This is a genomic window from Paenibacillus sp. BIHB 4019, from assembly GCF_002741035.1.
GTDB lineage: Bacteria > Bacillota > Bacilli > Paenibacillales > Paenibacillaceae > Pristimantibacillus.
The window spans coordinates 2,350,355-2,408,025 of the sequence record NZ_CP016808.1; the positions used below are offsets into that span (position 1 = coordinate 2,350,355).

51 protein-coding genes (2 of these 51 running past the window's edge) are annotated in these 57,671 nt (G+C 50.6%); 28 read left to right on the forward strand and 23 right to left on the reverse strand.

Going from position 1 to position 57,671, the window contains the following annotated elements; all coding sequences use genetic code 11:
• From BBD42_RS10025 to BBD42_RS10050, 6 genes are all read left to right on the forward strand, one after another.
• Position 1: a 1-nt sliver of a methyl-accepting chemotaxis protein gene (locus tag BBD42_RS10025; protein ID WP_099518028.1), read on the forward strand. 1,700 nt of this gene lie to the left of the window's left edge; a 1-nt sliver of its 1,701-nt coding sequence is all that appears in the window; the start codon falls outside the window, past its left edge; only part of the stop codon is in view: it crosses the left edge, with 1 base visible at position 1.
• Between the two features lie 85 nt (positions 2–86).
• A complete protein-coding gene (locus BBD42_RS10030; RefSeq protein WP_099518029.1) occupies positions 87–377 on the forward strand; it encodes a hypothetical protein in 291 nt (96 codons plus the stop codon).
• A gap of 314 nt (positions 378–691) precedes the next feature.
• Positions 692–1,342, forward strand: a complete 651-nt coding sequence (locus BBD42_RS10035; protein WP_099518030.1) for a hypothetical protein — start codon at positions 692–694, stop codon at positions 1,340–1,342.
• 72 nt (positions 1,343–1,414) lie between these two features.
• A complete protein-coding gene (locus tag BBD42_RS10040; RefSeq protein WP_099518031.1) occupies positions 1,415–1,888 on the forward strand; it encodes a hypothetical protein in 474 nt (157 codons plus the stop codon).
• A 424-nt stretch (positions 1,889–2,312) separates the two neighbouring features.
• Complete coding sequence (locus BBD42_RS10045; protein WP_216364926.1) at positions 2,313–4,841, forward strand: glycoside hydrolase family 3 N-terminal domain-containing protein; 2,529 nt, start codon at positions 2,313–2,315, stop codon at positions 4,839–4,841.
• Between the two features lie 464 nt (positions 4,842–5,305).
• Positions 5,306–6,016: an ankyrin repeat domain-containing protein gene (locus BBD42_RS10050; protein ID WP_237163437.1), complete on the forward strand. Its 711-nt coding sequence runs from the start codon at positions 5,306–5,308 to the stop codon at positions 6,014–6,016.
• Between the two features lie 188 nt (positions 6,017–6,204).
• Here BBD42_RS10050 and BBD42_RS10055 read toward each other — a convergent pair whose 3' ends face one another.
• Positions 6,205–6,924, reverse strand: coding sequence for a 3-ketoacyl-ACP reductase (locus BBD42_RS10055; protein WP_099518033.1), 720 nt, complete (start codon positions 6,922–6,924; stop codon positions 6,205–6,207).
• A gap of 125 nt (positions 6,925–7,049) precedes the next feature.
• Between BBD42_RS10055 and BBD42_RS10060 the strand changes: the two genes are divergently transcribed.
• The 3 genes from BBD42_RS10060 to BBD42_RS10070 all read left to right on the forward strand — a co-directional run bounded on the left by BBD42_RS10060 (position 7,050) and on the right by BBD42_RS10070 (position 10,557).
• Positions 7,050–7,982: a helix-turn-helix transcriptional regulator gene (locus tag BBD42_RS10060; RefSeq protein WP_099518034.1), complete on the forward strand. Its 933-nt coding sequence runs from the start codon at positions 7,050–7,052 to the stop codon at positions 7,980–7,982.
• A gap of 117 nt (positions 7,983–8,099) precedes the next feature.
• On the forward strand, positions 8,100–8,615 hold the full coding sequence (locus BBD42_RS10065) for a GyrI-like domain-containing protein (RefSeq protein ID WP_237163438.1): 516 nt from the start codon (positions 8,100–8,102) through the stop codon (positions 8,613–8,615).
• 160 nt (positions 8,616–8,775) lie between these two features.
• Positions 8,776–10,557 carry a WD40 repeat domain-containing protein gene (locus BBD42_RS10070; RefSeq protein ID WP_099518036.1) on the forward strand — a complete coding sequence of 594 codons (1,782 nt, stop codon included), beginning with the start codon at positions 8,776–8,778 and terminating at the stop codon, positions 10,555–10,557.
• A gap of 34 nt (positions 10,558–10,591) precedes the next feature.
• Here BBD42_RS10070 and BBD42_RS10075 read toward each other — a convergent pair whose 3' ends face one another.
• The 9 genes from BBD42_RS10075 to BBD42_RS10115 all read right to left on the reverse strand — a co-directional run bounded on the left by BBD42_RS10075 (position 10,592) and on the right by BBD42_RS10115 (position 21,050).
• The gene (locus BBD42_RS10075) at positions 10,592–11,017 is read right to left on the reverse strand and encodes a DUF1878 family protein (protein WP_099518038.1); all 426 of its coding nucleotides are present in this window, start codon (positions 11,015–11,017) and stop codon (positions 10,592–10,594) included.
• Between the two features lie 141 nt (positions 11,018–11,158).
• Positions 11,159–11,992, reverse strand: coding sequence for a carbohydrate ABC transporter permease (locus tag BBD42_RS10080; protein WP_099518039.1), 834 nt, complete (start codon positions 11,990–11,992; stop codon positions 11,159–11,161).
• A 26-nt stretch (positions 11,993–12,018) separates the two neighbouring features.
• A complete protein-coding gene (locus tag BBD42_RS10085) occupies positions 12,019–12,894 on the reverse strand; it encodes a carbohydrate ABC transporter permease (RefSeq protein ID WP_099518040.1) in 876 nt (291 codons plus the stop codon).
• A gap of 93 nt (positions 12,895–12,987) precedes the next feature.
• Positions 12,988–14,277: an ABC transporter substrate-binding protein gene (locus BBD42_RS10090; RefSeq protein WP_099518041.1), complete on the reverse strand. Its 1,290-nt coding sequence runs from the start codon at positions 14,275–14,277 to the stop codon at positions 12,988–12,990.
• 38 nt (positions 14,278–14,315) lie between these two features.
• Entirely contained in the window at positions 14,316–15,797 is a 1,482-nt protein-coding gene (locus tag BBD42_RS10095) for a DUF5605 domain-containing protein (RefSeq protein WP_099518042.1), read from the reverse strand.
• Positions 15,798–16,115: 318 nt separating this feature from the next.
• Complete coding sequence (locus BBD42_RS10100) at positions 16,116–17,348, reverse strand: response regulator transcription factor (protein WP_099518044.1); 1,233 nt, start codon at positions 17,346–17,348, stop codon at positions 16,116–16,118.
• Positions 17,326–19,149, reverse strand: a complete 1,824-nt coding sequence (locus BBD42_RS10105; protein WP_481855928.1) for a cache domain-containing sensor histidine kinase — start codon at positions 19,147–19,149, stop codon at positions 17,326–17,328. The genes BBD42_RS10100 and BBD42_RS10105 overlap by 23 nt, the downstream gene beginning before the upstream one ends.
• A gap of 177 nt (positions 19,150–19,326) precedes the next feature.
• Positions 19,327–20,160, reverse strand: a complete 834-nt coding sequence (locus BBD42_RS10110) for a carbohydrate ABC transporter permease (RefSeq protein ID WP_099518046.1) — start codon at positions 20,158–20,160, stop codon at positions 19,327–19,329.
• Complete coding sequence (locus BBD42_RS10115; protein WP_099518048.1) at positions 20,160–21,050, reverse strand: carbohydrate ABC transporter permease; 891 nt, start codon at positions 21,048–21,050, stop codon at positions 20,160–20,162. The genes BBD42_RS10110 and BBD42_RS10115 overlap by 1 nt, the downstream gene beginning before the upstream one ends.
• A 197-nt stretch (positions 21,051–21,247) precedes the next feature.
• On the opposite strand from BBD42_RS10115, the gene BBD42_RS10120 reads away from it, so the two are divergent.
• The 5 genes from BBD42_RS10120 (at position 21,248) to BBD42_RS10140 (ending at position 30,436) form a co-directional block, all read left to right on the forward strand.
• Positions 21,248–23,113 carry a sensor histidine kinase gene (locus BBD42_RS10120; protein WP_099518049.1) on the forward strand — a complete coding sequence of 622 codons (1,866 nt, stop codon included), beginning with the start codon at positions 21,248–21,250 and terminating at the stop codon, positions 23,111–23,113.
• Positions 23,110–24,759, forward strand: coding sequence for a response regulator (locus tag BBD42_RS10125; protein WP_099518050.1), 1,650 nt, complete (start codon positions 23,110–23,112; stop codon positions 24,757–24,759). The genes BBD42_RS10120 and BBD42_RS10125 overlap by 4 nt, the downstream gene beginning before the upstream one ends.
• Positions 24,760–24,891: 132 nt before the next feature.
• Entirely contained in the window at positions 24,892–26,229 is a 1,338-nt protein-coding gene (locus tag BBD42_RS10130) for a type 2 periplasmic-binding domain-containing protein (protein WP_099518051.1), read from the forward strand.
• 237 nt (positions 26,230–26,466) lie between these two features.
• Positions 26,467–28,524, forward strand: a complete 2,058-nt coding sequence (locus BBD42_RS10135) for a methyl-accepting chemotaxis protein (protein WP_099518052.1) — start codon at positions 26,467–26,469, stop codon at positions 28,522–28,524.
• A gap of 190 nt (positions 28,525–28,714) precedes the next feature.
• Complete coding sequence (locus BBD42_RS10140) at positions 28,715–30,436, forward strand: ATP-binding protein (protein WP_099518053.1); 1,722 nt, start codon at positions 28,715–28,717, stop codon at positions 30,434–30,436.
• Positions 30,437–30,634: 198 nt separating this feature from the next.
• Here the strand turns inward: BBD42_RS10140 and BBD42_RS10145 are convergent, their stop codons facing one another.
• On the reverse strand, positions 30,635–31,648 hold the full coding sequence (locus BBD42_RS10145) for an LLM class flavin-dependent oxidoreductase (protein WP_099518054.1): 1,014 nt from the start codon (positions 31,646–31,648) through the stop codon (positions 30,635–30,637).
• Between the two features lie 191 nt (positions 31,649–31,839).
• Between BBD42_RS10145 and BBD42_RS10150 the strand changes: the two genes are divergently transcribed.
• The 4 genes from BBD42_RS10150 (at position 31,840) to BBD42_RS10165 (ending at position 34,598) form a co-directional block, all read left to right on the forward strand.
• Positions 31,840–32,316, forward strand: a complete 477-nt coding sequence (locus BBD42_RS10150; RefSeq protein ID WP_099518055.1) for a MarR family winged helix-turn-helix transcriptional regulator — start codon at positions 31,840–31,842, stop codon at positions 32,314–32,316.
• A 102-nt stretch (positions 32,317–32,418) separates the two neighbouring features.
• Entirely contained in the window at positions 32,419–33,348 is a 930-nt protein-coding gene (locus BBD42_RS10155) for a ring-cleaving dioxygenase (protein ID WP_099518056.1), read from the forward strand.
• Positions 33,349–33,366: 18 nt separating this feature from the next.
• Positions 33,367–33,978: an alpha/beta hydrolase gene (locus BBD42_RS10160; RefSeq protein ID WP_099518058.1), complete on the forward strand. Its 612-nt coding sequence runs from the start codon at positions 33,367–33,369 to the stop codon at positions 33,976–33,978.
• Positions 33,978–34,598: a flavin reductase family protein gene (locus BBD42_RS10165; RefSeq protein WP_099518059.1), complete on the forward strand. Its 621-nt coding sequence runs from the start codon at positions 33,978–33,980 to the stop codon at positions 34,596–34,598. Before BBD42_RS10160 ends, BBD42_RS10165 begins: the two co-directional genes overlap by 1 nt.
• Positions 34,599–34,747: 149 nt before the next feature.
• On the opposite strand, the gene pepT is transcribed toward BBD42_RS10165, so the two are convergent.
• Positions 34,748–35,980: a peptidase T gene (gene pepT / locus BBD42_RS10170; RefSeq protein ID WP_099521548.1), complete on the reverse strand. Its 1,233-nt coding sequence runs from the start codon at positions 35,978–35,980 to the stop codon at positions 34,748–34,750.
• Positions 35,981–36,321: 341 nt separating this feature from the next.
• Here pepT and BBD42_RS10175 point away from each other — a divergent pair, with 341 nt between their 5' ends.
• From BBD42_RS10175 to BBD42_RS10185, 3 genes are all read left to right on the forward strand, one after another.
• Complete coding sequence (locus BBD42_RS10175) at positions 36,322–36,879, forward strand: DUF1697 domain-containing protein (RefSeq protein WP_099518060.1); 558 nt, start codon at positions 36,322–36,324, stop codon at positions 36,877–36,879.
• On the forward strand, positions 36,876–37,715 hold the full coding sequence (locus BBD42_RS10180; RefSeq protein ID WP_099518061.1) for an AraC family transcriptional regulator: 840 nt from the start codon (positions 36,876–36,878) through the stop codon (positions 37,713–37,715). Before BBD42_RS10175 ends, BBD42_RS10180 begins: the two co-directional genes overlap by 4 nt.
• 93 nt (positions 37,716–37,808) lie before the next feature.
• Complete coding sequence (locus BBD42_RS10185) at positions 37,809–38,819, forward strand: ABC transporter substrate-binding protein (RefSeq protein WP_099518062.1); 1,011 nt, start codon at positions 37,809–37,811, stop codon at positions 38,817–38,819.
• Positions 38,820–38,942: 123 nt separating this feature from the next.
• Here BBD42_RS10185 and BBD42_RS10190 read toward each other — a convergent pair whose 3' ends face one another.
• The 6 genes from BBD42_RS10190 to BBD42_RS10215 form a co-directional block, all read right to left on the reverse strand.
• Entirely contained in the window at positions 38,943–40,652 is a 1,710-nt protein-coding gene (locus BBD42_RS10190) for an alpha/beta fold hydrolase (protein ID WP_099518063.1), read from the reverse strand.
• Positions 40,653–40,980: 328 nt separating this feature from the next.
• Positions 40,981–42,018: a Glu/Leu/Phe/Val family dehydrogenase gene (locus BBD42_RS10195; protein ID WP_099518065.1), complete on the reverse strand. Its 1,038-nt coding sequence runs from the start codon at positions 42,016–42,018 to the stop codon at positions 40,981–40,983.
• A gap of 198 nt (positions 42,019–42,216) precedes the next feature.
• Positions 42,217–42,906: a hypothetical protein gene (locus tag BBD42_RS10200; RefSeq protein ID WP_099518067.1), complete on the reverse strand. Its 690-nt coding sequence runs from the start codon at positions 42,904–42,906 to the stop codon at positions 42,217–42,219.
• Positions 42,903–43,799, reverse strand: coding sequence for an ABC transporter ATP-binding protein (locus BBD42_RS10205; RefSeq protein WP_099518068.1), 897 nt, complete (start codon positions 43,797–43,799; stop codon positions 42,903–42,905). The genes BBD42_RS10200 and BBD42_RS10205 overlap by 4 nt, the downstream gene beginning before the upstream one ends.
• Entirely contained in the window at positions 43,796–44,167 is a 372-nt protein-coding gene (locus tag BBD42_RS10210; protein WP_099518069.1) for a GntR family transcriptional regulator, read from the reverse strand. Before BBD42_RS10210 ends, BBD42_RS10205 begins: the two co-directional genes overlap by 4 nt.
• 157 nt (positions 44,168–44,324) lie before the next feature.
• Complete coding sequence (locus tag BBD42_RS10215) at positions 44,325–44,774, reverse strand: MarR family winged helix-turn-helix transcriptional regulator (RefSeq protein WP_099518071.1); 450 nt, start codon at positions 44,772–44,774, stop codon at positions 44,325–44,327.
• A 240-nt stretch (positions 44,775–45,014) separates the two neighbouring features.
• Here BBD42_RS10215 and BBD42_RS10220 point away from each other — a divergent pair, with 240 nt between their 5' ends.
• Positions 45,015–45,494 (forward strand): glutathione peroxidase, encoded by a 480-nt coding sequence (locus BBD42_RS10220; protein WP_056037050.1) that lies wholly within the window; start codon positions 45,015–45,017, stop codon positions 45,492–45,494.
• Here the strand turns inward: BBD42_RS10220 and BBD42_RS10225 are convergent.
• Positions 45,483–46,109, reverse strand: a complete 627-nt coding sequence (locus tag BBD42_RS10225) for an NAD(P)-dependent oxidoreductase (protein WP_099518073.1) — start codon at positions 46,107–46,109, stop codon at positions 45,483–45,485. The two genes, BBD42_RS10220 and BBD42_RS10225, sit on opposite strands and share 12 nt — an antisense overlap.
• Positions 46,110–46,119: 10 nt before the next feature.
• Entirely contained in the window at positions 46,120–47,694 is a 1,575-nt protein-coding gene (locus BBD42_RS10230) for a histidine kinase N-terminal 7TM domain-containing diguanylate cyclase (protein WP_099518074.1), read from the reverse strand.
• Positions 47,695–48,206: 512 nt separating this feature from the next.
• Here BBD42_RS10230 and BBD42_RS10235 point away from each other — a divergent pair.
• From BBD42_RS10235 to BBD42_RS10245, 3 genes are all read left to right on the forward strand, one after another.
• Positions 48,207–49,589 (forward strand): MATE family efflux transporter, encoded by a 1,383-nt coding sequence (locus tag BBD42_RS10235; RefSeq protein ID WP_237163439.1) that lies wholly within the window; start codon positions 48,207–48,209, stop codon positions 49,587–49,589.
• A 90-nt stretch (positions 49,590–49,679) separates the two neighbouring features.
• On the forward strand, positions 49,680–50,441 hold the full coding sequence (locus BBD42_RS10240; RefSeq protein ID WP_099518076.1) for a threonine/serine exporter family protein: 762 nt from the start codon (positions 49,680–49,682) through the stop codon (positions 50,439–50,441).
• Positions 50,442–50,462: 21 nt separating this feature from the next.
• The gene (locus BBD42_RS10245; RefSeq protein WP_099518077.1) at positions 50,463–50,906 is read left to right on the forward strand and encodes a threonine/serine exporter family protein; all 444 of its coding nucleotides are present in this window, start codon (positions 50,463–50,465) and stop codon (positions 50,904–50,906) included.
• A gap of 138 nt (positions 50,907–51,044) precedes the next feature.
• Here the strand turns inward: BBD42_RS10245 and BBD42_RS10250 are convergent, their stop codons facing one another.
• Positions 51,045–51,902, reverse strand: a complete 858-nt coding sequence (locus BBD42_RS10250; RefSeq protein WP_099518078.1) for a lipoate--protein ligase family protein — start codon at positions 51,900–51,902, stop codon at positions 51,045–51,047.
• A 178-nt stretch (positions 51,903–52,080) separates the two neighbouring features.
• Here BBD42_RS10250 and BBD42_RS10255 point away from each other — a divergent pair, with 178 nt between their 5' ends.
• Positions 52,081–52,644, forward strand: coding sequence for a CatB-related O-acetyltransferase (locus BBD42_RS10255; RefSeq protein WP_099518080.1), 564 nt, complete (start codon positions 52,081–52,083; stop codon positions 52,642–52,644).
• Positions 52,645–52,781: 137 nt separating this feature from the next.
• Here the strand turns inward: BBD42_RS10255 and BBD42_RS10260 are convergent, their stop codons facing one another.
• On the reverse strand, positions 52,782–55,067 hold the full coding sequence (locus BBD42_RS10260; protein ID WP_172455445.1) for an ATP-binding protein: 2,286 nt from the start codon (positions 55,065–55,067) through the stop codon (positions 52,782–52,784).
• A 175-nt stretch (positions 55,068–55,242) separates the two neighbouring features.
• On the opposite strand from BBD42_RS10260, the gene BBD42_RS10265 reads away from it, so the two are divergent.
• Positions 55,243–56,301, forward strand: coding sequence for a hypothetical protein (locus BBD42_RS10265; protein ID WP_099518081.1), 1,059 nt, complete (start codon positions 55,243–55,245; stop codon positions 56,299–56,301).
• A gap of 103 nt (positions 56,302–56,404) precedes the next feature.
• Here the strand turns inward: BBD42_RS10265 and BBD42_RS10270 are convergent, their stop codons facing one another.
• Positions 56,405–56,908, reverse strand: a complete 504-nt coding sequence (locus BBD42_RS10270; protein ID WP_056036522.1) for a hypothetical protein — start codon at positions 56,906–56,908, stop codon at positions 56,405–56,407.
• A 329-nt stretch (positions 56,909–57,237) separates the two neighbouring features.
• Between BBD42_RS10270 and map the strand changes: the two genes are divergently transcribed.
• Positions 57,238–57,671, forward strand: the 5' portion of a protein-coding gene (map, locus tag BBD42_RS10275) for a type I methionyl aminopeptidase (protein ID WP_099518083.1). Its footprint extends 313 nt past the window's final position; only the first 434 of its 747 coding nucleotides appear in the window; it begins with the start codon at positions 57,238–57,240; its stop codon lies beyond the right edge, outside the window.

Genomic DNA, 57,671 nt, shown 5'->3' on the forward strand with positions numbered 1-57,671 from the left:
AGTTGTGTATATGCGGAGCATGCTTAGATACGAAGGGGCCATTGTGATACAATGGCATTAGACAGCCCATGAGGAGATGATGACAGATGAGCGAGCAAGAAAATGACCAAATCGACGAGCAGCAGCTGATCGCCTACATAACGAGTAAAACGAAGGCGTCCGAAGCGGATGTAAAGCTGGTGCTTAAGCATGAAATGACCTTCATTAACAATGCGCAGGAGAACGCTTCTGGCGAGGTTGAAGTTGACAGCGATGAGCTGGTCGATTACATCCTGAAGCAGCGTGATGTGAAGCTGGACGAGCTGACGGTTGAGACGATTCTTGATCTGGAAATGGAATATTTGATGGATCAAGGCGTGGCCGGCTACGTCGATTAAAGTGCAGGAAATATAGGAAGCTTCCGAGGCGTCTTTCAGGCGCAGCGGAAGCTTTTTTTCATTAGCCGTATGTAATAAGGTGGTAGCTTTTCGCTTAGCCGCCTACATGGAAGCATGGAAATAATGGATTATTGACGCTCGTTCGGTTTAATTTAATAATAACAAATATGTAAAATAATAGTTTTAAAAGGTTTTGATTTAGTTAATAATGTTTTATCAATATTTTTTTATATTAATCCTATTTGTGGTTGATTTTAGTAGTTTTGTGTAATAAAATGGATATGTTAGTTAATAAATAAAGGGAGGTAGTTAAGGTGAAGAAAATATCAATTGTGCTATTATTATTGGTTCTATTGGCAATACCAACAAATGGGGCTTTTGCGCAGGAAGTGTCTCACGAAAATGATGTTACACAAGAAGAAATTAATAGAAGGCTAGAAGTTGTGTTTGATTATTTAGATGAACATGCAAAAAACGCAGATTTTAATGGTCAAAGCTCTTTAATTTATAATATACCAGTTGGTGAAGGTGTTATTGTTACGGCTGAAATTGCGAATCAAAAGGATTCAGATCCAAGAGCAAGAACAATTGGCAGTAGTTCGTATTCCATTACCGCAAATACCACATATAATTACAAACTAACTCTTACGAGTGTGATAAGTTCTGGGGATATAACAGTATATACTGTCAATTACACTACTGGTAACTCGACTGATTTTGGAAATGGTGTGTATAAGCTCACAGTAAATAGTGTTTCTTTAACTGGTACTCCTTCAGGGTTTTACAGCGTAGGTGATACTTATACTACTATAGGTAGTAACAATAATATTATTGTTACTACGGGAGGTTATATCAAATACACTCATCCAATTCTATCGAATAAAACTATACTAATCGTTCCTGTTGATATGGGAAGTCTTGCGGGTGGACTTCTGAAAGTTAATTATACTTACGAGGTAGAATGAATTATCCCTCCCCCCAGCAGCAAGCTGGGGGGTTAGACATGCTGAGATCATGAAGTTAGACAGGATGTGAATATGTTGGAAAACAAACCGAAAAAAATGATGCTATTCTTTATTCTATTCGTCATGATAATAGTTTCAGGTTGTGCGTATATTGGTAAGGCTAATACTCCTAAAGCTGAAGAGGTAATGCTCGAGGAACTGCCAAATGGGCAAAGTAAGGTAGTAGACCCTATTACTATTGAAAAAGGAATGGGTGAGTGGCTTAATAAAAAACAGTCTGAATTAGGACTATTAATAGCGCAACGAACAAAACTAGAAAGTGACGATGTTCTTGTGGTTTTAGGTCCAATGTCAGATTTAAAAGATACTGGAAGTTATAATATCGCGTGTTCAGTTGTTCTGAAAACGGAGTCAACATTTGAAGACAATATAATGAATAAAGTGTTAGAAGATATAATTAGCACGATTACACAAGATTCAGTCGGTGCAAAGATTAGTGAAGAGAATATTAGCATAGTAGATAGCAATGGTGCTAAGCTTAATTAATTTTAATGTCCATAATTTAATACTGAGCAAACTAAGTGCATAAGTTAGGCAAGGAAAGATCGTCTATTGATGATCTTTTTTTTGTTATCGAGGATATGAACCATTTTTATGAATACGCCAAGGAAGAGGAACGCAGCAAAAAGTTGGCTTGATCGACGCTCAAGACAGGAGATACGGAATTTAACAGCCTGAGCAAGTGCTCGGTAATAGTACACGGTCACGACGATATTTTAGCCGCTTATGGCAAGCAGGTTTCACTTCTGGTAAGTAGCTACAATAACAGCATACAAACTTAGGTATACAATTAGAAACAGTCGCAATTGTGCTAGCAAAAAGTCGTCTTATCGGTAGTGAGTGCGCAGGCATACGGGTTATAGTCAAACTAATCTAATGCAGCACTTTCAATGAAGAGAGGACGATAGCGATGAAGGGCGTATGGCATGGGCATGTGAAAATGGGAGAAGCTTCTACTCTGTTTATTTTTACGGTAGAGGAATGGGCTGGCGATTACCGGCTTGCGGTGCATTCGGTACCGGGCATATACAGCTTTGAGGCGGGCGGCCTGAAAGCGGAGGGAAGCAGCGGCAATGAGCTTAAGGCAGCCGGACATCTGGCGATGTTTGGAGCGGATATGACGGTTCAGCTTTTATTTGGAGAAACATCGCTCACAGGCGCAGTGACTTTGCCGTTTGGCGGTCCATTTCCGCTTGAGGGCAAGAAGGGACAGCCGAATTTCCGGAACGCATCCCTTCTAGCGAAGGCCGCTGAGGTACAGGGCGGGACAGTTGTTGAGCGAACGGATACGGAAATTCGCGAGCAGGTAGAGCTGCTGCTGGGCCGAATGAGCGTGGAGGAGAAAATCGGGCAAATGAGCCAGGTCGGCGCGTCCAACTTTTCGTTCGGCGGAGATGTGGAGAGCGAGCCGGTTGAGGCGCTGATCGCAAAAGGGAAGATTGGCTCCATATTGGGCGCATTCGATATGTTCCAGGTGCTGGAGCTGCAAAAAATTGCGGTCGAGCAGTCGCCGCTTCGCATTCCGCTGCTGTTTAATGCCGACGTGATCCACGGTTATCAGACGATTTTTCCAGTGCCGCTAGCTTGGTCGTGCAGCTGGGATATGGAGGCGATTCGCAAAGCCTGCGCCATTGCGGCCAAGGAAGCCGCCGCTTCCGGCATTACGTACAATCATGCACCGATGGTCGATGTTACACGCGATGCCAGATGGGGCAGGGTAGTCGAGGGAGCGGGCGAGGACCCGTATCTGGGCGCTGCTATAGCCAAAGCGCAGGTAGAGGGATTTCAGGGCGCAAGCCTGCTGGACCAGGACACGCTGATTGCTTGCTTGAAGCATTTTATTGCTTATGGAGCTGCGGAGGCAGGCCGTGATTACAATACGGTCGATATTTCCGAGCGTACGCTGCGTGACGTGTTTTTGCCGCCATTCCGTGCGGGCATTGCGGCGGGAGCCGGATCGGTCATGAATGCTTTTAATTTGTATGACGGCATCCCGATTGCTGGAAATGCCCGCATCTTGCGCGATCTGCTGCGCGAGGAGCTTGGGTTTGAGGGCATGGTGATCTCCGATTATGCAGCCATTGATGAGCTGGCCATTCATGGCGCTGCTGAGGATGGCAAGGAGGCTGCCGCGCAAGCGCTGCATGCGACGATGGATATTGAGATGGTGACTAGGCTGTATGAGGAGCATCTCCCGGCGCTTCTGGCAGAAGGAAAAGTGACGGAAGAGCAGTTGAATGCGGCGGTGCGCCGGATTTTAACCTATAAATTCAAAATCGGCATTATGGATGCGCCTTACCGTTATGTGAGGCCGGAAGAAGCTTATGAGCAATATTTGTCGCCCGAGCATCTGGAGGCAAGCCGTGACGTAGCCCGCAAATCCATCGTGCTGCTGAAAAATAACGGCGTGCTGCCCCTTGCCCCAGATCGCAAGCTGGCGGTTATCGGGCCGTTCGCGGCAAGCCGGGATTTGCTCGGGCCGTGGCAGTTTTCCAATTACGCCAGCGAAACGGCGACGCTGCTGCAAGGCCTGGCAGCGAAGGGCTTCGCGCCGGAGCAGCTGCTGTATGCGGAAGGCTGCGGCGTACATGAGCCGCTGGTCGGCGGCATCGAGCGCGCAGTGGAGCAGGCGCGCAAAGCAGATATCGTGCTGCTGGCGCTGGGCGAGAGCAGCGATATGTCCGGCGAGGCGGCATCGCGTATGGATGTGACGCTGCCGGAAGCCCAATTGGAGCTGGCTAAGGCTATAGCGCAGACCGGCAAGCCCGTCGTGCTTCTTCTGACCAATGGCCGTCCATTGGTGCTGGAGTGGTTTGATAAGCATATGGCTGCGATAGTGGAAAGCTGGTTCCTCGGCTCGCAAGCCGGACATGCTTTAGCGGATGTTCTTCTCGGCGACTACAATCCATCGGGCAAGCTGACGATGAGCTTTCCATACAAGACGGGGCAAGTGCCCGTGTATTACAATCATTACCGGACCGGCCGCCCGCTTACGGAGAGCAATAGCGGCCAGAAGTTTATTTCCAAATACATCGATGGCCCGAATGAGCCCTTGTATCCATTTGGCTACGGCCTCAGCTATACGACATTTGCTTATTCAGAGCTGGCGCTTAGCCGTTCTGAGCTGCGGGCAGGTGATACGCTGGAGGTCGCCGTCACAGTGACGAATACAGGCAGCAGAGCTGGGGAAGAAATCGCACAGCTGTACGTTCAGGATGTTCACGGCAGCGTCGTTCGTCCGGTGAAGGAGCTGAAAGGGTTCCAGAAGCTGGCGCTGGAGGCGGGAGAAAGTAGTACAGCGTTTTTCACCCTTTCGGAAGAGCATTTGAAATTTACGACAACGGCTATGCGTCACGAGGTGGAAGCCGGGCAGTTTAAGGTGTACGTAGGCGGAAGCTCAAGTGCGGCATTGGCAGCGGGGTTTGAATGGCTCGCGTAGCATAGCCTCAAGCACAAGTGTGTTCCTCAGGCTCAAAAGTGTTTTAAGCCAATAGGGAGCGGAATCATAACATTTAGGGTAAGAGGAACCAATCAGCCTAAGATAGCTATGAAAAAGACAAGGAGAAGTCGAAATCCCTCGCTCCTTGTCTTTTTTTGCGTCGTTATACGAATGTTAGCCCGCAATTGTGCGAATGTTAGCCCGCAATTGTGCGAATGGAGCCATGCCGCGGCTGCAAATCTCCGCATGAACACATGCCTGTCAAAAGAAAGTAAAGGATTCGGCTGGATATGGGTGTTAAGCCAACGGGCAGGATATTATTATCATTCCGCGAATACTTCAAATATGGCAAATTTACGAGGCTTGAATTTGTGTGAGGAGACTTGGATATGGCATTTATTTACGAAGATGAAACGCTGGCAGTTAGTGCTGTTAAAGCGATTCAAACTGGCGATATCCCATCGTTGAAACGACTTCTTGAAGAGAATCCGGGCTTGGCTGCGGCAAGAATTATCGATAGAGACAATAACAACGAAGACAATAGTTGCGGAACGTCTCGAACACTTTTGCATGTCGTGACCGACTGGCCCGGCCATTTTCCTAACGGTGCGGCTGCTGTGAGTACGTTAGTCGAGTTCGGTGCGGAGGTAAATGCTCGGTTCACTGGATCGCACACTGAGACACCGCTTCATTGGGCTTCGAGTTGCAATGACATTAATGTGCTGGACGCGCTTCTTGATGCTGGTGCCGATATCGAAGCGCCAGGTGCAGTAATTGCAGGCGGTACGCCACTAGATGATGCAGTAGCGTTTGCACAGTGGCGGGCAGCGCATAGGTTGGTTGAACGTGGAGCGAAAATCGCACTTTGGCATGCAGCTGCGCTAGGGCAAGTAGCTGCAATTGAGGCTTACTTCGCCGGCTCCGCACTTTCAGAGCGATACCCTTGGGGAGCAAGCCGCCCTTCACCACCGGACAAAATTAACGTCGCCTTCTGGTGCGCTTGCCACGGCGGACAACAGCGCCCTGCAGAGTACCTTCTCGGCCGAGGTGCTGAGCTGAACTGGATTTCGGTTTGGGATGGATTGACCCCGCTGGACGCAGCGCAACGCAGCTCTGCTACTGGTCTGGTTCAATGGCTGCATAGTCAAGGCGCCAAATCTGCCAGCGAATTGTAAGGATCAATATGGTTGCAGAGTCTTAAGCTAGTGTTCCTTAGGATAATGCTAACGAATATGTTAATTCAATAAAAACAGCGGCAGTCTAAGACTTTATTTGTCAGTCTTAGTTCGCCGCTGTTTCATTTTTATGGTCTGGCGATTATTATGCTCATTGGACAACGCCAACCAATCCTGCTGAAACCATTTTATTGCGGGTTCGTCGTCCAAATACCCGCCGTCTTAATAAAGACGCGTGGCGGAAGCGAAATAGCCGCGAGCGCCAGAGCTGCAACATCCTCAGGCTGCATCATGCGGTCCTCATCACCGATTTTGAGGCCAGCCTTCGTAGCCAGCTCGGTATTGACCGTGCTTGGCGTAAGAGCCGTTACGCGAATATTATGCTTGCGCACCTCTTGGAGCAGCGATTCGGTAAAGCCCAGCACCGCGAACTTGGAAGCGCAATAAGCCGAACCCGTTGCGAAGCCGCGCTCTCCCGCTGTGGAAGCCACATTAATGATTTCGCCGCTGTTTCTGGCAACCATCGCTGGCAGTACAGCGCGAGTCACATTGTAGGTGCCGTATAAATTGACATCCATCATGCTCTTCCACTCTTCCGGGTCCATATCCAGCACGGTGCCGAATTTGGCAATGCCTGCATTATTGATTAGAATATCAATAGGGCCAAGCTGCTCTGTAATCGAAGCAACAGCTGCTTGTACTTCTTGATTAACCGATACATCGGCAGCCGCAAGGCTGACCTGTATAGAATAGCTGGCTTTCAGCGTATCGGCGAGCGTCTCCAAATCGGATACGGTTCGGGAAATAAGTCCAAGGCTTACGCCCTCCTTCGCGAGCGTATGGGCAATAGCAAGCCCGATGCCTTTGCCTGCGCCGGTAATGATCGCTGTTTTTCCGCTTAGTGTCATCATTAATCTCTCCATTCTTTAGGGGAATTGCTTCTCATTTCTCCTCTCCATTATAAAGCTGTCAATAACCGGAATACAAATAAGCCCTAATAAGCGGGCGAATGCAATAAGTCAGGTGGGTACATATGAAAATAGATCGATTGCTCGGCATCGTCGTCCTGCTCCTTGGCAGAAAGCGGTGGAATGCGACCGAGCTTGCTGAGCGTTTTGAAGTATCTGTAAAAACGATTTACCGCGATATGGAGACGCTCGGTTTAGCTGGCATTCCTGTGGCCTCGCATCACGGCGCAGCCGGCGGCTATGAAATTATGGAGCAATACACGCTGAATCGGCAGCTTGCGAGCGCGAAGGAATGGAAGGCGCTGCTTGCTGCAGTGAAGGGAATTGCCTCGGCGCTAGATGATCAAGCCTATCATGAGCTGCTCGCCAAGGTGAATGCCCTGCTGCCGCAAGCTGCGCATGAAGAGCATGCCAGACAGGGCGAGGAGCTCGTATTCGATTTGCAGTCATGGGGATCGGGGCTGGAATTGAAGCCCAAGCTGGCCTTGCTGCAACAAGCGATTACAGAGAGCAAGGTGGCTCGCCTGCGTTATGCCAGCTCGGCGGGGACAGAAAGCGAGCGGGAGGTCGAGCCGACAGCCCTTATCATGAAAGGCTCGATTTGGTATTTGCAGGCGTATTGCCGCAGGAAGCAGGGCTTTCGCATGTTTCGTTTGACGCGAATACTGAGCCTGTCGCTCCTGCTGGAGGACTTTGAGCCGCGGCAATCGCCGCAGCTGGAGGGGCTGATCTGGCGCAGCAGCTGGGGGGCAGACCAGGAGACGCTGATGCTTATGCACTTTCAGCCGCAGGTCAAGCATCGCGTATATGATGCTTTTCCAAACGTGTTTATTACCGAGCTGGCAGATGGCAGCTTGCAGGTGACGGGTTCTTTTTCGCTGGATGAGTGGTTTTACGGCTTGCTGCTAAGCTTCTGTCATCATGTGAAGGTGCTGGAGCCCTCTTGGGCCGCTGAAGAGATAAAGCGCAGAGCGCAGCTTATTTTTGAAATATATTAATTTATAATCCGGACATATAGCTGTCTGATAAGGTGCGATAAGCTTTGGGTAAATCTAGGTAAGCATGGTGAACGGCTCACGCCTTAGCCGCTGTGCTTATGGAAAAGAGGAAATGACATGATGAAATCGATATTGGAGCAGCAAGAGGCCTTGAAGCTGGCGGGCATTGGCGTTCGGACAACGAATCAGGAGGAAGCGGGGCCGAATGGGCGCATTCCTGCGCTCTGGACACAATATTTTCAGCTGGAAGGCGCATACGCCAATCAGGCCCAAGCCCAGGACGATTTTATTTATGGGGTATATACGGATTATGAAACGGATGCGAGCGGCGCTTACACGGCTTTCATCGGCCATACTTATGATTTAGACCTGGCAATAGCAACAGAAACGGCAGGCGCATCTGCCGCTGCAAATATGCAGCAAACCGTTGTGCCGAGCTCCCTGTACCGGGTTTTCGAGACGAGAAGAGGTCCTATGCCGCAGGTTGTCATTGAAGCTTGGCAGGAAATTTGGGCTTATTATGAGACAGCTGCCGAGCAGCGGGCGTATACGGGCGATTTTGAGCGGTATGATAAAAACGATTTTCAGGACGGGGAAGCGGTCGTTCGTATTTATATCGCCATCAAAAGCTGAATGCGGTGAAGCGTTACGTTAGACGCGAATGCGTCATGTCATTGCCGTATGCCCCGCCACTGGATGAATCGCCTTTCCTTCTTGCTCGGCAAGCTTGGCTGTGTGCCGGCGTGCCTATGCTAGATGAGAGGATAACGGATAGATTGGAAGGGGAAGGCGAATGGTCAACAGAAACGAGCTGGAACAAATAAAAAAATGGAACAGGACCGGTGAATTTCATCGGTCCATTCAAGCGCTGCAGGAGGCCGCAGCCATTCCCGCTGATATTAGAAGTGAAGCGGGCTGCCAGGAAGGCTTTGATACGCTGTATTTATATGTGGAAGCGCAGCTTCACAGCGGGCATGCGGAGGAAGCAGAGGCGCATTACCCGGCGCTTCAATCGCTGCTGTATACGTGGAACGGCATTTATAGTCACAGCTATACCGCCAATTATCAGCTGAATTTTATCCGGTCTGCGCTGGATTATGCGCTGGGGAGCAAGCTGTCGGCCGTGCGCGGCTTCGCTAGGCTAATGGAATATGGCGCACAGCTTGATGCGCAGCTGCGGGCGGCGATTTATTATTATTTTTCACTGATGGATTATGAGGATTACAACGTGGTGGATGCGGGAGAGAAGCTGCATTTAGCCAGGCGCGAGGAAGGCTGCACGCCTTTCATTGCCAAGCGGTTAGACGAATTGGAGCAGTGGATTGCCGTTCGCGAAGCCCGGATGGAGTGGGAGCAGCTTGATCGCAGCAGCTCAACCTTCCAGCAATTCGGGGAGCTTGCGGGCGGGCAAGAAAGCGGCATATGCGAGCTGGCGCTGAATGCCGAGGGCAGCTTGGCTGCCGTCCTCTATGAAGATGGCATCGTCCGCGTGTGGCATACAGCGGATGGCCAGCTTCAAGCTGTAATCAATAGGGAAAAAGGCGAAGCTGTGGGCGAGCATTCAGAAAGCAAAGCGGGAGCCGCTAGAGCGGCATTGTGCTTTAGTCCAGATTCCAGCTTGCTGGCGGTGGGCAGTGGGATAGGTGTCGTAGATCTTTTTCATGTGCATAGCGGGGAGCTGGAGCAGCACTGGGAGCTTTGTACGGACATGCAATCTCCGCACGGTGACGGGCATGTTCAGAGCTTGTACACCCATGTCAGCTTTAGCAGCAATGGACGTTATGCCGTCGTGATCCCGGTAGCGGAGGGCGATGTGGCTCCGTATGCAGATGGGGCGGATATGTCATGCTTCCATACTATATATGTAATAGAGATAAACGGCGGACGATGTGTGCTGCAGCACGCGTTTCGCGAAGGGCGAATCGGTGCGGTTGCCTTCAGCGAGGATGAGCGGATGCTGGCGGTCGGCGTTATTGGCCAGGAGGTTGCGGTATGGGAGCTGAAGAGCGGCAGCATCGTCTATTTCGATCATGATTTTGTAACGGTGCAAGACCATGGGCGCATGGCTTTGGCGAATACGATTGCTTTTGCCCATGGCAGCTCCATGCTTGCTTATCCGGCAAGCGATCATACGATTAAATTAATCAGCATGAGTGAATGGGGCGGCGTCTATACGATTCAACGGCGGGCGATTGTACTGGAGGAAGGCGTTACGGTTAGCGCCATAACGTTCAGCGAAGATGGAGGAACGCTCATTTCGGCAGAGGATCATAGCCGCTGGAAACAGGGCTTGCTCAGCATTTGGGATGTGGAGCGGGCACAGCAGCTGCATACGGCCGCTATTGAGCGCTCTGTCGCTTCCAAGCTTGCTATTCACGAACAAAACGATGAGCTATGGGTGCTTACCGGCCCAGTCTTGGAAATCCGCAGGCTGAGTACGCTTGAGCAGCTAAAAAGGCTGGACCCTTACCGATGGCACAATTCCACAGCTATTTTGCAAAATTCGAGCGCGCTAGCTGACGATAGATCCGCTGGCGCCATTGCCTTTAACGGCAAGGTACGATTTTTCAGCTAACGGCAGCTTTGCCGCCAGAGGCTGGCGACAGCCGTTAACGCTCGCTTAACAGCAGCCGGCATAGGTCAGGATAAACCTCCTGATTGCCCAGAGCCATAAGCAAGTAAGCGGGGTTTGCATCCTTTGGCACAACAGCCGAAACGTAGGCAGCAAACTCAGGGTAGGTGGGGGGAGCATCGGCAAACAAAGGATGGTCTGGACTTGAAAATAGCGTGTGGCGCAGCTGAATGTCGGCAACCTTTGCTTTATAAAAGCGGATGCTATGCTCATCGTTAGCGGCATTTGCCCCCTTCATGCGATGATTTAACATATACAGCACATCATGCAACGCTCTTGTTTGCTGCTCGGTGAAATCATGATCTAATAAAAAAAGGTAGAATGGAAACTCATCTTTCGCCATAATCATCCTCATGAGCTTCATTTGATATTTCAACCGTTCTATTTCTTCATGTACATTCATGGAATCTCACCTCTTATTATTCTCTTCCAGTCTATTCCTTTTCTCTAGTATACGATAGCCGCAGAAACAACCGCAAAGAAACCGTTTCTCGGCATATTGGGAGCATGAGGCTGCCATATGCCAAGGAGACGGTTTCTTTTCCTAGCCTTTCACGGAACCAGCAAGGCCGGATACGAAGTATTTCTGAAACGCGACATAGACGACGAGTACGGGCACGACCGAAATGAGCACGCCTGCATTCATCAGCGGGTAGTTCGCCGAATATTGGCCGCGGAATGCCAGGAGCCCTGTCGTAATGGTGCGCATCGAATCCTTTGTAATAAAAATTTGGGCAAGCAAAAATTCATTCCACGTCGCCATAAAATCAAAGATAAACAGCGTTGCGATGGCGGGCATTGATAGCGGAATAATGATTTTGAAAAATTTTCCCATGACCCCGCAGCCGTCAATCAGGGCAGCCTCGTCAATTTCCTTGGGGATCGTGCGGAAAAACCCGCGCAAAATCAAAATGCCAAACGGAATGCCGAAGCCCAAATAAATAAGAATGATGCCGGGATACGTATCGACAAGCCCAAGCTTGTTGAGAATCATATTGAGCGGGACGAGGGTAGCCTGCATCGGAACCATCATGCCGATGAGAAACAAGGCGAAGAGCCACTCGCTTCCCTTGAAGGCCAGCCGCGTCAGGGCAAAGGCGGCGAGCGCTTCGATTAAAATGCCGAGGGGAACCTTTATTAAGGCGATAAACGCTGTATTTTTCATATACATGCTCATGCGCCCCTGCTCCCAGGCCTGAACAAAATTGTGCCACTGCAGCTTTTCGGGGAACATATAAAAAGGACGTGTCAGCAAGTCGCTGCTCGACTTTAGCGCCGTAAAGGCTATGAATAAAACGGGCAGCAGAAAGATGGCTGCTAATACTGCGATTAGGGCATATTTAAGTGCCTTACTGACGGGATGAACGCGCTGTTCCATCGGTTGGACACCATCCTTCCTCTATATTACAAATGCGATTTTTTAGTCGTGTAATAGACATACGGAATAATAATGATCAGCGAAATGAGAACTAAAAACATGGAAATGGCTGAGCCTGTGCCGATATTGGCAAATTTGAACGTCTGAATATACATCCACGAAGCCAGCACATGGGTGCTTTCCGCCGGGCCTCCGCCCGTCATCGCATAAATCAAATCGTATACCTTCATGGACGATACCATCGTGATGGCGATGACAATAACAAACGTTTCCCGCAGCAGGGGAACGGTAATAAACCAGAACATTTGCCGTGGCTTGGCACCATCAATCGTCGCCGCTTCATAGGGGTCCTGGGAAATCGTCTGCAGTCCGGCGAGAAACAGTACCATCGGCTGCCCAACGCCATTCCAGACGGCAGCAACGAACACGGCATAGAGGGCGAATTTCGGTTCCGCCAGCCAAGCCTGCGCCCAGCTGCCGAGTCCGACCAGCTCCAGCGCTTTATTGAATAATCCCTGCATGGGATTGTACATCCATGTCCAGATCGTCGCAACGATGACCCCGGATAATACGTATGGGAAATAAAAAATGCCCCGAAACACAATGCGTCCCTTCAGCTTCTGATTCAATAAAATCGCCAGCATCAGTCCGATGCCCATAATGATTGTCAAAGAGCCGAGCGTCCATAACAGATTGTTGGCGACTGCTCTTGGAAAGACGGAATCGTGCAGCAAAAGATCGGTATAATTGCTTAAGCCGACAAATGTTTTCACTGGCGCAACGCCGTTCCAGTTAAAGAAGCTGAGATACAGCGTGTAGAGCGTCGGGATAAAGATAATAGCTACATAAATGAAAAGAGCGGGAAACACGAACAGCCAGGGCTTTATTACGCCGATTTTCAAGCTTCATTCCTCCTTGCGAATCGAGATGGAGCGGGCGGGCAAAGCGGCCGCGCCCCATCTCTTTTCTCATTTACAGCGCTTCATGGATGCTTCTTAGCTTGTTTTATTTTTAGCCTTATAGTCAGCAGCGGCCTTCTCCATTCCTTCCGCAGCCTGCTCAGGCGTCCATTCTTTTAGAGCGACCTTGTCCTGCGCCTCAAACAGCTTCTGTACCACTTCCTGCGGAAGCGCTTGGTCGGTAATGAGGAAGCTGCCTTTCGTCGCCATATCGAGCAGCGGCTTCAGGTGGGGCGTGTTTTCTGAATAAGTGACATTAAGAGCAGCAGGAGTGCCGTAAGAATCAATATATTTATTGACCACTTCAGCGCTAGTCAAATATTCCCCTACTTTAATGGTAGCCTCAAGCGTTGCTTGATCAAGGTCGGCGCTTACTTGGAACATTTCGGCAAATACGGATGAACGCCCGGTCGGGAACTTGAATACCCCAAAATCATTGACATCAAATCCGGCTGCTGCAATATTGCCATCCAGCCATGTTCCATCAATATCTAATCCCGTCGTTCCCGGATAGAAGAGATTGACGGCCTCTGTCGGATCAAGGGCAACATAGCCTTTAGGGAAATAGCCTTTATCGTTGTATTCCTTGAGCTTTGCGAACGTTTGAACAACGGCTGGATCGTTCCACGAGGCAGTCAGGCTGTTCAGCTTGTCATGCAGCTCGGGTCCTGCGAAATGCTCCAGCAGCTGCTCCGTCAGACGCATGACGTGCCAGCCGTTTTTGCCGCCGAGCGATAACGGTGTAATACCGCCATCCTTCATCGCCTGCAGCTGTGCTTCAAATTCTTCAAAGGAAGTAGGAGCGGTAAGCTTTAGCTTGTCATAGGCTATTTTGGAGTACCACGTATCGACGGCATTTAAGTGATAGGGGATGCCGGAAACTTTGCCGTTGTAGGTTCCCATATCAATGGCCGCTTGATTGTAAAGCGAAGGCCAATTATGGTCCTTGGCAATCTGGGTCAGATCAGCTGTAAGCCCATTTTCGGCATAAAAGGAACCCAGGGAACCGCCCCATGTAGACCACATATTAGGCAGCGTTCCCGAATTAGCGGCTACCTTTAACGCTTCTTTCATCGGATCAACAGCATATTTGCTAACCTCGATTTGAATATCGGGGTTAGCTGCATTAAAGTCAGCCGCAGCTCCGTCAATCCATGTATGCTCCTGCAAAGCCCACACGGATACGACGGTTTTCTTTGTGCTGCCTGTACTGCTTGTACCGCTCGTACTGCCAGCCTCTGAATTTGTGCCGCTGCTGGATGAGCAGCCGGCAGCAATAAGTGCGATTATCAATAAGCCAACAAAGGCTTGCCATCTTTTTGTCATGAGAATCCCCCTCTAGTGGTCAATCAAATAATGTTCATTCAAATTTTGCTGATTCGCAGCGCTTGATAAGGAATGCCTGGAAGCGGGACTTTGCATTCCCCTGTAAAATGTCCCTCTAGCGGCGATATCGACATCGCCCAAGTATCAATTAAATCGATGCGGAACGCTGCGCCTTCCGGAAGCGATAAGCTGCGGAAAGCAGGGCGGCTGTCGCCAAAATAAATCAAATAATAGTCGCCCTCCACGCCTCCGGCAGAAGCATCCCATTTGAAATTAATGGCGCTCGTATCGAGTCGTGGCCCTTCTTCCATGATGCTGCGCAGAAACGCAATCCGCTCCGCGCTGCTTCCATGCAGCTCGCCTCCGTGCGACCACCAAATGATATCGTCTGGGTGTACATACGTCTCTCCATGAGTGACATAGCCGCCTTGGGCCATCCCTTCCCAGAAGCATTGGGTCATTCGCTCTGCGGTAAGATTGCCCCAGCCGTGATTCAGATTGCCTTCATAGCGGCATTCATCCACCACGATCGGCTTGCGGTAAAGCTCGCGCCATTCCGTTACGAAATTCAAATCAGCATGCTGGATGCTGGCATGTGTCACCCAAGGCTTCCCGTGATCATACCAATGCAGATTGCTTCTATAATGGATCTCGGGATTATGCCAGTTATGAATGGAGCGAAGATGCTGGTATGGGTCATGCTCCTGAATGATGCGGAAAAACCGGTCCCAGTCTGTCATCTTCTTCTCGAACAGCAGATCATATTCATTGGCAAGCGACCACCATAGGTTTCGGAAGGAGGCCAGCCTTGCCAGCGCGTACCGCAAATAATAATCGTCCGATTCAGCAGTCATGCGCGAGAAGCCCCAGCGGTCATAGGGGTGGAATAAAATCAGATCCGCTTCAATGCCGAGAAGCTGCAATTGCTCCAGCTGCGATTCCAGGCGGCGCCAAAAATCAGGATTGAACGCCTCCCAATTAAAGCCTTGCTGCAAGGAGCCTGCGAAGGCAAAATGTTCCGGCTCGGCGGCGTTATAATCATAATGCTTCGGAAACACGCACATTCTAATTTTGTTGAACGGTGCTTTGCTAAGCGAGCGCAGCGTTTGCTGTTCAAGCTGCTCCCCCTGATGGTTCCAGACATAAGCGGTTGTTCCAACCGGATAGAAGGGTGTTCCATCGGCATAGCTGAAATGAAAAATTTGATCTACCTTCACAGGTCCATGATTTTCAGCCGACGTGGGGGCGGTGCAGATGAGCGTTCCTTGCAGGCCATCCAGCTGCGCCGTGCTGCTGCTCGTAGTGAAGGACCACGTGCCTGTGCAATCCGGCATGAAGCGAATGACGTATTGTCCATCGCCATCATAGAAGCCGTCGACCTTAATGCTCCGATGCCCGAATTGAAATTCGGCGCCGAGTACAACTTCCTTATAGGGATTTCCTTCCTGCGGCCCTTCTATGCGAAGCTCAAAACGATTCCACTGCTCAGCCTCGAAAGGCTCTGGCCATATGCGAGTCATGCTGTTCCTCCTTCTCTGATCATAAAAGTACATGGTATTTGGTGAATGGCTTCATTTTATAGGATGCTGTCCCCCATTCGTAGCTGTCCAAAGTATCCTTTTGTGCATTAATATGACTCTTTGCTTGTGCTAAGCTTGCCAATACGTATCTGTAAGTAGACGAACGATGCTTTTTCCTATGCTTTTATGCCCATATGCAGCAAAAGGGACAACGCAGAGCCGAATGCAAGGCGAAAAAGCCCCCTGTGTTCTTCTCTTGGAGGGAAGAGTCAGGAGGCGGAAGGCACAAGGCACAAAGCAGAAAGCTTTAGAAAAAGCTTATTGATTGCGATATTCTAATGGAGAAACGCCAGTGCGCTCTTTGAACAGCTTGCTAAAATAATGCGGGTTCATATAACCGATAGCAGCGGATATTTCATATACTTTGCAATTTGTCGTGCGCAGAAGCTGCTGCGCATGCTCGATTTTGTGGCGAATGACATATTCGCTGAAGCTTTCCCCGATCTCCTTTTGAAAAATGCGGCTTAAATAGCTTGGGCTGACATGGATGGAAGCCGCTACTTTTACGAGCGATAAGTCCTCCAGCAAATGCTGGTCGATAAAAGCCTTCGACTTTCGAACGATAAAATTATCGCTTTGTTCGTTTAAAGGCAGCTGCAGCAGCGTTTCCATATAAGCCTTCGGCAGCTCTTCTAGGGAGCTGTAGCACGAGCTGACCGAGCAGATGATCGCTACGTTCAGCAGCTCCAGCGTCTTCTGCCGCACCATATCGAGCAGCTTGTTTAATTCGGCGGGGCTTTTGCTGCCCTCTTGGCCGGTATCGGCGTATTCGCCATGGCCCCGAGCCTGGGCAGCATCGGTTGAGCCCGCATATTGCGGACATAGCCAGATCACTTCGCGGTAATTGCGATGAAAGACAAGCCCGCCCCATTCCTTCGTAACAAATTCGGCAATGAGATGCTGGAGGGAACGGAAGCGCAAATGCCGGGCATCCTGCATAGGTGCGGCATCATCACGTTTACGGAAGACGGTTAGCCGAAAGCCGGTTTCAAAGGCAGACTGCTCCAGCTCTGCCAGCAGCGGCTGCTCAGGAAACGTATGCTCATCGAGCAGCGAAAGCAGATATTGATTTTTCTCCTCCTCTGTATAGGAGGGCTGGGGAGCGGAAGTGAGCGCAAGCTTCGCCGCAGCTTTAAGCAGGGAAGCGCCAATTTCCTCTTCATCCATCGTGGGCTTGTGCAAATAGTTGACGGCACCGAGGCGAATCGCCTCTTTGGCATAGGTAAAATTATCATAGCTGCTGATGAAAATGATTTGGACGCCCGGATAGCGCTCCAGCGCCTTCTTGGCAAAAGCGAGCCCGTCCATGCCGGGCATTCGGATATCTGTAAGGATAATATGGATAGGCTGCTGGGCGTCCATAGCAAGCAGCGCTTCTTCCCCATTTGAGGCTTCGGCTTTCCAATGAACGCCGTATTTTTCCCAATCTACCATATGGCGCAGTCCTAGTCTTGCAATCGATTCATCTTCAACGACGAGCAGATTCCACATCCGCATTCTCCTCCTTCTCTAACACCCTATAAGGCATTCTGACCGTCACGATCGAATGTGTCGCTGAACGCTCAAAGGTTAGGCCGTATTCCTCGCCAAAACGCAGCCGGATGCGGTCCTGCACATTGCGCAGTCCAATATTTTGGGTGCCGGTGTCGCTTTGCGGCCGCTTCAGCAGCTCCATGGCTTGCTGGTCGAAGCCGCTTCCATCATCCCGAAGCTCAATGACCAGCAGACGGTTATCCTTCCCTTCGAGCCGGGCATCCAGCGTAATATGCAGCTTTCTTTCCAGACCCTTGGCTCCGTGAAAAATCGCATTTTCCAGCAGCGGCTGCAGCAGCATGGGCGGTATGGATGCCTGATTCAGCTCGGGCGGAATATGCCACTCCATATCAAATACATTCGTATAGCGCAAATCCATTAACGTCGCATAGTCGCGCAGCAGCCGAATTTCTTCCTCGAATGTAACGAGCTCGCTGTCGAGCTTCATATTCGCATGGAGCAGCTTATTCAGCGATTGAATCAGCTTGGCGATTTGCCCAGCTTGCTGGAGCACGGCCAGCATGCGAATAGAATTGAGCGTATTATATAAAAAATGAGGCTGAATACGGGCCCGCAGCGCGTAAAGCTCGGCATGCCGCTTTTGCCGTTCCTTCTCTTCGATCGATTGAATGAGCTCTTGCAGCCGAATGACCATTCGGCCGTAGCTGCTTTCCAGCTGGCCGATTTCATCGCCTCGGCCATGCGCCTCGGGCGTGAAAAACTGCCCTTTTTCTACTTTGCGCATCGAGCGTATAAGTCTGGAGATGGGCTGGGAAAATCCGCGCGCGATAAAGAGGGAAGCAACGGCCGCCAGTACAGCAACACAAATAATAATGACGATCGTAAAGCTCTGAATGGAACGGCTGCTTTGCAGTATAGCGTCCTTATCTACGCCCATGTAAATTTGCCATTCCAGATAATCGCTTTTCAAGGAGACACCGCTAAAGGTTTTGCTTCCGGCCTGTTCTTTAATGGCAACTTCCCACTCGTCATGCGGTACATTCTGGCTTGCGCGTTTCTGGAGCTCGGCAGCGAGCGCCATATTTGAGGCATAAATCAAACGGCCGTCCCGGTCGACGACGATGACCTGCGCATTGGGCAGCTCGAGCGAATCGACAAGATTCGAAATAAAGCGCGGGGAGATAAACATCGTCGTGACGGCTAGCGGCTTATAGTCCTCGTCCATTAGCAGCCGGGCACCAATAATTGCGTCAAAGGAATTGGTTTTAAACTGCTGAATGTTCTGAATGCCCGTCACGGTAAAATGGCCCTTGCCCGCCATCACCTCTTGATACCAGTCTTCATCCTTGGCATCATAATTCCCATTAATGGTGCTGTCTCCGTCTAGCCGATAACCATTAATCGACCCGTTCATCCCATAAACCATGAGCCCTTTAATGGACGAATTAATGGATGGATAGGCGCTCATGAGCCGGGCCATCGTTTTTTGGGCGTTAATTTCTTCGGTCCCCCACCGTTCAGGCGAGAGTGCAGGCTTGTTCAGAAAGGAAAACACCTCCGGCATAAAATAAGGCAGCATGCTAAAGCGGTCAAAGTCGCTAATTTGCCGTTCGATCGAAGCATTGAACTGCGCCAAAATGACCTTCAAGTCCTGCGTCGTCTGCGCTTCCAATGTACCCGATGACTTCGTCGAGCCGATAGCTCCTATAATGAAAGCGGGAATACTGCTGAGCAGAAAAAATAAAATGAGCAGCTTTGTCTGATATCGTGCGTTTCTCCAGCGTCCCAATTTGCCCACCCTTTCCTGAATGCTAGGGAGTAGTTGCCGATTATAGCGCTTTCATTCCGCGCAGTGTTCAAGCATTTTAACATGATTGCTTCCGGAAGACAAAACTAAATCACTAAACAGAAAAATAAGGAAAAAGCCCGTCCTCCGTAAAGGACAGGCCTTTTCCCTGCTCAAGTTTCTCTAATATTAGCCTTTCACCGCTCCGGCAACGACGCCTTTGACGATGTATTTTTGCAGGAAGATAAATACGATAATCGAAGGCAGCACCGCCATGACCATGGCCGTCATCGCATATTGCCAGTCGGATGTATATTGGCCGACGAACGTGTATGCGGCAAGCGTCAGCGTCTTCGTGTCCGGCGAGCCGTTCACCATGAGCAGCGGCAGCAGGAAGTCATTCCAGATCCACATCACATCGATAATAATGATAGTGGTTGTGACCGATTGCAGCAGCGGAAAAATAACGAGGAAAAACAGCCGAAATCCCGATGCGCCATCCATCGTCGCGCTTTCGTCGATTTCCTGCGGGATGCCTTTCACGAAGCCGTGATAGATAAAGACGGCAAGCGGGGCGCCAAAGCCCCAATACAGCACGCCAAGTCCCCAGGTGCTCTCCGACAAATGCAGCTGTTTGGCGAACTGGAGCACCGTCAGCATAATCGACTGGAACGGTATGAGCATCGGCATAATGCAGAGCAGATAGATCAGGCCGCTCATCCTCGTTTTTGTACGCGCCAGCTTATAGGCAGCGATAGATGAGACGAGAATAATGCCCGCGAGTCCGACGACCGTAATGACCAGATTGTTCATGAACAGCTTCGGATAATTGATAAACTGCCACACATAAGCGTAGTTTTCAAAAATGATTTTCTCAGGCAGCGCGATAACATCGCTCATCACTTCTCCAAAGCTTTTGAACGAGTTGTTAATAGCCAGAAACAGCGGGTATAGAAACAGCAGCGAGAGCAAAAGCATGACGGCTTCCAGCGCGTAGCGTCCGACTGGGCGATTTTTTCTCATTAGGCCTCAACCTCCCGGCGCTTGAACAGCGTTAATTGAATGATCGTAATGAACAGCACGGCAACGAATAGAATGAGCGCTTTCGCTGTACCGTAGCCGTACAGATTGTTCTGGAACGTATCGCGGTAAATGTCATAGGCGATGCTGTAGGTCGAGCCGCCTGGCCCGCCGCCGGTCAGCGACAAAATCACATCAAACACCTTAATCGAATTCGTCAGCGCCATAAAGACGGCAATCGTAATCGAAGGGGCAAGCAGGGGCAGCGTAATGTTGAAAAAGGTGCGGAATGGCCCTGCGCCGTCTACCGTTGCCGCCTCCTTCAAATCTCCCGGTACCGATTGCAGCCCCGCGATATAGATAACGAGATAGAAGCCAATCGATTGCCAGATCGACACGAGCAAAATCGAAACAAAGGCAAGCCCGGGCGTGCCAAGCCAGCTTAAGTCGAAAATGGCCCAGCCCGTACTTTCGCCAAGCGATTCAAAGCCCTGCATGAAAATAAACTTCCAGATAAAGCCGACGATGACGAGGCTCAAAATGTAAGGAATAAAGAAGGCAGCCCGCAGCCAAGTCGTCGTGCGCAGCTTCATATCGAGCAGAACCGCAAGCCCTATCGCCAGCACATTGACTAGCACGATGTACAGCACCGCGTATTTGATCGTAAACCACGCCGAGCTGGCGAAATTCGCATCATTCATAAAAATCTGCTTGAAATTATCGAGCCCAATAAATTTCGGGTGCTTGGAAATGCCGTTCCATTTGGTCAAGGAATAACGGATGGTCATGGCAAATGGAATATAAAAGGCAACGGCAATACAAATTAGAACAGGCAGGCTGAATAAGGTGAATTCCAGCTTCCCGCCCCACTTTTTACCTAATGCTTTGAACATATGATGCACCCCAATTCGTCTATTGTATCCACGCCCGCGAGCTTTGCAGCCAGAGGATGGCGCCAGCCGCTTACGCTGGAAAAAGCATTTTCCAATTTAGCTTTAATGTGTATTATAGAGCAGACGGTTGCCCGTCAAAATGGATTATAGAAAACAGTTAGGGGTAAAAAGGTGAACTGTATGCGGAGCGTGAAACGATGATGAAAGCGATTGCGGGCAAGGTGTGGGAGCTGCTTTCGTTTTGGCGGGAGCTGGTTGCCCGGAGGCTGGTCAATAAGCTGATTTTACTGTTTACGGGCGTCATTGTGCTCGTTGTGGCTTCGCTGAACTTTATCTCATACCAGATGCTTGAGAAGGAGTCGGTCGGCAACAGCATCGATAGTACGACGAACAATTTGCTGCTCGTTGGCCGCAATTTGGAGGATTATTTGAAGGGCATCGAGCAAATATCATTGCCGCAAATCGGCTACGATGAAATTACCTATGCCATTATGCATGAATCGGAGGACTATTCTTCCAAGATGTATGTTGAAAATTATTTGCGCAATTTGTTTTATTCCCGCAGCGACTTGGAGGCTATCTACTTGTATGTCGTTGAGAAGCAGAAGTATTATGCGATTACGAGAGAAAATTACAATATAACGGTGCGGACGGGGACGAACACCGTCATTGCAGAGCAGCCCTGGTACGCGAAGGCGATGGCCGACCCGAGCAACCAAGCCTATCAATCGCTGTCGGGTCCTGATGTGGAGGCGGATTCCGGTTATTCGGCTGAAATACAACGGGCCAGCTTTATGGCGTACCACCGGGTAATGCGTTCGATTAAGACGCGCAAGCCGCAGGCGGTGCTCTCTTTTTATTACAACGCTTCAGTCAAGGACGAGATTGTGAAGGATATTCCGTTTAGCGAAGGCCAGCATTTGCTGTATGTCAGCCCGGACAATGAGCCGTTCGAACTGGATGATGAAGCGTTCTACACCGAGCTTCAAGGCGCTGGCGTGCTGGAGCAGCTGGGTGGAGGAGATGGGCTGGCGGGGGCCTCCACTGGGCCGTTTACTTGGGTGCAGGGGGAGCAGAAATATTTAATTATTTACAATGTGGCGGAGAAAAGCGGCTGGAAGCTGATTAAGCCGATTCCTTATTCGCAAATTTACGAGGCCGCCACGAAGACCCGCAATCTGAACTATGCCATCGGCGTGCTGTTCTTGCTGCTCGCCGTCATTCTCGTCAGCTTGATGTCGAGTGCGATCACGAAGCCGCTCAAGAAGCTGTCCCGCCAAATGAGCCGTTTCAGCGCAGGCAGCTTTGACGCGGAGGCGGAGGTGAAGGGCCGCGACGAAATTGCTTATTTATCGCGCCATTTCAATTTGATGGTCAGGCGGACAAATGAGCTGATTAATGAGCGCTACAAAATGAAGCTGGCGGAAAATCATGCGATTTTAAAGGCGCTGGAGGCGGAGATCAATCCGCATTTTTTGTACAATGCGCTGCAAGCGATTTCCACGAAAGCGCTCAAGCATCAAACATACGACGTCGCGGATATGATTGATGCGCTGGCGCTGACGTTCCGCTATTGCATCAGCGGAAAGGATATTGTGTTTGCGCGCGAGGAGCTGAAGCATATCGAGCGTTATATGGCGCTGCAAACGGCGCGGTTCGGCGCCAGATTGCAGGTCGTCTATGAGTGGGAGGAAGCGTTAATGGAGCTTGAGATTCCGAAGCTGTCGGTGCAGACGCTGGTTGAGAATGCGATCAAGCATGGGCTGGAGAAGGTGACGAGCACCGTCACCATCGGCATTAAGGCATGCCTTCAGGAGGACGGAACAGCGCTAATCTCGGTGCAGGATGACGGGCCGGGCTTTACGCAAGAAAGGCTAGGGCAGGTGGAGGCTTCGCTGCGGCGCGAATGGGGCCAGCGGGAAAGCGACAACATTGGGCTCGTCAACCTGTACACGAGGCTGAAGCTGCTGTATGGAGAAGAGGCGCAGCTGCTTATCAAGAGCGATCATGCGGGGACGGAGCTGGCGATGCGGCTGCCCCGCCGAGGGGGGAACGGTTCATGAAGCATACGGTGCTAATCATTGACGATGAAGAGCCGCTGCGCGAGGCCATTCGGCTGCTTGGCGACTGGGAGGGACTTGGCATAGGGCAGGTGCTGGAGGCGGCAGATGGGTTAAACGGACTTCGCATGCTAGCGGAGCAGAAGGTAGATCTCGCTATCGTCGATATGAAAATGCCTGGCCTAAACGGGGCTGAGCTGCTGCAAACTGTCCAGCAGCAGTATCCCGGGCTGCTGACCATTGTCGTCAGCGGCTACAATGACTTTGAATATACGCGGCAGGCGATTCGCTCCAAAGTCGTCGATTATTTGCTCAAGCCTGTCAATCGAATCGAGCTGAATCAGGCGCTGCGCAAGGCGATGGACGTGCTGGAGGCGAAGCGCAGGCAGGAGAGCGATTTTATTGCGCAAAATATTACCCTCAACCTTTCGCTGCCCGGGCTTAAGGAGAAAATGTATTTGTCCATTCTCGAACGCAGCTTTAAGCAGCAGGCGAATGAAGCGTTTCTGCCGCTGATTGGCGCGGACGACAAGGCCAATCGCTTCGTCGTTGTGCTGCTGCGCATTCTCAATCTGGACCAGATCAGGCGCAGCCGCTTCCACGGCGATACGGAGCTGCTGCATTTCGCCGCCAGCAACGTCGTCAATGAAGTGGCGGGCGCGCACTTCCAAGCGTTCAGCTTCGCGAATCCGAAGCAGGAGCGCGAGCTGTTCGCCATTCTGACGATGAATGGCGGTGGAGCTGCCGATGCAGCCTATCGGGCGCTGCATCAGGTGAATGCCATAGCCGCTACGCTTCAGCGGCTATTCGGCATTAGGGTCGCCGCAGGCATCGGCGGCCCGGTGAAGGCGGCGCTGGACATGGCCGCCTCCTTCGAAGAAGCGCGCTCAGCGCTGGGCGAGATGGAGCTGCTGCGTATGAATGGAGCAGCAGCGGTTAGAGCCGCCGCAGGCGCAGAGAAGCGGCAGCAGAAGGAAGGGCTGTCGCTGCCTGGGCGGATGGCGGCCATTCGCCAGGCGCTGGCGGGCGACAACCTCCAGCAGGCGAGCAGCATCATCAGCGAGCTGGCCCGCAGCTGGCAGGAGGCGGACAGGCTGAGCTTGGGCGAAGCCGATCGCATCATTCGCGAGGGCATCGTGCTGCTCGGCGACCTTGCGCTTGAGCTTGGCGTGCCGCAGGAGCGGCTGCCGGCCGGCAGCGAGGAAAGCTTGCGCAGCTGGGGGCTTTCGCTCGATTTTGCCACCTTCGAGCAGTTCGCCGCCCTGCTCCAGCGGCTGCTGGGCTTCTACCATGAGCAGCTGCGGGCAGCGCAGGCTGTGCAGAAGCCGTTCGATATTGCCGATATTAAAGCCCATATCGACCGTTATTATTTTGAGGATATTAAAATCTCGCTGTATACCGATAAATATTTTCTCAGCCGCGAGTACTTGATGAAGCTGTTCAAGCAGCAGTTCGGCTGCGGCATTCATGAATATGTACAGAAGGTGCGGATGGATAAAGCGCGGGAGTTGCTGGACGATTCGGCACTCAAAATTCAAGATATTTCCGAGCTGCTCGGCTACAAGGACAAAAACTATTTCAGCAAGGCGTTCCGCAATTATTACAGCCTGTCGCCTTCGGAATATCGGAGCAGCAAGGGGAATGTGTAGGGTAGCCTCTTCGTCATACACCACTTTTTTACCCTTAATACACCACTTATCTGCATTTTTATCTCCTATCCTTTTCTTTAGAATAAGCAGCGAAGACTTGTATTCCAAGCGAAAAGAAATGGGGGCCCTACCATGTTCAAAAAAATCATGTCCATGTCCACCAGTATCGTCCTGGCTTCGGTCATGCTGGCTGCTTGCGGCAGCGGCAATGGCAACACTGCCAGCACTAACAGCACTGCGCCGGAAGCGAGCAGCACAGCTGACGCTGGCGGAGCTGCGAATGAGGCTAAACCGGTTACGATCAACATGTTCACCGCTTCTCCCGAATATACCGATGCGTTTAATGCTTACATTGCCGAATACAAAAAAGTAAAGCCGAACGTCACGATCAATCTGGAAATTATGCAAGCCGACTACAATACGGTGCTGAAGTCGAAAATCGCTGCCGGCAGCACGCCGGATGTATTCCAGACGACAGCGGGCGGCGACATTGACACCTTTGCCGAATACAGCGCTGATTTGACGAATGAGCCGCTTGCGGCAGCCATGATGGATGCGGTTCGTGTGAATATGACGTCGAGCGATGGCAAGGTGCTGGGCCTTCCGGTCAAGGGCAACTTAATGATGATGATTTATAATAAAAAGCTTTTGGCGGACGCCGGCATTGCTGCCGCTCCGAAGACGACTGCGGAGCTTGAGGATGCAATTGCCAAGCTGGAAGCGAAGGGCATTACGCCATTTGCCAACGCCTACAAAGAGTGGTGGGTATGGAAGCATATTTTCCAAAACTTCGTCAACGCTGCGGCGGAAGATGCGGGCATTACGCCGAAAGCGCTGGTTGACCAGTTCATCGCGGGTGAAACGACATTTAAAGACCATCCCGTGCTCAGCGACAATTTCTTTAATTTCATCGATCTGACTGTAAAGCACGGAACAGACAAGCCGCTGGAGCGTGACAGCAACGCCGAAGTAAGCGACTTTGCTTCAGGCAAAGCGGCCTTCATGACCGGCAAGGGCGCATGGGACGAGGAAGCGATCAAGAAAATTACGCCTGACATCGAGATCGGCATCGCAGGCTATCCGGTAAGCGATAAGCCGGAGCAAGCGCTGCTTGTAACGGGAGCAGACCAAGCGCTGCGCATTAACAAGGATTCCGCTGTTGCGGCGGAAACCATTGAATTTTTCAACTGGCTGTACACGTCCGACTACGGCAAAAAATGGTTCTCGGAAGTGGCGAAGGTCATTCCGCCGATCAAGGATGCGGCGCTGCCGGATCTGGATATGCCGAAGCAGATGGAAGAGATTTTAAAGACGGAGAAATCAGGTGACCTTTCGGTCAACTATTCCCTCGACACGTTCCATCAAAAATTTGGCGAGCTGATGCAGAGCTACATTAGTGGCGGGAAAACGAAGGAGCAGACGATTACCGAAATCCAGCAAGCGTGGATTCAATTCGGCTCCTCGATGTAGAAGGGGAACGCTCTATAGATGCTGCGAAGCAGCAGTCGATAAACAAGGCATGGGGACGAGAAAAGTCCTTATGCCTTGTTTTTCTATGTCCGCAATTCTCAATTAAAGGTAAATATCCCAGAACTATTCTACAATAAATTTTCAAAACCTACATACTTGCTACTTATTAACTGGGTGCCGTTAACCGATATAACAAGTAATATAGGTTAACTTTAAAAGTAAGAGGGGTATGACGAGATGAATCGAGCCAATCCAAAGCAATTTTTCACAAAAATGTCTTTCCGAATTAAGCTTCCCGTCATGATCTGTTTACTAGTCAGCATTGTACTAGCGGGCACATGTATATTATGCTATCGCATTGCTGCAATTATGACTTTGGAAAACAGCAAGCATGAAATCGGTTCGACCTCGGACCGAATTGGAGAAGAGCTGTATTCAAATATGGAGTTGGCTCAGCAGTCGGTATACTTGCTCTCTGTCCAAAAAACGATAATCGATGTCGTTAATTTGCATAATGGCAATTCCATGACAGAGGAACAGTTTTTCTCAGCTGACAATGAATTGATGAATAGCGTTAATGAGCAATTAACAACGAGCATCAAGGGAATGCAGGGTACAGAAACGATACTGGTCATGGACAAAAACGGAATGATTGTCGCCAGCAACAATGATGGCGTATTGAATAACAGCCGCTCCGACCGGGATTATTTTATGCAGGCTATTACGGGGAAAGCCGTTGTCAGTGACGCGCTGGTATCCAAATCATCAGGCAATCTGGTTACGGTACTGGCTTCGCCCATTTTTGATAAGGATGGCTCCGTTCAAGGCGTAGTTGCCGTTACATTGGTCACGGACTTTTTCGTAAACAAGCTTAAAGATATACGGATTAATGACGAGGGCAAGGTCATGATTTTGGATCGTTCAGGAACGACTCTCTATCATTCAGCAGACGCGTCGTTAATCGGTACGGTGCTTGAAACCGAAGACTATCATTCGGTGCTTGCGCTGCCAGCCAGCAGTGAAATCTTACGAGATGAGCTAAGCTTGCCAAGCCGGGTTGCCTTCTATTCCAAGACGCCGGTTTCCGATTGGTCGGTTATTATTGAAGATAGTATAAGTGATGTGGAAAAGCCGCTGAAAAATATGATGCAGCAGATGATTGTCGTTATGGTGGTTTCCATTCTGGTTTCAATTGCGGCGGGCATCTTGATTTCCATGCTCGTCACGCGGCCAATCGTCCGTCTGACGAGGCTGTTCAAAACGATGGCCACGGGCGATTTGACGGTAACAGCTACAGGGAAATACAGCGGTGAATTCAAGGTGCTGGCGGACAGCTTCGACGTCATGGCCTTGCGCAATAAACAGCTGATTACGAGCATGAACAGCTCGATTGGCGTACTGAAGACCAGCATGTCAGAGCTGGATGAAACGTCGAAGAAAACGAATCATTCAATCGCTGAAACTTCCACAACGACGCAGGAAATTGCCAAGGCGATGGAATCGCAGGCCAATGATACGGAATCAATTGTAGACAAGTTTCTGGAGGTTGGCGACAAAATTGCTGACGTAAGCAGCAAGTCGCAGGAAATTAGAACGAAGGCAGACTCCGTTGCCCAAGTATTCAAAGCCAACTATGAGGTTATCGAGGCATTGGTGGAAATCAATCATCGCAGCGAGTCGGAGGTGCGCAACATTTCCGAGGTCACCGCGCAGCTGGCGGAAAGCTCATCGGGCATCCGCCAAATTACTGGAGCGATTTCCGATATTGCGGCCCAGACGCAGCTGCTTGCATTAAATGCCTCGATTGAAGCAGCAAGAGCAGGAGAGCAGGGCCGCGGCTTTGCAGTCGTCGCCTCGGAAATTCGCAAGCTGGCGGAGCAGACTTCGCTGCAATCCCAAGATATTAATAAAATCGTCGCCCAGACGATTGAATACGTAGAGCGAAGCGATCGCAGCGTGAAGGCGATAGAGTCCATCTCGGAGCAGCACAACAGCAGTGTGCAGCAGACGCAGCAGACCTTTGGCTACATTACCGACAATATTCGCGAAATTATTGAGCAGGTCAAGACGATTGCTGTCCAGCTGAAAGCGATTGAGCAGGATAAAGACGGCGTGCTTGGCGCAGCGCAAAGCTTGTCGGCTTCCGGCGAGCAGGTATCCGCTTCCGTGGAGGAAGTAACAGCAACGGTACAGGAGCAATCGGCAATGGTACAGAACCTTGCGGAGATGGTTGAAACGATCGAAAGCTTGAGCAATGAGCTGGCGCAAGCAGCTGGCGAATTTAAAGTAGAATAACGATACAGCCCCCTAAACACCCCTGTTCTATTAGTAGAACAGGGGTGTTTAGTTCGCCTAAATAAAGGAACTCATAGAGCGTGAAAATAAGCTATAATATAACAATAATCGATAAATATCGGGTTGAAGCGTGTGCGCTAGTTGCCTGCCAGGCAGGAAAACAGTTTGTTGCGAAAAGGAGATTGCGGCGGTGGATCACTTCAAAAATTTATTTGAGCTATCTTTTGACATGCTTGTGGTCATGGACTGCAACGGCCGCGTTGTGCACTATAACAGTGGCTTGCAGAAGATGCTGGGCTATCCTGTCTTATTGAATAGTATGAAAGATTTTTATTCGTATATGCATCCCGACGATATAGCTTCAATGGATGCTTTGGTTCCACAATTAATACAGGGTAGAGAGCTGAGCGGATACTTGAATCGATTCCGCTGCGCAGACGGCTCTTATAAATGGCTGCAATGGAATGTCTCGCTGGATCAAATCAATATGTATTTTTATGTCATAGGTCGCGATGTGCATCATCAGAAAAGCTTCGAGCAGCATCTGGCGGCACAGGAGCTGTGGTATCGTTCCTGCCTCGACAATTTGCTGGATGGCTTCAGCTATTACAAGACAATCCGGGACGAATGCGGCGATATTATTGATTATCGGTCGGAGTACATGAATGATACCTTTTGCCGCATGATGAATTATTCGAAAGATGAAGCTGTGGGCCGGCTGTGGTCGCAGCTTTTTCCTGATTTTACAGAAGAGATCAGGGCGGTTCTGAAGCAGGTGACAAGCAGCGGCAAACCCGTTTTAAGGCAGGAGCGGGTATACAATAAGTGGCTGACAGATGAGGAAAGCTATGATGTGCTCTATTATAAAATGGGGGATGGCTTCGCCTGCAGCTGGCGCAATGTGACGGAATATCGCCGGGCGCAGGAGCATCTGGAGCTTTCGAACCTGAAATTCACGAGTGCCTTTCACACGAATGCAACAATGAACTTTCTCATAGATTTGGAAACAGCGACGATTATAGAGATGAATCAGAAGTTCTCGCAGACGATTCGGCGGGGGCATTATTCCCATTTTGTAAGCAGTATTATGCAAGCGATTCCAGCTCAGGGGTTATTAGAGAATATTGAGCTTCCCTTCCTGCGGCAGTCTGGAGATACGGGCTATGGCGTTATATCGGGCGAGGTGCTGGAGCTGAAGGACAAGCGTTATTTTCTCGCCTTTGCCATCGATATTACGGAGCTGCGCAAAGCCAAAAAGCATCTTCTACTCATGGACAAGCTGAACTTGCTCAGCTCTATGGCGGCAAGCATTGCCCATGAGGTGCGCAACCCGATGACGACGATTAAAGGATTTTTACAGCTGATGCAGAAAAATACGACGCTCGCCTCTTACCGCGATACGTTGAATTTAATGATTAGCGAGCTCGATCGCGCTAACGGCATTATTTCAGAATATTTATCGCTGGCGAATACCCGTTTTGTGCAAAAGGAACAGAAGCAGCTGGATGTCCTCGTTTCAAATATTTTACCGCTGCTGGAAGCGGATGCGGCCTACTCCAACATTTTAATTGTGCTTGATCTGCATGCTACGTCGCCGGTTAACGTGGAAGAAAAGGAAATTCGCCAGCTGCTGCTGAATTTGACGCGCAATGCGATCGAGGCGATGGAAAGCGGCGGCGAACTTACCATTCGGACGAGAATGGATCAAGGCAGCGTCATACTGGAAGTGGCCGATCAAGGCCATGGCATCCCGAAGGAGCATATTGAGGCGATTTTCACTCCTTTTTATACGACGAAAGAAACGGGAACCGGGCTTGGACTTGCGGTGTGCCGCAGCATTGCGGAGCATCATGGCGCCGATATCGAGATTGAATCAAGCGAGGAGGGGACGACATTCCGGGTCGTATTCTAGCGGCCCGCCAAGCAGCGTACAATCCCATGATAAGCAGCCAATCGTTTGGGTGGATTAGGATATTTTCCCACACTAACGTTTTTTTGCTGATGAATGGTTTCGATTTAGCCTATATAGAAGAAATCCCCCTGATTACGCGAAAGCGTCCAGGGGGATTTCTTGATTTGACGTATTACGGGCTATAGAGTCGAATCAGCCTTAGCCCTCTTTCATAATCTCAGCAATTAATTCAAAAGAGCGAAGACGCGCTTGATGCTCATAAGCAGAGCCAGTTATCATCAGCTCGTCTGCGCCTGTCTTTTCAATAATGTCGGCTATTCTGCTGCGGACCGTTTCCTTGCTTCCAGCTACGCCGAAGCTGAATTTGCTGCGGACGACAACCTTCTCCTGCTCATTCCACAGTTCATCCATATTAGCAACGGGCGGTTTCAGCTTGCTCGTCTGGCCGCGGATGAGGTGCAGAAACTGCTGCTCCTGCGAGGAAGCGAGAAAGCGAGCTTCTTCATCTGTATCGGCGGCGAGAATATTAACGCCAATCATGACATGAGGCTGCTCCAGCGCCGCCGAAGGGCGGAAGCTGCTGCGGTACAAATGCAACGCCTGCATTAAATAGTCTGGCGCAAAATGGCTGGCGAAAGCAAAAGGCAATCCCAGCTGCCCCGCTAGCTGGGCGCTAAAGCCGCTGGAGCCCAGCAGCCAGATCGGAATATCGAGCCCTTCGCCGGGGAAGGCGCGAACCGCAGGAGCTCCTTCTTCTATAGAAGGGTTTAGAAAATGACGAAGCTCCCCCAGCAGCTCAGGGAAGTCTTGGCCGTTATTGCTATTAAGTCCGCGGCGCAGCGCGCGGGCAGTGGCCTGGTCTGAGCCTGGCGCACGCCCGAGTCCAAGATCAATGCGTCCCGGATACATCGAGGCGAGTGTGCCGAATTGCTCGGCAATCATAAGCGGCGCATGGTTGGGCAGCATAATGCCACCGGAACCGACGCGGATCGTGCTCGTGCCTTCGGCTACATAGCCGATTAGAACAGAGGTAGCGGCGCTGGCAATGCCTTGCATATTGTGATGCTCAGCCAGCCAATAGCGCTGATAGCCCCAACGCTCAGCATGCTGGGCGAGATCGCGTGTATTTTTGAAAGCGTCGGTTGCATTGCCGCCTTCAACAACGGGAGCGAGATCAAGGATGGAAAGAGGAACGGTATGTGAATGGGTCATAATAACAACAACCTCCTATACAGTAAATTGACTTGTAGGTCATACTCTCCATTATATCATAACGAATGCCAAGGATAGAGCAGACAGGCTGGTGTGAAAAGGGGATAAAAAAAGTTAAGGCAAAAGCTTGCAATTTATCTTTAATTGTAGTATCTTAAATTTAAGATAATAAATGCAAGGAGGTGAGGGCAATGAAAGAGGCAGACAGCAAGACGAAAGTGCCACATCAGGAAGCTGAAGACAGCGCTTTGAAGCTCTACATTGCGCTCAACCGGGCCAGCCAATGGATTAACGCCCACGGCGACCGGGACATTCGCAAGCATGGCTTGAATCGTACAGAATTCGGCGTACTGGAAATGCTGTATCACAAAGGTCCGCAGCCTTTGCAGCAAATTGGCGGCAAGGTGCTGATGAGCAGCGGCAACATTACCTACGTCATAGATAAGCTTGAGAAGAAGCAGCTTGTGCAGCGTAGAGCTTCAGCTGATGATCGCCGGCTCATCTTCGCAGAAATAACGAGCCAAGGCACACAATTTATTGAGGAAGTATTCCCTGCACATGCAACCATTATTACAGAAGCGGTTAGCGGCTTGACGACAGAGGAACAGAAGCTGGCAAGCGAGCTGCTCAAGAAGCTCGGCAGACACGCGCAGGATGCTTTTAAGTAGAAGAGGCTTGGTATCCTGTATCGTCACTTCTTTCTCTCACTCAGGCCCAATATCTTAATTTAAAGATTCTCAAATCCATGATATAATAGAGGAGTGTTTATAATGACACAACAAACAGCAGGCATTCACCACATTACAGCTTTCGTATCGAGCGCACAGGCAACAGTTACTTTCTATGCGGGCGTACTTGCCCAACGGCTCGTGAAAAAAACAATCAACTTCGATGCTCCAGAAGTGTATCATCTGTATTTCGGAGATCAAGCCGGCAGCCCAGGGACAATCATGACCTTCTTCCCATTTGCACACGGTCGTAAAGGTGTGATTGGCGGAGGACAGGTTGGGGTAACCACTTATGTTGTTCCTGCGGGAGCGCTTGATTTTTGGAAAGAGCGTTTGGCAAAATATGAGGTTCCGTTCACCGAAACGGAGCGGTTCGGCGAGTCGTATGTACAGTTCGTTGACCCAGATGGCTTGCAGCTTGAGCTTGTAGCCCGGGAGGAAGGCCCGCTAAGCGATTGGTCTTACGCGGGAGTGCCGACAGATAAAGCCATTAAAGGCTTTGGCGGAGCAATTTTGTACAGCTCGGCTCCAGAGAAAACGTTCCGTTTGCTGGAACAGGTAATGGGACTAAGCAAAATCGGCGAGGATGCTGGTTATGCGCGTTTCAGATCATCCGCAGATATCGGGAATATCATTGATCTTCCGATTGAGCGTGTTGAGCCTGGACATGGCGGCTCCGGTACGGTCCATCATATTGCCTGGCGTGCGAAAGACGATGTAGAGCATGCGCTGTGGAGAAGCCATGTGGAGACTAATGGCTACCATCCTACACCAATAATCGACAGACAATATTTCCATGCGATTTATTTCCGCGAAGAAGGCGGCATATTATTCGAGATTGCAACTGATCCTCCAGGCTTTGCACGTGACGAGGAGCCGGAACATCTCGGTGAAAAACTGATGCTGCCAGAATGGTTTGAACAGCATCGCGAGGATATTGTGCGGCTGCTTCCGCCTATTCAAGTACCGTAAGTGAGAGGAGAATGGATAATGAAACATATTTATCAGCAAGGCACGAACGCAGCGGCACCAGTTTTGGTGCTGCTGCACGGCACCGGAGGAACGGAGCGCGATTTGCTGCCGCTGGCTGGCCGAATTGACCCTACAGCATCGGTGCTAAGCATTAGAGGCAATGTACTAGAAAACGGATTATCCCGTTATTTCCGCAGACTGGCCGAAGGTGTTTTTGACGAGGAGGACTTGGTGCTCCGCACGAAGGAGCTCCATGATTTTCTGGACCAGGCGGCAGTCGACTATGGCTTCGATCGCGAAAATCTCGTTGCTATCGGCTACTCCAATGGAGCCAATATTGCGGGCAGCCTGATGTTCCATTACAAGGACGCTTTCCGCGGAGCGATTTTGCATCATCCGATGGTGCCGCTTCGCAGCGTAGAGCTTCCCGATATGACCGGCATTTCCTGCTTCATCGGAGCCGGCCGCAATGACCAGATGTGCCCGCCGCAAGAGACGGAAGAGCTGCAAGCGATGCTTTCCGGCGCGGGAGCTGCGGTTAGCGTACATTGGGAAAACTACGGCCATCAGTTGACGGGCAGCGAAGTCGAAGCAGCCGCAGCTTGGTATGCCAAGGTCATTTGCCCATGATGATAACGATTGATCCGTCTGAACGCTCGGCCCGTGACAATTATAAGCTGCTTTCGGGCAGCATTATACCACGGCCGATTGCTTTCGTGACGACGCTGTCTTCAGGCGGCGTACTCAATGCTGCGCCATACAGCTATTTCAATGTCGTATCGTCCAATCCGCCGCTGCTATCGGTTTCGGTACAGCGGAAGCAGGGCGGACAGCAGAAGGATACTGCCCGCAATGCAATAGAGGCAGGGGCGTTCGTCGTGCATATTGCCGACCAATCGTATATTGAACAGCTAAATGTAACGGCGGCTAATTTGCCGCCAGAGGAAAGCGAGGTTGCAGCGGCAGGGCTTACGCCGGTTCCGAGCGTTCGGATTGCCGTGCCTGGTGTAGCTGAAGCGAAAATCCGGATGGAATGCGTCCTGGAGAAGGCCATTCCGCTAGGCGGAACGGACGATGCGCCTGCCTGCGATTTGCTGATTGGCAAGGTCGTATTTTATCATCTCGACGAGACGGTTTACGATGAGCGCGGTTATATTGACTCAGGCCGGCTTGCGCCTATTGCCAGACTTGCAGGCAGCGATTATGCAGGGCTTGGCGCACGTTTTTCCATTGACCGTCCAACCTCGTAATCCGTTGCGCTTGCTGACATTCAATCAAGAAAGGCAGCAACTGCAAGCTGCAAGCTGGCAATAAAAAGAACCTTCGACCACGCCGTATTCGGTGTAGAGCGAAGGTTCTTTTGCTATTAAAAGTTTAAACGCACATGACGTCTACGGTATTAAGCTTCTGCTTCCGCAAGCTTAGCAATTTCTACGATAACTTGAACGGCTTTCAGCATATTGTCGACCGAAGCGTATTCATAACGGCCATGATAATTTTCCCCGCCGGTAAACACATTAGGGGTAGGAAGCCCCATGTAGGAAAGCTGCGAGCCATCAGTCCCGCCGCGAATCGGCTTAATATCCGGCTTAATGCCGAGATTCTCCATGGCCAGCTTCGCTTGATTTACGATGCCGATAACCGGTTCGATTTTATCCCGCATATTAAAATATTGATCCCGAATGTTCAGCTCTACACTCGACTCGCCATATTTAAGCTTTAGCCCGCTGACGATGTCCGCCAGCTTCTGCTTGCGTCCCGCAAAGCCTTCTTGGTCAAAATCGCGGATAATATAGCGCAGCTCGGACTTCTCTACATCGCCGCTCATTTGAATCAAATGATAGAAGCCTTCGTAGCCTTCCGTGAACTCCGGCGCTTCATCAGCAGGAAGCTGACCGTGCAATTCCATGGCGATTTTCGCCGAATGGACCATTTTGCCCTTGGCCGTGCCGGGGTGGACGTTCGTGCCTTTGCAAATAATGTGAGCAGCGGCAGCATTAAAGCTTTCGTATTGCAGCTCGCCAAGCGGCCCGCCATCCATTGTATAGGCATAATCGGCACCGAATGCGGCAACGTCGAAACGATGCGGCCCACGGCCGATTTCCTCATCCGGGGTAAAGGCGACACGGATTTTTCCATGCTTCACTTCCGGATGCTGAATCAAATGCACCATCGCTGTCATAATTTCGGCAATGCCCGCTTTATTGTCTGCGCCCAGCAGCGTCGTGCCATCGGTCGTAATTAGCGTGTGTCCCACATATTGGCTCAGCTCAGGCGAAGCGGACGGAGACAATACGATAGACAACGCTTCGTTCAGTACAATGTCGCCGCCATCGTAGTTATCGACCACTTGCGGCTTTACATTTTCACCGGTAAAATCCAGCGCGGTATCAATATGGGCGAGAAAGCCAATCGTCGGCACCGTTTTGTCCGTATTGGCAGGCAGCGTAGCCATCACATACCCGTTCTCATCCACGGTTACCTCCTCCATGCCGATCTTCATCAGCTCTTCCACCAACTGGTCGGCAAGCGCCAGCTGGCCTGGGGTCGTCGGACAAGTCTCGCTGCGGTCATCCGATTGCGTGTTCACTTTGACATAAGAAATAAAGCGTTCCATCAGTTCCTGTTTCATGCTTCCATGCTCCTTTTTCCTCTTTTTCAAAATATAAGAATTTATAAGTTTACACGTATAAATAGGCTTATATTTCACCCGCGTAACGGAAGCTTTGCCGCCAAAGGACGGCTTCATCCGTTTACGCTTGAAATATAAGAAAGTATAAGTTTTCTCTTTATACTTAGCTTATATTTCTCGGACTGAAACGCGCCGCGCCGCCAGAGGACGGCAACAGCCGTTTCACTTTGCTGTATGTATCTCTAGGTTTATTTCTATTTTATCACAACTACAGCAGCGTTCGCGCGCGGGGCCGTACATGCTATACTTAGGATTATTGAGAAGAGGGCAGGTGCTGTTGGATGGCCATTTATATAGCGTTGCTTCGTGGCATTAATGTCGGCGGGCATAAAATTATCAAAATGCAGGATTTGCAGCGGATGTTCGAGCAGCTTGGCTTGCAGCAGGTCAAAACGTATATTCAAAGCGGCAATGTGCTGTTCGAATCGGATGCTTCAGCAGAACAGCTGCGCCTGCAAATCCAGCAGGAAATTACCGCGGTATTCGGATTTGACGTTCCAGTCGTCCTGCGTACCCATACGGAGCTCGCCGCGATTGTCGCAAGCAGCCCTTTTGATGCCAATCAACAACAGGTGGGTGAAAATATTTATGTAGCGCTGCTCGCGGACACGCCTACGGAAGAAGGAAAGCAGCGGCTGCTCGCATGCAGCAGCGAGGTGGACGACTATCGGTTGCAGGATAGCGAAGTGTATATTTATTGCCGCCAAAGCGTGCGCAAGTCGATGTTTTCGAACAATTTGCTGGAAAAAAAGCTGGGCGTAGCTGCCACTTCGCGAAACTGGCAGACGATGAACAAGCTGCTTAGCCTCGCTGCAGGCATGGAGGAACGGAAATCGTGATTGATTACAACATGCTGGCCGGGCAGCTCGCCCGGGGCATGCTTTCAATAGAGGGCGTCTATATAAGCACGGTAGCGCCGGGCATTTATTATAGCCATACAAAGGCATATCCTACGCGCTTCTCCGGGTTTGTTTTTGCTTTAAGAGGGCATGCGGTATTTGAATTTAACGGCACGTCTTATGAGCTGGCACCAGGAAGTGTCGTTCATGGCGGTGCTGGCATGCTGCTCAAACTAGAGGTAGTACCAGAAGATTTTCAGTTTGTGCTCATTCATTACCGCATCACGCTTCCCGAGCTTATGCCTGGGGAAATCAATTATGCTGAAACCCACTACCAGCTGGAGCCCGGGAGCAATACGCGCATGGTTGAGCTGCTGCAACGGCTCTGCGATGTAACGGCACTTGGTGGCCCGATGAACCTGCTGCGGGAGAAGGAGCTTTTCTACAGCATTATGAATGAATGGCTGGTGAGCGTACGCAGCCAATACATTAGCGAGAGTGGCAAAATGGTGGAGCAGGCGCTGGATTATATCCACCACCATTATATGGAGCCACTGACCGCAGCGGGACTCGCCGAGCTGCACAGCCTGGGCAAAAAGCAATTTGCGTATGCGTTCCACAAGTATTCGGGCTGTTTTCCGATCGACTACCTCATCCGGCATCGCATGAGGCGTGCCAAGTATTTGCTTGCGACGAGCAACTGCTCGATCAGCAGCGTCGCCCGCAACGTCGGCTATGAGGATGCCCATTATTTCAGCCGCCTGTTTCGAAAGCATAACGGCTGTTCACCGAGCATGTATCGGCAAAGTTTAGGAAATAATCCACCTGACTTTTAACAATCGTCTATTTCATCTCCCCCGCTCATTGTTTATAATTTGAACGACAATGAAAATCATTATCATAAAGAGATAAGAGGCGGGGGATTAAGAATGTTTAGCGGATTACAAAGGTTATCAAGCGCGATCAGCATTGCGCTGCTGGTGGTTTTGCTTGCAGCTTGCGGAAGCGCAGCAGCTCCAAATGCGACAAATGCCGGGGGAGTGAGCGGCAATAGCCCTACAGCGCCTGCGGGAGAGGCGACGTCTGACGATGCAGGCAGCGCGGGCAGTGAAGCTGCTTTTCCAAGGACCATTAAGCATGTTAAGGGCGAGACGGTCATTGATGCGAAGCCGAAGAAGGTCGCGATTACGTATTTCCCATATGCGGACCAACTGTTCGCGATTGGCGAGCAGGATGTAGTTAGCGGTGTTGTTGGGTATAAATCGCTTAAAGCTTTTCCGGCATATGAAAGCTTTTTGCAAGGCGATGCGGTTGCCGATCTCGGCGACCAGGTTGATTTGGAGAAGCTAATGGCGCTTGAGCCGGACGTTATCATTGCTTCTGACGGGGATGAGCAGACGTATGAGCAGCTTGCAAAGATCGGCAAGACGGTCGTCATCGCGCAAACTGAAAACTGGCAGGATACCATCGTCAAAATTGCCGAAGTCATAGGCGAAGAGGGCAAGGCGCAGCAGTATATTGACAGCTATAATGCGAAGCTGAACGAAGTAGCAGCAATGGCTGAAAATACAGGCGTACAGGGCAAACAGGCGATATTCATGATGATGTGGAGCAAAGGCTTCTACTATTTTGGCGGTATCCGCTTGAGCCCTTATTATGACGGTATCGGCTTTAGCAAGTTCAAAAACATGCAGGACTGGGGAGAAATTAATCTGGAGGGCGTCAGCGAAATTGATCCGGACTATATTTTTGTCGCAGAGGATTATACGGGAACGGCTGAATTAACGATGAAGGACCTTGAGGAAAATGCGGTATGGAACAGCCTTAAGGCGGTTAAGGACGGGCATGTATATGTCGTAAATACAGAAATCGTAGGGCCGCTCGCTATGGGACAATCCAATGGACTGGACTTTATGCAGAAGCTGCTCAAAGGCGAATAAGCCTGGATAGCGTTACGATATCCTTTCTTATATTTCCATAAAAAACCGCCAGCTTGGCAGCAAGGAAGCATAAAGCTTCCCTGTCCAAGCTGGCGGTTCGTTGTATGAGATGAATAATAAGTGCTAAGCGTGCTGCTTCAGCCATTTGGCGATATCGGAAATGACTGGTTCAGCAAAGCTGCCTGGATGGTTGTATTCGGCTAACGTGCCTTCTCCTTCACCACTGTAATCGACGAAAAAGTGGTTAAGGCCCGGGTACAGCTTGAAGGAAGCATTCGCTTTCCCTTTGAACAGCTCCTCCCACAGCACATAGTCTTTATTCGCAAATATTTGAAAATCATCCTTGCCCTGCAGGATAAGCACCGGTTTCGTTAGTTTTGCGGCATATCCGCTCGCGGGATGATTGTCCATTTCCTTAAAGTAATAGGCGGGCAGGGAGAAAACCGTCATCGCCTGCGCCTGTGCATCAGTCAACGTACCCAGTGCTTGCGCCTTCTTGTATTCGGCTTCTATAAGCTGAGCATTTGCCTGTTTCGCTGGATCTTTATCATCCATGGCAGCGATAAAAGCCTGGTTCTGGTCATAGACGATTTCCCATAGCGAGCGTGGCGAGCCAGCAAGCAGCACGAGCCCGGCAAAGTCGCCGCCTTCTGCATCAATGCGCGGGGCAAGCATGCCGCCAAGGCTATGTCCGATCACATACACGTTGGAGGCGTCAATCCGATTATCCGCCTTTAGCAGCTTGGCTGCGGCAATGGCGTCATCAATCGTTTCTTCCTTCACCGTCATTTTCATAAAAGCTTCTGTCGTCATGCTGCTGCCGTAAACAAATGTGCGTTTATCATAACGCAGCACGGCGATTCCTTGCTCAGCCAGTCCCCAAGCGATATCGCGAAATGGCGTATAGCCGCTTACCGTCTCATCGCGATCGGATGCGCCCGAGCCTTGAACCAATACGACCGCTGTCAGCGGGCCAGTGGCATTTTTCGGAAGAGTCAACGTTCCGCCGAGCTCATAAGGAGTGCCCTCGCCAACGGTAACCTCTTCTTCCACAATTGTAGCTGGAGCTTCTTTGTCGAGGGGCTTTGGCGTAATCAGCATGCCTTCGAGCAGCCCGCTCTTTGCATTAACATAAAGGGTAAAATTAAAGCTGGTTTTTTCGAAAACGGCGGTTGCCGTAATAATCGTCATGCTGCTATCGGCGCCATCTGCGGCAATATCCTTCACACGGACGAAGCTGCCAGCCTGTGCAGTCGTGCTTTTCCACACGCTGCCTAGCGCCTCGACAGATACTTGTGCTTTTAGGTTATTCGAGAAAAAGTCGTCAGACAGCTTCTGATAATCGCCTTTGTTCAGCAGCGAGATGACGCGATTAATCCAGCTTTCAGCTTCGTACAAGGGGCTTGTGATCGCGATCTCCTTCTTCGTGCTGTCATAGCCGGCCTGATATCCTAGTGCCTTGCTGAAAAAAGCGAGCGGGACATAAAGGCGTCCCTGCCGCTGAACCGAAGCGGTGTCGAAGGTGCGCTTCTCCCCGTTCACTAGTGCTTCGGAGCTGCCGGAGCTGAACGTGACCTTGAGGTCCTGCCCTTCAAGCAGAACCTTGCTGCTCGCTTTATGGTAGGTAACTTTCAGACCAAGTCCTTCGGCTGCGCTGCGCAGCGGAATCATGACCTCGTCGCTGCTGCTCAAGTAAGCCTCATTGCCAGCAGACGTCGTGATGACTTTGCCATTAACGAGCAGCTTGAGGGTTTCTGCGGCAGCTGTCATAGCGGGAAATGCAGCCATGAGCAGCAAGGAAAATACGATCGTAGATGCCAAATGCTTTTTCAAAATAAATTCAGTCCTCCTTTAGAGTGTGCCTGTCCCATCGAGGGAATCAGGCATAAGATGCTGTAGAAAAATAGCTGGATGCATGGGGTGAATTATGTAGGGCGGTTAAATAACCGCAGCTCTATTTTATACGAATAAAGCTTGTTCATGGTTTCCTAATTGTTGGAACTATTAGTGGGGGGCTTCATCGGGTTCAAGCATAGTTTCCGTGCGATTATGGAAAAAAGAGAGCGCCAGCCGAACGCTGCCGCATTCCGCCTAAGCTGACATGACGCCATCCGGCTGTTCATGGCGGAATGCGGGCTGACATTAAATCGTGTGCGCGGCTTTATTTCGCGAGCAGTTTCCGCGTAATGGCGTCCGCTGCCGCCGCTGGCGGAAGCGTGCTGGATAGCGCATAAATATGAGCCAGCCGGTCGCTGATGCGCTCCACCTGGCTGCGGGCATAGGAAGCGGAGCTGCCGTCAAGCTCAGCCGCCGTAACAATAATGCCGCCCGCATTGATGGCATAGTCCGGCGCATACAAAATGCCAGCCTGCTGCAAGGCGGCATCATGCTTGGCATTCGCCAGCTGATTGTTGGCGGCGCCCGCAATAATGGGGCACTTCAGCTCTGGCAAAGTCACGTCGTTCAATATGCCGCCGAGTGCGCAAGGCGAAAAAATATCGCAGCTTTGCTTATGAATGCTGTAGACGGAAACAGCTGTGGCCCCGAACTGTGCGGCCGCCTGCTTGACTAGCCCGTCGTGCAAATCAGCGACAATAAGCCGGGCTCCTGCTTGATGCAAATAGCGGCATAAGGCGTAGCCAACCTTGCCAAGGCCTTGGACAGCGACCGTTCGCTGCTGCAGCTGCTCAGAGCCATATTTTTGCTTAAGCGATGTACGGATTGCGATATATACGCCATAGGCGGTCATCTCCGCTGTGAAATTCCCCGTTGCTCCCAGCGAGCCGGTAACATCGGTCACATAACCTGTTTCTTTTGCGATCTCATCCATGTCGCCCGGAGTTGTGCCCAGATCCATGCCGGTAATATAGCGTCCGTTAAGCCGCTCAATAAAACGCCCGAGCGAGCGGAACAGCTTGCTGCTTTTGTCTGTGGCAGGATTGCCGATAATGACGGCTTTGCCGCCCCCGTAGGGGATATCGGCAAGCGCCGATTTGTACGTCATGCCGCGTGCCAGCCGAAGAGCGTCGCTGATCGCCGCCTCTTCAGAGGCGTATGTCCACATTCTGCAGCCGCCTAGTGCCGGACCAAGCTTGGTCTGATCAATGGCAATAATCGCTTTGAGCCCGCTAGATGCATCCTCCATCACATCCAACTGCTCAAATCCTTCGAAGCTTGCGCTCACGCTATGCCCGTCCATAGATAGCAGCCCCCCTTTTGCCGAAGTGCATAGCCGTTATGCCGTTTACTATTGATGTATTCAACAGCAGCGCAACTTGATACCGCATATGCACGAGTCGGGGGAAATGCATAGCTTAGAGGGGCGCAGCGTGAACAAGAAAAAAGCCGCCTTCACCAGCTGTCTGGAGTAATGAAGCGGCTCCTTTCAAGTAAGCTCTTATATCGTTGATCTTTTAAGCATAAGGAAGGATAGCAGAGCATTAAGCAGGATGAAAGGCAGGAGCCATAGGGAGAGGCCGAGTGCGGTATGCTTGGTTAGCCACGCCCAAATATCGAGCCATCCATGATTTTGAGTAATGATATAGGAGCTAAGGGTGAGTGCGACACCGGATGCAAGAAATAATAGCAGCATGCCGGTTTTCTTGAATTTGCGATAGAGGCTGCCTAAGACAAAGCCCCACAAAAACAAATGCAGAGCGATCAGGAAAAGGGTAAGCAGCTGTACGAGCAAATTTCCGTCACTCAAATACGGCAGGTAGAAAAAATACAAGCCTGACCACCAATGGTTCGTAAGCTGATTTTCAATAATAGACATAAGCAGCAGCAGGAGCGCTGAGCCGAAGCTGAGTAATAGAGCCATTATGATGGTACCTGCAAAATAATTGAAGCGGCTAATGCTGAAGCTAATCGCAAATGGAAAGGTCTGTGCGACGACGATAATGCCCAGCACGAATATATAGACCAATACGGATGAGATTCCGCCTGTATACATATTCTCCTTATCGTCGATCAATAAACTAATGAGCCAATTAACCATAAAACTGGAGCCGAGAATGAGGAGAGGAATGAAAAACCAGCTAAATCGATCGCGTCGATGCAGCCTGATCACGCTTAATGTGCGATTCATAACAAATCAGCCGCCTTTCGTTCGGTTTTGCCATTCGTCAGATGAATAATCAGCTGCTGTAGAGATACGGAGCCGAACTCCAGCCCTCTCGCCGTCGCCTGCTTGCGATCACCTGCGCTGAGCATGCCGTCTACTGTGGCAGAGAGCAAGGCGCCAAAGGGCTCGCGGGAAATAATGGTTTTGCCGATGAGAAACGATTCAACCTCAGATGCAGAGCCAGCCACTGTGTAGGCGCGACCCCGAAGTAGCTCGGCGTCCTCGTTAATCAGAATGCTGCCCTTGTCAATGACGATTACATGCTCCAGCAGCTGGCTGACCTCATCGATGAGATGGGAGGACAGCACAACCGTGCGAGGGTGCTCGGCATAATCCTCCAGCAAATGGCCATAAAATAAATTTCGGGCCACGGCGTCGAGTCCCAAATAAGGCTCGTCAAAAATCGTTAGCGGGGCGCGGCTCGCGAGCCCGACAATGATGCCGACAGAGGAGTGCATGCCGCGCGACATTTTTTTGATTTTACGCTTCAAGGGCAGCTGGAATTCCTCGACTAATGTATTAGCGAAGGTGCGGTCCCAGTTTGGAAACAAAGAGGCGGAAAGCTCCAATACATCGAGCAGGCTGTAATTGTCCGGGTATTTCTGGCTCTCCTTAATGAAGCAAATTTGGCTCAGTACACGGTTGTTTTCATAAGGGGCTTCGCCGAAGACGGTCAGCTCGCCGCTCGTCGCGAACAACTGGGCAGTCAGCATATGCATAATCGTCGTTTTCCCGGCGCCGTTGCGTCCGAGCAAACCGTAAATTTTATCCGGCTCCAGCACGAAGCTCACTTCGTTTACAGCATTGAAATTTCCATAAGCTTTCGTTACCCGCTTCAGCTCGACAATTGGACTCATGGCTTGGTTCCTCCTCTTCTGATCATATCTGACAGCTGCTCCGGCGTAATGCCCAGCTTCTCGGCCTCATGCATCATCGCCACCACATACTGCTCGAAAAACTGCTCACGCCGCTTCTCCATCAATAGCGCTCTGGAACCTGTTGCGACAAACATGCCAATCCCTCGTTTCTTATAAAGAATGCCTTGATCTGCTAATTGATTGACGCCTTTCGCTGCAGTGGCGGGGTTGATCTGGTAAAAGGCTGCAAATTGGTTTTTCGAAGGCACCTGCGACTCTTCCGGCAGCAGGCCTTGAATGATATCGTCTTCGATGCGCTCGGCAATTTGCATGAAAATCGGTCTGCTATCGTCGATGCTTATGCTCACATTGTCCACCACCAAACTTGTTAGTTACTCATGTAACCAACTATACATGCGATCAACCAATGCGTCAATAGGCAGCCGATATGAAAAAACACAAAAAAGGATAGAAGAGGCAGTATGGTATCTGCTCTTCTATCCTTTTAGGGGTGGAATGCCTCTGTTAAATCGGTTGCTGTGCGGCTTCTATTTTGCCAAGCAGGTCTCGTACCTGCTTATGAATGGCGTGAAGCTCCTCAGGTGTAATGTCCAGGCCGCCATAAACGCGTTTCGGAACGTCGGCAGCCCGTTTTTTAAGCTCGCGGCCATCGTCCGTCAACTGAATAACGAGATTGCGCTCGTCGGCTTTATCGCGGATGCGGGTAATAAGGTTCATGCCTTCCAGCTTCTTAAGCAGCGGGGTCAGCGTACCAGAGTCGAGAAGCAGTCTCGCGCCCAGCTCTTTCATGGTCACCTTGTCCTGTTCCCATAAGGACAGCAGGGTGACATATTGCGTATACGTTAAGCCAAGCTCCGTTAGTACAGGACGGTAAAGCTTAGTTATTTCCCGCGAGCAGGCATATAAGGAAAAGCAAACTTGATTATCGAGCTTCATCCATTCATCTTCATTCATGTTAGTTGTCTCTCCCTCCGGCCCAAGGTTATGCGCAGCAATCAGTTGTGTGCAATTAATTAAGTCATTGTAGCATTGCCTGCGGAACCTGTCAAAAGAAGACGCGGTGTGCGCAGCAGCAAATTTCAGCAAAGCGATTTGACAATTGAAATTAAATTGTATAAAATTAAATTTATCAAAATCAATCGCTGTATTTTCAGCCTGACCGTTGTTTTTTAAAATTTGAAGGAGGTTATTATAATGTCCATTTATGATATCGAAGTGAAGAAGATTACAGGTGCGCAGGAGACGCTGGCTCCGTATAAAGGCAAAGTGATGCTAATCGTAAATACAGCTACCAAATGCGGCTTTGCACCGCAATTCAAAGGCTTGCAGCAATTGCAGGATACGTATGGCGAGCAAGGGCTTGCAGTTCTAGGATTTCCAAGCGGGCAGTTTATGAATCAGGAGCTGGAAGGCGATGCGGAAATTGCGCAGGCTTGCGAGCTTAACCACGGGGTATCCTTTCCGCTGTTTGGCAAAATCGATGTAAACGGCAGCAGCGCACACCCGCTGTTCCAGCACCTGACGAATGAGGCTCGCGGGGTGCTGGGCTCGAAGGCGATCAAGTGGAATTTTACGAAGTTTCTAGTGGATCGGGATGGCAAAGTGGTCAAGCGGTTTGGGCCGAATGATAAGCCGGAAGATCTCGTAGAAGATATCAAAAAGCTACTCGGCTAAGCCAACCCTGCAGCGGGTGAAGGCTCCGCTAATCGCTTCCTTGTAGGTGAAGTCGGCGGTATCGCCTACCGTAATTTGCAGCCCGCCTTCAGGCAAATAATTCTGCTCGCTGCGATAAATGCCAGTATAAGGCCCCTCCGGCAAATAAGTTGGGCAGACGAGCGTCCAATTTAATGGCTCGGCAGATGCCTCCAGCAGGCGCAGTACAGCATGATGCTCCTCGGCAGCCCGCGTAGACCGGCGTTTCGATTCGCTGGATTGATAGCGCAGCAGGCCAGGCTCGGTGCGGCTCTCCAGAATGCCCGCCGTTCCGACCGTCACCAGACGATGGATGGCTTGCTGCTCCATGACGGCAAGAAGGCCCGGAAAGCAGGAGGAGAGCGCATCTCCTCCGTCCGTGCCCAGTGCGCTAATCACTACGCTGCTGCCCGCAACAGCTTGCTTGAGCATAGCTTCTTCGCGGGCATCGCCAACGATGGCTGCCAATTGCGGATGCGAAAGCTCAAGCTTCTCTATCGAGCGCACCAAGGCATGGACGCTATGTCCATCCGCAAGGGCGCGCAGCATGACTTCGCGCCCGACTCGCCCTGTGGCGCCTAATATCGTAATTTGCATGTGATGTCCCTCATTTGCTAAAAATATGAACGGCATTGCGTCCCATATGCTTGGATTGGTACAACGCCTTATCAGCCTCGCGAATCATCTCGTCCAGTTCAGCATGCTCTGCAATTGTGATGCCAGCTGCGCCGAAGCTTGCTGACAAAGGAACGGTGCCGGCTTGTGTCTGCAACGGGCTGCCAGCAAGGGCCCGGCGCAGCTTCTCGGCGATTTCCCCTGCCTCCTTGGGTGCGGCAGCTGGAAGGCAAATAATAAATTCCTCACCGCCGTACCGCCCAAATAAATCGTTATCGCTAAGCTGTTCCTGACAGACCGCTACGACATGACAGAGGGCTAAATCGCCAATGTCATGGCCGAAGCGGTCATTTATCGTTTTGAAATGGTCAATATCGAACAAAATAAGCGAAAACGGCTGTTGATTCAACAGCGCTTGGTGAAGCAGCAAGCGGGCTTGCTCTAAAAAGTAAGCGCGGTTGTAGATGCCAGTCAGGCCATCTATAGTAGCCATTTGCTTCAGCTTCTCTTGCAAAATCGCCTTCTCCGTAATATCCATCAGGACAATCGTCCTCCCGATCAGCTCGCCTTTGCGGCTGTGGACAGGGGATGAGCGCACGAGGTAGAACGACGGCAGGCTCGTATGCAGCTGAATCCACCTTACTTCACGCTCATGATGCTTGAATTCTTCATCATAATGAATAAAATCAGCAGCTTGTCCCGTATGGAACAGCCATATATCCTTGAAAGCCGTCCCAATCGCCGTAGGTCTCAGCGATGCGATCATCTGCGACGCCGATCGATTATAATCTACAATCCGTCCGCTCATATCCAGCACAATAACGCCGTCGCGCATGCTTTCGAAAATACGTTCTCTGGCAATTGGCGCAGCCTTCAAAATATTTGACGTCAAAATCGCCCAAATGTTCAAAATCGACGTAATAAACATAAGCGGGGGCACGATGTCCATGCCATGAGGCGTAAGGTCAAGCAAATACATAAAGGAGGCAGTCATGGGAATAAAAATGCCGGCTGCCATCATTAAAAGCTGCTTGCGGTAAATCATCTTGGCGTGATTCCATTGGCGCAGCAGCAGGTAAGCACTTACGACCAGACAGCCGAACGTAAAGCTGCCATTAATAATATACCATTCCCCAAAGACGATATCGGCGACAATAACCGATTCATTGGGACGGAGAAATATCGAACGGTAAAACATATGATGCCATTCATTTGTTACGACCAGCAATAAAGTAATAAAGGGAATCGTAAAGAGCCAGATTAGCATCTTACGGGTAACGAAGCGATCCATTCCAGTAAAGTACAGAATGAGCACTAGCGTAGCGGGGGAGATGAATGGCAGTCCCAAATATTCTATGCCAATCCAGAAGCGAATTTCGGCTAACGAATCGCTTGCCAATTCAAAAGCAAAGCCGAAGGTGTAGATGGCTGAGCAAATCGAGGTCCAGATATAGGCTCTCATTCCGGCAAAGCTGGATTTTATTAAATATCCGTAAATGGCAAGCAAGGCGCTGAGCACGCTGGAAATCGTTACAATAACAATATAATTGGAGATAGTCATATTCATCAGTTGTATGGCTCCAGTTGGTTAGAGACTGCGACGAAATAAAGTACCGCTAATTTCCTCGCCGCTCCTTAGTAATTAGGTATTGCTGCAATGAAGCGCTCTCAGGTTGCTAAACAATCTATTTAGAATGGTATCACATTTTTTGCCTTTAAGGATACGCGATTTGAATGGTAATGTTAAGCATAAACCGCTTTCATCCTTCTTGGGCGGCAAAAGGCCGATAAAACCCGCTTTGGAGATTGCGACGAAATAAAGTACCGCTAGTTTATTAACAAAACTCCTAAAATCGTGGAGATTTTGTCAATAAAAGCGGATACTAGTTTTCTAAAGCTTCTTAGTTCGTGCATTTGCCAGTCAAGTATGCTAAGATACCTTGAGTTTCTTAGAAATGTAGGAAAGTACATGATTTTTTTTCATCCTTTCTCTATATTTCTCGGAATGAAACGCGCCGCGCCGTCAAGGACAGCGACAGCCGTTTCGCCTTAGGATTATGAGCTGGAGAAGGTGACATCTTGGGATTTAAGCTGGGGGTTAAGCGGGATCGGGACAATAGTCTCTTTTTCTTGACTTGGCCGATATTTTTGGAATTATTTTTGTTTATGATGATGGGAACAGCGGACACATTCATGCTCAGCAAGCTGTCCGACAATGCCGTTTCCGGCGTAGGCGCATCCAATCAATATTTGCACATTATGCTGCTTGTTATGGAGGTTATCGGCAACGGCGCTTCAATTGTTGTCGCGCAATATATAGGCTCGCGGAAGCTAGTTGAGGCTGCACAGCTGTCAGCGCTGGCGATTTCGCTTAATCTGTTGGCGGGCTTGCTGATGAGCGTATCTTGTTTGTTGTTCGGCAATGTTATTTTGCAAGGCTTGCATCTGCAAGGGGAAGTATTGGCCTATGCGCAAAGCTATTTGCGAATTGTAGGCGGCTTTATTTTTTTACAGGCAATTATTAATTCGCTTTCTGCAATTATTCGGGTATACGGCTTCACGAAGGAAGCCATGCTGGTATCATTGGGAATGAATATTATACATTTGGTCGGCAACTATGTGCTGATCTTTGGCAAGTTCGGTTTTCCCGAGCTTGGGGTGGAAGGAGCAGCTATTTCGACGGTTGTCAGCCGCTTGCTGGCGATGCTGGTGTTTTTCTGGCTGATGAATCGGGTTATGGTATTTAAGGTGAAGCTGCAATATTTTTTCAAAATGTCGAAGGAATTTATTCGCAAAATATTAAAGATCGGCATTCCGTCGGCTTTTGAACAGGTGATGTACCAGAGCTGCCAAATGGTCTTTCTGTATTATGTGACGTTTCTCGGTGATGCGTCCCTGTCGGCCCGGCAGTACGCCTCGAATATATCGGTGCTGATCTATTTATTCGCGATGGCGGTCGGCATGGGTACGGCAATAATGGTAGGCCGCTACGTCGGCGGCGGGCGCAGCGACGCTGCGTACAAGCAAGTATTGGCAAGCGTGCTGTGGGCCAGCGGAGCGACGATGGTGATGCTGGTGTTCGTGCTGCTGTTCCGCGAGCAGCTAATGGGCTTGTTCACGGATGATGCCGACATTATTCGGCTGGGGGCGAATGTCCTGCTGTACAGCATTGTGCTGGAGACGGGGCGAACGATCAATATTATATTGGTCAATTCGCTGCGGGCCTCCGGGGATGCGAAGTTCCCGCTCTGGATCGGGATGGTTACGATGGTCGGCATAAGCGTGCCGCTCGGTTATTATCTTGTTTTTCATCTGGATATGGGACTGGCGGGCATTTGGCTGGCCATTGCGACGGATGAGTGGTTGCGCGCGGTCATTATGTATTTCCGGTGGAAGAGCCGGAAGTGGGAACGGCATGCGCTGGTGAAACCGGACTTTGTAGAGCATACGGCCTCGCATTAATAGCAGAATGGGTCTTGCTGGCGGATATACGCTTGCCGCTCATCCTGCGATGAAGTGTTGAGGCTGCGAAGCTAGGGAGGCTGGCTACGTATGGATTACGCTAACAATGATGGTCAGGATATTGCGAGCATTTGCTTGCTGGCGGGCAAAATTATTTTGCAAAATGGCGGGGAAACGTACCGGGTTGAGGATACGATGGTTCGGATTGCCGGGGCTTACGGCGTGGCTAATGCTTATAGCTATGTGACGCCGACGGGCATTATTTTTGCGCTGGATGGCGCTGCGCAGTCGACGAGGCTTGTCCGGATTTCGGAACGCTCGACGAATTTGAAGAAGGTGACGCTCGTCAATGACATTTCCAGGCGCATCTGCCAAGGGAACCTTCAGCGTCATGAAGCTTATAAGCAATTGCAGGATATTGAGCAGGCGGCGAATGATTATCCGGCGTGGCTCAAGGTGCTGGTTGCCGCTATCGCGAGCGGCTGCTTCCTGATTATGTTCCGCGGCAGCTGGAACGACTTTCTTCCGGTGGCGCTTGCGAGCGGCATCGGCTTCTTGTGCTTGCTGACGCTGCACCGCATTATGCCGATTACTTTTTTTGCGAGCTTCTTGTCGGCGGTTATTAGCGGTTCGCTGGCTGTCTTGATGGTATGGCTTGGCTTTGGGCACAATTTGGATAAAATCATTATCGGCTCAATAATGCCGCTCGTGCCCGGCCTTCATATTACGAATGCGGTAAGGGACTTAATGGCAGGGCATCTGGTCTCCGGCTTGTCCAAGGGAGCAGAGGCTTTTCTCATTGCTTTTGCCATCGGTGCTGGCATTGCTTTCGTGCTGTCCGTTTATTCGTAGCTTGAAAAGGAGGGAGAAACGATGGTTGTACAGCTGCTTGAACAGCTTGCCGTCAGCTTCGTGGCCTGCGCGGCCTTCAGCCTGATCTTCGGCGTGCAGAAGCATCGCCTGGTGCAGTGCGGCCTGGTTGGCGCATCGGGGTGGCTTGCATATACCGTGTGCAGCATGCTGGATATGAGGACGATTCCAGCAACGCTGCTGGCTGTCTGTGTAGTGACGATTATTAGCCAAATAATGGCGAAGCATTATCGCACGCCAATCATCGTTTTCAGTGCGGCGGGCATTATTCCCCTTGTGCCGGGTAAAATCGCCTATGATGCGATGCGTCACATTGTGCAGGAGGAATACGTCATAGCGCTCGAGCTGGCCATGCAAGCTTTCATGATTTCGGGCTCCATCGCTATCGGGCTCGTATTCTCCGAGGTTGTTTATCTTATATTTCGCAGATCGCCGCGATCATCCTGACAATAATAATGCCTCTTGCTTATGCTGCTTCGCAGCAGGGCAAGAGGCATTTTGTATATTTGGACGCGCTCTAAACTTGCCTAGTCTAATCAAGTCTAGATTAATCTAATCTAACCCAGCCTAGCCTAGCCGAAAGTGCTACGCCTGCGTAGTTGCATAGCGTCCGCGCAGCGATTGCGCCATGGCTTCAATCTGCTGCGGCGACGGCATCTGGAGCCTCGCCGCTGCCGCGGCAAGACCATCCGCCGTCTGACCGCTGCGGATGATTTGCTTGACGGCGTCTGCGAAGCGCTCCGCGCCGCCGCCCTGCGCCAAGCCGACCAGCTCTTCGAGGCTGGCCGTGCTGCTGCGCTCTACGAGCGGATGCGCGCCGGGCTCGGCATCGCCCGCTGCCCGCTCATAGAAGGAGCGGACAAGCGCCGCCCGCTCCTGTCCTGCGCCTTCGGCGACGATGAACGCCTGCACGATATAGGCGTGTGCCTGGCGGCGCTGCGCGATGCCGCAAAACTTAAAGCCGTCGATGCTGAGGTCGAAATCGCCCGGACAATACGCCCCGGCGATTTCGCCTTTATCGACCGGCACGCCAGCCCCGGCAAGCGCGGAGCGAATAAGGCTGTACATCAGCTCAAAATCCTGATGAAAATGAAAGTCGAGCGTGTTCGCCTTAGGCAAAATAAGCGAAATATTGACGACACCCGGATCAAGCGGCACTGCTGCGCCGCCAGAGTTGCGCACCGCCGTCTTGTAGCCGAGCGATTCAAGCCAGCGGGAGGCGTCGCCCGCCAGCGGCAGCCTGCTGTCGCGCAGGCCAAGTATAAAAGCGCGCTCGTGGCGCCAAATATGGCATATGGCTGGCCCGCCCTGACCTGTGCTGCGGCACAGCAGCTCATCCAAGGCGAAGGGATAAAGCGGATCGGTCTGCGAATAATCGTTCATCCGGTCAAGCAGCAGCAGATTTTGCAGTCCGGGAACCGGACTGGCTGGTTGGATTGTCATCGTGAGCTGCTCCTCTCTAAGCTTCCTGTTCCTCCATCATACTAAGCGGCGGGACTAGAAGTCCAGCCTGACTCTGTAGAGGAGCGGAAGCGAAAAGGCAAGCTGATGAATATATTATTTTAAAATATAAGTTTTTATAAGTTTCACCCTTATGGTAGGAAGGAGTGATAGAGTGGACATGGACTTGCTGCGAACGGTATTCCCTGCAAAGCAAAAGGATGGGCATACGATAATTGGCGAATACACCTTCGGTGAACCGAATGTTTTCTCCTGGGGGGAAGGAACGAAGCTGACAGTCGGCAAATTTTGCTGTATTGCCGGTGGGGTTTCCGTCATGCTCGGAGGGAACCATCGTACGGATTGGGTATCGACGTATCCTTTTACTTCCTTTCTGTCGAAGCATTTGCACATTACCGGTCAACCGCAAACGAATGGTGATGTCGTCATCGGCAACGACGTTTGGATCTGCACGCATGCGACCATTATGTCTGGCATTACGATTGGCGATGGGGCGGTCATTGGCATGAATGCGACGGTAACGAGAGATGTTCCGCCTTATGCGATCGTAGGTGGCAATCCGGCGAACCTCATCCGTTATCGCTTCAGCGATCTCGTCATTGCCAAGCTGCTGCGCATCAAATGGTGGGATTGGCCGCCGAAACGTATTGAGAAGGTGGTGCCGCTTATCGCGTCGCACAACATGAAAACCTTTCTGGATTACTGCGATTCGCACGGCTACTAAGGAAATGAAGGTGTGGGGGAAAAATGCAAAAAAAAGACGAGGCAGCCAGCGCGAACAGCTGCCACGTCTTTTTTTGCTGATTGTGCCCAGGCAGCGGCATGCAAGGGTTCCTCCCTGCAAGTGCGAGTCGCCGCCAGCTATCCCGTCGGCGCCACATCCTGAATGACAGGCAGCCGAATTTCCACTTGCGTGCCAATGCCTTTCTTGCTTTGGAAGGACATCGAGCCGCGATGATTGGCAATAATCTGATAGCATACCATCAGGCCGAGCCCATTGCCCTCCTCCTTCGTTGTGAAGAACGGCTCGCCGAGCCGCGACAGATTGTCCTCGGTAATGCCGAAGCCATGGTCGGTAATGCGGATAATGATGCCGGTCGAAGGCGTATAGGACAGGTCGATGTCAAGCTCGCCGCCTTCCGGCATCGCTTCGATCCCATTTTTAATAATGTTGACGAATACTTGCTTTAACTGATTGACCTCGCACTTCATTTCAGGTATTTCAGTATCAAAGCGCGTTGTGAACTGGACATTGCTTATGTTGGCCTCGGAGTCGAGCAGCATAATGATGCCCCGCATAATTTCATGAATGTTGGCGCGCTGGAAGCGGCTGGCCTGCGGCTTGGCGAACACAAGAAACTCGCTGACAATAAAATTAATCCGGTCCAGCTCAGACAGCATCACATCGATATAGGCGGGCGCCAGCTGCCCATTTTTCTTCATTAGCTGTACAAACCCGCGCAGCGTCGTTAGCGGATTGCGTACCTCATGGGCGACACCCGCCGCGAGCTGCCCGACGACGGACAGCTTCTCCGAGCGGCGCAGCACCTCTTCCGTCTGCTTGCGCGCTGTAATGTTGCGCGAAATCGTCGCAATCGCAATTATCTGCTCCTGCTCATTGCGGATGGAAGAGACGGTTATGCTCACATCGAGCAGCCTGCCGCTTTTGTCATAACGCATCGTATCGTAATCGGCAACGGAGCCGCCCTGCTGGATGAACTCCAGCATAAAGGTGCCTTCCATCGCAAGCTCTGGCGGTGTGTTGTTAAGCGGTTGGCCAAGCAGCTCCTCCTCCGTCCAGCCATACATTTTCTCAAACGCTTTATTCATCTGAATGACAGAGCCGTGCAGATTGGAGACATGAATGGCATCGGAGGTATGATTGACGAACGATTCCAAATACTGCTTCGTCTGCCTCAGCTCTTCCGCTGATTCGGTCAGCCGGTTCATATACGTATGAAGGTTTTGCCCCATGGCATTCACGCGATTAGCTAATACGCCGAATTCATCATTGCTCTTTAAGGAAATACGGGCGCCGAAGTTGCCATTGGAAATTTCATTGACCTTGCTGACGATTTGATTGAGCGAGCGCACCATGAAGCCGGAAATAAAGTAGCTGCACAGCACCGTCGCCAAAATCAGGCCAAGAGATATTGCGCCTTGAATCAGAACCTGACGCATCAGCGTCTGCTGCAGGGCCGAGTTGTTGAAGGTAATGCTAATGACGTACGGCTTCGATCCCTGGACGGGAATAAAGCTCTTGATGACCTGCTTGCCGTTCAGCTTGCTTTCGATCGTAACGACTTCGTTTTTCTCAATCGCTTTCTGTGTATTTAGGTGATCATTATCCGAATCCTTGTAATAATATTGGCCAAAAATAATGTTGCGAACATCTAGATTATAGACAACGGTCCCATTTTTAATGCTGACAGCAGGCGCTTTGCCGAAGTAGGCAGGATCGAAGCCGGTCACTTCGAGAATATTATTTTTATCACGCAAAATCTGCGCCACGATGGCATCCGCACCATATTTCTTTTTGCTATCCAAAAAAGTTTGCGCATGAATATAAGGATTGATCATATAGTTGGTCGTGCCGTCATAATAGTTGCCCCATTTAAACACTTTTTCGGGGTCGGAGGTGCCGAAGTTGATCGGTCCCGCCCAAAAATGCTCCAGCTTCTGTCCTTCGGGAATCGTGACATTATGCTTCTCGAATAGCTGGGTAAAGGCGGTATACCAGTAGTTCCACGTTTTCGGGCTCATATAAAGCTCATCGGGGTTCGTCGAGCGTACCGATAAAATATCGTCTTTCGTCTTGATCCACAGTGTAATGTGATCAACGCCCAGCTCCTTGCTCAACTGGACCAGCTCGCTGTTGCGGACATTTTTAATATCGGGATCGAGCTTGTTTTGTATCGCAATCGCGACAGCGCGCAGCCGCTCCCCCAGCGCGTCCTCCGTCAACTGGCTGTTCTGCTCGGCCGAGGCGATGGAGACGGCTATCTGATTGCCAATAAAGCGCATTTGCTGCTCTGCGTTCCGTTGCAGCTCATCCTTAGATGAAATATAGTAGATCGTTATATTGAGTAGCAAAATTACGGTAACGGTAACCGATATGAGGCAAACGAGCTTCGCTCTGATCGACAAATCCTATTCCTCCTGGCCATGGTCGCGGATGCTTCTGTATTATTTGACATCTTAAAGGCAAAATCCTTGTTTGTGAGAGGAGATAGAGACTATTTTACTGCTTAAAATAAATTTGGAAAATAGTTATAAATGCTCTATATTGGTGTCAAAGAGTCATAACCGGGGGAGATGCACGATGTTTAGGCTGAAGAAGAACAATGTCATTGTTTTTCTGCTTGTAAGCGCCATTATTGTTTTGGCAGATGCTCTGCTTATGCAGTCGCTATTATTCGTTCAGCATGCTGAGGTGCTCGGTACTGCCATCGTAGCAGATTTTGTGCTGGTCATACCACTGCTGCTCTATTTTCTCGTCTATCGAAAAATAAAAAAGCCGTTGCTGGGCGTGCTGCCCCTCGCGATTGCAGGCTATTTCGCAATTCTGATGCTGATGCCGAAAACAGACAATGTGGCTGTTGTGATCGCAAAGTATACGCTGCTGCCGCTGGAGCTTGCCTTCATCAGCTATGAGCTGTATAAGCTGTACCGTATTGTTAGAGCATTCAAGCGCAATTGGCAGCCGGATGTTCATCCGATGGATACAATAAGGATCAGCCTGCAAACGGTTGTTCGTTCTCCACGCTTAGCAGCCTGGCTTCTTCAGGATATATCCGTCGTTTATTACGCCTTTCTCACTTGGCGACGAAAGCCGTATATCCGCTCGGAGACAGCTGTCTATACTTATCATGAAAATTCCAACTCACTCATTATTGTATTGTTTCTCTCAAAAATTTTGCTGCTGGAGGGCGCAGTGGTCCACTTTCTGTTGGCGCAATGGTCGCCGTTGCTGGCTTGGGTACTGTCTATAGGAAATGTTTGGTTTATCATTTTGCTGGTGGCAAACTACCGTGCAATGCGCCTGAGCCCGATATTAATGAATGATCGAAGCATCCATATCCAGTACGGCATTCAATTGCGGGTGAAAATCGACATCAATAATGTAGCGTCCGTAAAATTGGTATCGCCAGAGGAGTTGAAGGAACGGAGAGAGAAGGAAGGGCAGGCAGCCATTCAGCCGTACGGTGTGGAGCCGAATGTAAGTATTCGCTTGAAGGAGAACTTAGTGGCCTACGGCTTGTTTAGCAGCCAGCGCAGCGTTCGTGAGGTTCATATCTTTATCGATCAGCCGCAAGTGTTTCTGGCGGATTGCCTCTTCCGCATGAGCATTGCGGAGGATTCGCTGCACGTGGAAGGTTAGAAGGGCTAGAAGCATCAGGCAGCAGCATCAGGCATAAAAAAACCGGCTCCGCTGGTGAAGGGCGATCCCTTCAAGCGGAGCCGGAGGCTCTGGTCTTATGCGATTATTGCTCTTTCTTGCGCGACAGCATCGCGAAAGCTCCTACGATAATAAGGGCAATGGCGAGCAGCGGCTGTACGGTGGCAAGTTGTCCCGAGGCAGCGCTCAGCGAGAAAACACCGAAGAACAGCAGCGATAGGACAGTTAAAATGTTGATCGGGATAAGCAGCCACTTGTTGCGGCTGCCAAACCAATAAAATTCAAACAAGCCGACGGCTACCGCCATAATGAAGCCTGGCCACAAAATATGCCACGCCGAGAATAACGTAGAGAGCTGGCAGACGAGCCCGACAGTGAACAAAATGCCTCCCGGAATGAGCAGGCCGACCCCTTTGCCGCCTGTCACGCCGAAATACAGCCAGTGGAAAAATAGTCCCAGCGGGATGATGAACATGCTGGCCCAAAAATTTGCGAAGACAGCGCCTGCTCCAAATGACTGGCCTTGGTTAAAATAAAGAAATACACCAATCAGCATAAGGACAGGGCCGATAATCGATCGCTTTAACATTTTTTGTTATCTCTCCTCTTTTAATTATTTATCCGTTGCTTTTCTTAGCAACAATAGCATAGCACAGGCCCCCGCAGCATGTCGTCATGCTAGAGGTAAAGCCGCAAACTAGACTAAAGTCTAGGCAGCCGGAGGAAACGTCACGGTGTCGGCTCCTTTTCACCAAATTTCCCAACAGATATGGGCGAAAAAGCAGCGTCATGGGCCAGCCCATGTTCGCATATTTATCATAATATGCTACGATGGGCATAGGCATGTAGCTTCTAGCGGAGCTTCTGGCGAAGTCACGGGACGAAGCCGGGTTAAATTGATGGAAAGAAGGAACGGAAATGATCATTATTAAGACCGAAGCGGAAATCAACCGCATGCATGAGGCGGGTAAAATATTGGCGGAATGCCACAGGCAAATTGCCAAGCTCATTCAGCCTGGCATCACGACGCATGAAATCGACCAGTTTGCGGAAAAGTTTATGAAGCAAAATGGCGCAACGCCGGAGCAAAAAGGCTATAACGGCTATCAATACGCGACCTGCGCTTCTACAAACGATATTATTTGCCACGGCTTTCCGAAGAAGGAAAAGCTCAAAGAAGGCGATATCGTGACCATCGACATGGTCGTCAACCTAAATGGCTGGCTAGCGGATTCCGCATGGTCTTATGCGGTTGGCGAAGTGACTGATGAAGCGAAGCATTTGCTGGCGGTGACGGAAAAATCGCTGTATCTCGGCATCGAGCAGGCGCTGATCGGCAAGCGGATTGGCGA

What these genes read in the sequence shown, in the direction of transcription:
- BBD42_RS10030 (WP_099518029.1), top strand. Translation starts at nt 87, where the DNA reads ATGAGCGAGCAAGAAAATGACCAAATCGACGAGCAGCAGCTGATCGCC.
- BBD42_RS10040 (WP_099518031.1), top strand. Translation starts at nt 1,415, where the DNA reads ATGTTGGAAAACAAACCGAAAAAAATGATGCTATTCTTTATTCTATTC.
- BBD42_RS10045 (WP_216364926.1), top strand. Translation starts at nt 2,313, where the DNA reads ATGAAGGGCGTATGGCATGGGCATGTGAAAATGGGAGAAGCTTCTACT.
- BBD42_RS10055 (WP_099518033.1), bottom strand. Translation starts at nt 6,924, where the DNA reads ATGACACTAAGCGGAAAAACAGCGATCATTACCGGCGCAGGCAAAGGC.
- BBD42_RS10060 (WP_099518034.1), top strand. Translation starts at nt 7,050, where the DNA reads ATGAAAATAGATCGATTGCTCGGCATCGTCGTCCTGCTCCTTGGCAGA.
- BBD42_RS10065 (WP_237163438.1), top strand. Translation starts at nt 8,100, where the DNA reads ATGATGAAATCGATATTGGAGCAGCAAGAGGCCTTGAAGCTGGCGGGC.
- BBD42_RS10070 (WP_099518036.1), top strand. Translation starts at nt 8,776, where the DNA reads ATGGTCAACAGAAACGAGCTGGAACAAATAAAAAAATGGAACAGGACC.
- BBD42_RS10075 (WP_099518038.1), bottom strand. Translation starts at nt 11,017, where the DNA reads ATGAATGTACATGAAGAAATAGAACGGTTGAAATATCAAATGAAGCTC.
- BBD42_RS10080 (WP_099518039.1), bottom strand. Translation starts at nt 11,992, where the DNA reads ATGGAACAGCGCGTTCATCCCGTCAGTAAGGCACTTAAATATGCCCTA.
- BBD42_RS10090 (WP_099518041.1), bottom strand. Translation starts at nt 14,277, where the DNA reads ATGACAAAAAGATGGCAAGCCTTTGTTGGCTTATTGATAATCGCACTT.
- BBD42_RS10095 (WP_099518042.1), bottom strand. Translation starts at nt 15,797, where the DNA reads ATGACTCGCATATGGCCAGAGCCTTTCGAGGCTGAGCAGTGGAATCGT.
- BBD42_RS10100 (WP_099518044.1), bottom strand. Translation starts at nt 17,348, where the DNA reads ATGTGGAATCTGCTCGTCGTTGAAGATGAATCGATTGCAAGACTAGGA.
- BBD42_RS10110 (WP_099518046.1), bottom strand. Translation starts at nt 20,160, where the DNA reads ATGAGAAAAAATCGCCCAGTCGGACGCTACGCGCTGGAAGCCGTCATG.
- BBD42_RS10115 (WP_099518048.1), bottom strand. Translation starts at nt 21,050, where the DNA reads ATGTTCAAAGCATTAGGTAAAAAGTGGGGCGGGAAGCTGGAATTCACC.
- BBD42_RS10120 (WP_099518049.1), top strand. Translation starts at nt 21,248, where the DNA reads ATGATGAAAGCGATTGCGGGCAAGGTGTGGGAGCTGCTTTCGTTTTGG.
- BBD42_RS10125 (WP_099518050.1), top strand. Translation starts at nt 23,110, where the DNA reads ATGAAGCATACGGTGCTAATCATTGACGATGAAGAGCCGCTGCGCGAG.
- BBD42_RS10130 (WP_099518051.1), top strand. Translation starts at nt 24,892, where the DNA reads ATGTTCAAAAAAATCATGTCCATGTCCACCAGTATCGTCCTGGCTTCG.
- BBD42_RS10135 (WP_099518052.1), top strand. Translation starts at nt 26,467, where the DNA reads ATGAATCGAGCCAATCCAAAGCAATTTTTCACAAAAATGTCTTTCCGA.
- BBD42_RS10145 (WP_099518054.1), bottom strand. Translation starts at nt 31,648, where the DNA reads ATGACCCATTCACATACCGTTCCTCTTTCCATCCTTGATCTCGCTCCC.
- BBD42_RS10150 (WP_099518055.1), top strand. Translation starts at nt 31,840, where the DNA reads ATGAAAGAGGCAGACAGCAAGACGAAAGTGCCACATCAGGAAGCTGAA.
- BBD42_RS10155 (WP_099518056.1), top strand. Translation starts at nt 32,419, where the DNA reads ATGACACAACAAACAGCAGGCATTCACCACATTACAGCTTTCGTATCG.
- BBD42_RS10160 (WP_099518058.1), top strand. Translation starts at nt 33,367, where the DNA reads ATGAAACATATTTATCAGCAAGGCACGAACGCAGCGGCACCAGTTTTG.
- BBD42_RS10165 (WP_099518059.1), top strand. Translation starts at nt 33,978, where the DNA reads ATGATAACGATTGATCCGTCTGAACGCTCGGCCCGTGACAATTATAAG.
- pepT (WP_099521548.1), bottom strand. Translation starts at nt 35,980, where the DNA reads ATGAAACAGGAACTGATGGAACGCTTTATTTCTTATGTCAAAGTGAAC.
- BBD42_RS10175 (WP_099518060.1), top strand. Translation starts at nt 36,322, where the DNA reads ATGGCCATTTATATAGCGTTGCTTCGTGGCATTAATGTCGGCGGGCAT.
- BBD42_RS10185 (WP_099518062.1), top strand. Translation starts at nt 37,809, where the DNA reads ATGTTTAGCGGATTACAAAGGTTATCAAGCGCGATCAGCATTGCGCTG.
- BBD42_RS10195 (WP_099518065.1), bottom strand. Translation starts at nt 42,018, where the DNA reads ATGGACGGGCATAGCGTGAGCGCAAGCTTCGAAGGATTTGAGCAGTTG.
- BBD42_RS10200 (WP_099518067.1), bottom strand. Translation starts at nt 42,906, where the DNA reads ATGAATCGCACATTAAGCGTGATCAGGCTGCATCGACGCGATCGATTT.
- BBD42_RS10205 (WP_099518068.1), bottom strand. Translation starts at nt 43,799, where the DNA reads ATGAGTCCAATTGTCGAGCTGAAGCGGGTAACGAAAGCTTATGGAAAT.
- BBD42_RS10215 (WP_099518071.1), bottom strand. Translation starts at nt 44,774, where the DNA reads ATGAATGAAGATGAATGGATGAAGCTCGATAATCAAGTTTGCTTTTCC.
- BBD42_RS10220 (WP_056037050.1), top strand. Translation starts at nt 45,015, where the DNA reads ATGTCCATTTATGATATCGAAGTGAAGAAGATTACAGGTGCGCAGGAG.
- BBD42_RS10225 (WP_099518073.1), bottom strand. Translation starts at nt 46,109, where the DNA reads ATGCAAATTACGATATTAGGCGCCACAGGGCGAGTCGGGCGCGAAGTC.
- BBD42_RS10230 (WP_099518074.1), bottom strand. Translation starts at nt 47,694, where the DNA reads ATGAATATGACTATCTCCAATTATATTGTTATTGTAACGATTTCCAGC.
- BBD42_RS10240 (WP_099518076.1), top strand. Translation starts at nt 49,680, where the DNA reads ATGGATTACGCTAACAATGATGGTCAGGATATTGCGAGCATTTGCTTG.
- BBD42_RS10245 (WP_099518077.1), top strand. Translation starts at nt 50,463, where the DNA reads ATGGTTGTACAGCTGCTTGAACAGCTTGCCGTCAGCTTCGTGGCCTGC.
- BBD42_RS10250 (WP_099518078.1), bottom strand. Translation starts at nt 51,902, where the DNA reads ATGACAATCCAACCAGCCAGTCCGGTTCCCGGACTGCAAAATCTGCTG.
- BBD42_RS10255 (WP_099518080.1), top strand. Translation starts at nt 52,081, where the DNA reads ATGGACTTGCTGCGAACGGTATTCCCTGCAAAGCAAAAGGATGGGCAT.
- BBD42_RS10265 (WP_099518081.1), top strand. Translation starts at nt 55,243, where the DNA reads ATGTTTAGGCTGAAGAAGAACAATGTCATTGTTTTTCTGCTTGTAAGC.
- BBD42_RS10270 (WP_056036522.1), bottom strand. Translation starts at nt 56,908, where the DNA reads ATGTTAAAGCGATCGATTATCGGCCCTGTCCTTATGCTGATTGGTGTA.